This window comes from Luteibacter sp. 329MFSha (assembly GCF_900111665.1).
In the GTDB taxonomy this organism is placed as follows: Bacteria; Pseudomonadota; Gammaproteobacteria; order Xanthomonadales; family Rhodanobacteraceae; genus Luteibacter.
Genome location: NZ_FOJE01000001.1, coordinates 1,282,789 through 1,340,459, shown reverse-complemented (window position 1 = coordinate 1,340,459; position 57,671 = coordinate 1,282,789). Strand labels below are relative to the sequence as shown.

Sequence of the window (57,671 nt, the reverse complement as noted above, 5' to 3'; positions counted from 1 at the left end):
GCACGGGCGTCACGATCGACCGCGTCAAGGTCGGTGGTGGCGCGCCGATCGTCGTCCAGTCGATGACCAACACCGACACCGAAGATCCGGTGTCGACGGCGAAGCAGGTCGCGGAACTGGCGCGCGCCGGTTCCGAGATGGTCCGTATCACGGTGAACACGCCCGCCGCCGCCGCCGCGGTGCCGCGTATCCGCGAACGCCTGGAAATGATGGGCGTGTCCGTGCCGCTGATCGGCGATTTCCATTACAACGGCCACCAGTTGCTCGAAGGCGAGCCGGCCTGCGCCGAGGCGCTGGCGAAGTACCGCATCAATCCGGGCAACGTCGGCTTCGGCAAGAAGAAGGACGCCCAGTTCGCCTCGATCATCGAGATGGCGATCCGCTACGACAAGCCGGTGCGCATCGGCGCGAACTGGGGCTCGCTCGACCAGTCGATGGTCGCGACCCTCATGGACGAGAACTCCCGTCGCGCCGATCCGTGGGACGCCGGCCACGTGGCCCGCGAGGCTCTCATCCGCTCGGCGCTCGATTCGGCCGCGCGCGCGGAAGACCTGGGCCTGGCGAAGGACCGCATCATCCTGTCCTGCAAGGTGTCGGGCGTGCAGGAACTGATCGCGGTCTATCGCGACCTCGCTCGCCGCGGCGACTACGCGCTGCACCTCGGCCTCACCGAGGCCGGCATGGGCTCCAAGGGCATCACGGCCTCCAGCGCCGCGCTCGCCGTGCTGCTGCAGGAGGGCATCGGCGACACCATCCGCATCTCGCTCACGCCGGAACCGGGCCAGTCGCGCACCGCGGAGGTGATCGTCGCGCAGGAACTGCTGCAGACGATGGGCCTGCGCGCGTTCACCCCACTGGTCACGGCATGCCCGGGATGCGGACGCACCACCAGCGAGTTCTTCCAGGAACTGGCGAAGACGGTGCAGGGCCACGTGCGCGAGAACATGCCGCTGTGGCGCGTGAAATACGACGGCGTGGAGAACATGACGCTCGCGGTCATGGGCTGCGTGGTCAACGGCCCCGGCGAGTCGCGCCACGCGAACATCGGCATCTCGCTGCCGGGTAACGGCGAGGCGCCCTCGGCGCCGGTGTTCATCGATGGCGAGAAGGCGATGACGCTCCGCGGCGACAACATCGCCGACGAGTTCGTCGCGATCCTCGACCACTACGTCGAGACGCATTACGCGGCGCGGGGCGACTGACCGGATTCCGTCACGCCGCGCATGCCAGGTCGTCCGTCATCATGGCGGGCGAGGCACCTTCGGAAAGGAGAGCAAGGCATGGCGAACACGGTTCCGCTCATCACCCTCAACGACGGCCGCCAGGCACCCCAGCTCGGCTTCGGCGTCTTCCAGATTCCCGACGACGAGACCGCGAAGGCCGTCGAGGCGGCGCTCGGGGCCGGTTACCGGTCGATCGACACGGCGGCCATCTACGGCAACGAGAAAGGCGTGCGCCAGGGCATCGAGCGCTCCGGCGTGGCGCGCGGCGACATCTTCCTGACCACGAAGCTGTGGAACGCCGAGCAGGGCTACGACAGCACGCTGCGTGCCTTTGACGAGAGCCTGAAGAAGCTCGGCACCGACTACGTGGACATGTACCTGATCCACTGGCCCACGCCCCGGCGCGACCGCTACATGGACACCTGGAAGGCGTTCCTCAAACTGCGCGAGGAAGGCCGCATCCGCTCGGTAGGCGTGTCGAATTTCCTGCCCGCGCACCTGGAGCGGCTGATCGGCGAATCGGGCGTCGTCCCCGTCGTCAACCAGATCGAACTGCACCCGGACTTCGCGCAGCGCGAGCTGGTGGCGGCGCACCGCAAACATGGCATCGTCACCGAATCCTGGAGCCCGCTCGGCCAGGGCGGGGACCTGCTGAAGCATCCGGTGCTCGTGCGGATCGGCGAGCGCCTCGGCAAGTCGGCGGCGCAGGTGGTGCTGCGCTGGCATGTGCAATCCGGCTTCATGGTGATCCCGAAATCGGCCACGCCGTCGCGCATCGCGTCGAACATCGACGTGTTCGGGTTCGAACTGACCGCCGACGACATGCGGGCGATCGACGAACTGGATGCCGGCAACCGGATGGGCCCCCACCCGGATGAGCTGAACTAACGATCCATCGTCACGTCGATTTCGACGGGATACGGTGCCGGTGCCTTCGGAGGCGCCGGCAGGGTCCAGGTGGCGAACTGCCCGGCGAAGCAGCGTGCGACGGGCGTCGCCGGGCGCACTTCGACGCCGCTGCTGCGGCCCGTCGCGTCGACGTCGGCCACCAGTGTGAAGGCGCGCTTGTCGGCCGGCGCGTTGCTCGCGATGCAGTCCTTCAGCGCGTCCGTTGCGGGATCGCCGATGCGGTCCCAGAGGGAGCTCTGCCAGGCCTTGCCGGCGGCGCCTTCCTCCAGCGCCTTCGCTGCCTGCACGCGGCCGTCGAACGTGTCGCCGGCGAGGGCGAGAGCCAGGGCGAGAAGCATGGGGATGTCTCCGTGAGGTCGTCGCGGGAGACTAGCAGGGAGGCAGCCGCTTCACATGATCGCGCGTACGTTCGGTGCGGCAAGCGTCGCCGTCGCGGCGCATCCGGAGTCGCCATGCGCCTGCGCATCCTCGCCTCGCTCCTGACCCTCGCCGCCGCGTCGACGGCGATCGCGCAAACGACGCCCACCGCGCCGGCCGCCGCCAATCCGGCGGCCAAGCCGCGCAACCCCGCGGCCGCGCCGTCACCGACGCAACCGAACCCTGCTTCCGTCCCCGTGCAGCCCGCCTCGGACGCCGGTGCGACCGAACGTGGGATGGCGCCGGTCGTCCCCGGAAGCCCCGGCGTGACGAACCGCGTGCAGGACGCGAACGCCAACGATCGCGACGCGCAGGGCCACCTGCTCGACCCGCATGGCAAGCCGGTGGGGCAGAAGGCGACGGTGCCGGCGCCGGCAACGACGCGCTGAACGTCAGGACAGGAGCGATTCGTTCAGCCCTCCACGATCTCCAGCTCCTCCGGCGATGTCGCGGCCAACTGGGCCCAGTCGAGTTCGTTCTCGATGGCGTGGAACACGTCGTCCTCGATCTCACCCGCGCGCCGCATGGCATGAAGCTTCTCGCGTCGCGCTTCGATGCCCTCGCGCTTCAGCGCGAAGATGCGTTGTTCAGCCTGGGGAAGGCTTCCGGACGCGATGGCGTCGCGCGCATCCGCGTACGACGTGCGCAGGTGTTCCGCGGCCTCCGTTCGGTCGTCGCCGAGCGCTTCCTCCGCGGTGTCCAGCAGCGCCAGGCGTGCGCGCGCGAGTTCCTCGTCGAACGACTGGTCGGGGCCGAAGCGCATCCAGCGGACGAGCAAGGCGAGGGTGCTGCCCTGGAACACGAGGGTTCCCACGACCACGGTCAGGGCCGTGAGGACGATGAGGTCGCGTGACGGGAACTGGGCGGGCAGGGCGAGCGCGGTCGCGAGGGTGACCAGTCCGCGCATGCCGCACCAGGATGCGACCACACCCTGCTTGAGCGTGGGATTGTCGCGACGGCGTGGCCAGGCGAGGTTGAGCACCCGGTTGTAGAGCATCACCCAGGCCACGCGGACCGCGATCACCACCGCGAGGGCCGTGCCGGCGAAGACGAGTGCCTGGGCGAGTTCGGCGCCGTGCATCTTCCCCACGATCGTGCGCGCCTGCAGCCCGAGCAGGAGGAAGGCGACGACGTTTCCGAAGAAGACGATCGCCGCCCATACGGAGTACGAGTGGACGCGGTCGCGCGGCGGCTGCTTCGACGGGAGGTGGTGCGCGACGACCATCGCGTACGCGACGACGGCCAGGATCGGCGACGCATGCAGTTCCTCGGCCACGACCCAGACGCCGAACGTCGCCGTGAATTCGAACAGCGTCGCACCGAGCGTGCCGCTGAGCCGCGGCGCGAACACGACGTAGATGCGCCCCAGCAGGAAGCCGAGCACCAGTCCGCCCGGGATGGCCAGCGCCATGACCGGCAGCGTCTCCGCGAAGCCCCTGTCCGACATGCCCGCGGCGACGGCCGCCCCGAACAACAGGAGGGCCACGGCATCGTTGAGGAGGCTCTCGGCGGTAAGCACCTGCACGGTGCGCCGGGGCAAGTGCAGACGGGAAAGCATGGCCGCGGCGGCCGCCGCGTCGGGCGGCGCCACGATCGCGCCGAGCGCCAGCGCGACGGCCCACGGCATGCCTTTCCACGCCACGCCGAGCCAGGCCACCGCCAGCGCCGTGAGGATCACCGCCACGGCGGCCAGCGACACCGTCGGGAGCCAGAACCGGCGCAGGGTGCGCAGCGGCATGTCGTAGGCGGCATCGAGCAGTGCCGGGGCGATGAAGAGCACCAGCGCCAGTTGCGGGTCGATCGCGATCTCGGGCGACCACGGCATCGCCGCGACGGCCAGACCGGCCGCGGCGAGCACGGTCGGATAGGGCAGGGAAAGCTTCCGCGAGAGCGGCAGCAAGGCGATGGCCAGCAGGCAGAGGAGCAGCATGCTCTCGAACAAGGCCATCGGCGGGCACCTTTCGTGGGAGGAGACGAATCAATAGCGCACGGCGCGTGACGGTTCCATACGGGTCGCACGGTCTTGCGCCGGTGCGCTACCATCGGGGGCGGGGTATCCCATTCGGGAGTGAGGATGAAACGAGCGATCGTCCTGGCCGTGCTGGCCGCCGGGATCGCCGGGTGTCAGGGCATGGCGGCGAAGATGGCCAGGCTCGATGTCGGTACGCAGCGTGACCAGGTGATCGAACGGCTCGGTCCCCCGGATTCCGATCGCACGATGATCGGCTTCGAAGTCATGAGCTGGCTCGACCGCCGTCCCGGGCGGTTCTCGTTGTCCCACCGCGATTACACGGTCGTCCTGAAGGAAGGGAAGGTGGTCCAGTTCGGGCCGGGCCTGATCCGCCGCGACGGCAAGACCACCCTGCAGATCGAAACCGACGATCCGTGACGCGTCGCCGGGCTTCCCGGCGCAAAGCGACGGAAACGCGTACAAGCGTGAAAGGTGCCGCCGAGGCTAGGTTTTCTCCAGGCCTATTGCGGAGTCCACGCCATGTCCCCGACGCCTTCCTTCGCTGAGCTCGCCTCGGAGCTTCACCGCCTGCACGACGCCCGCGAGGCCGTCATCGATCGCGCGCTCGACACGCTCGAGGTCAGCCATCCACCGCTGGCCCAGCTGATGCTCTCGTGCGTCGGGGATCGTCGCCGCGCCGCGCACTGGCTCGTGATGCCCCAGCGGGCCTTCGCCGGCCGCAACGCGTGCGACATGCTCGCCGATGGGGACGTCGAGGGCGTCTGGGAGCAGGTGGTGCTCAAGCAGCTGGGTATCGCCGCCTCGTTCTGACCGGCTCAGATCCAGTCGCGTTGGTGGTAGACCCAAAGCGCTACGTACTCCCGCAGACAGCGCGCCGATAACGTCAGCGCGTCGCGTCGCGGCAGCCAGGCCGGCGCGCCGGCCATCGCGCCATAGGCTTCCGGTACCGGCTCCGGCCATACGTCGAGGCCTTGCCGGCGGAAGCTCGCCGCCGCGCGGCGCATGTGGATCGACGACGTCACCAGCAGGATCGAGCGAACGTCGTGCGCGGCGAGCAGGGAGGCGGAATCGCGTGCGTTCTCGTGCGTGTTGTCGCTCGCGCCGTCGATGAGCAGCCGGTTGGCGGGAATGCCGGAGATCGCATAGCCCTCGGCCAGCGGTTTCGCCTGATCGCTGCCTGACACCAGGACCCATGACGCGCGGCCCTCGCGCCACAAGGCGAGGCCTCGACCGGCGCGCGTCCTCGTGCGGGCCCAGTCGCGCACGGGCAACACGCCGCCGCCGAGCACCACGATGGCGTCAGCGCGCGGATGCGCCGTCTGGGGAGGCGTGGCGAGCCGACCGCGAAGCGCCAGCGCGAACGCGGGTGTCGCGGCGATCCACACCCATGCGACGGCGACCACCGCCGCCGCCAGCGCGGCCTTCGGTCGGCGACCGAGCACCAGGCCCAGGCAGAGCAGGCCGAGAAGCAGGGCCTGGACCGCTGGATGCAGCAGTCGTGTGGCGATATCCGTCAGGAAGGTCACAGCCGGTTCCGTGCGCCGCGCGGGCGGCGTGCTATGCGTATGCGGAAGCATGGCGTAAAGCGGACGCCCGTGCCGTCGGTCGAACGGCATAGGCGGGCTGTCGGAATGGACGGCGGCACCCATTGAAATGACGATACCGCTCGAGGAAGTCACAGGGGTGGGTGTTCGTCATGAAGCGTTGGAACGGTATCGTCATGCTCGTCGCGGTCGCGCTGCTCTCCGCCTGTGCCACCGGTGGAAACATCTCGCCGCCCCCCAGGCCGGACGCCGCCAGTCAGGCGGTCGACGCCTATCTGATCGGTGTCGACGATCAGCTGCAGGTGACCGTCTGGCACAACCCGGACCTGAGCGTCAGCGTGCCGGTGCGTCCCGACGGCAAGGTCACCGTGCCTCTTGTCGGCGACATCGCCGCGGGAGGCCGCACCACCGATCAGGTGGCGGCTGAAATCCAGCAGAAGCTGGGTCAGTACATACGGGATCCGCAGGTCGCCGTGATCCTCACCGCGCTGCGCAGTCACGAATACCTCTCGCGCGTTCGCGTGACGGGAGCGGTCCGCAGCCCGATCTCCATTCCGTACCGGCAAGGCATGACGGTGCTCGACGCGGTGCTCGCGGCGGGCGGCACGACCGAGTTCGCGGCACCGGACCGCACCGAGCTCTACCGCCGCAACGACGCCGGCGCCACGCAGTCGTACGCGGTGCGTCTCGAGAAGATCCTCCAGCAGGGCGATCTGGCGAACAACTATCCCGTGCAGCCTGGTGACGTGATCACCGTTCCGCAGCGCGCTTTCTGACCGATGCCGCCACGTGGCGGCGCGAAGGGGTTACTACGATGAGCGGGGATCTCGTTCCTTTTTCGGGCATGTTGCCCGCACTGATCGGCGAGGCGCGCCGGCGACGCGTCGCGATGGGCGTGATCTTCGCGGTCATCGCCCTGGTCGCGCTCGGCGTCGGCCTGGCGTGGCCGAAGAAATACGAGGCGTCGACGACGATCCTCGCTCAGGAGGCGAGCATCATCACGCCGCTGATGGAGGGCGCCGCCGCGGCGACGGGCAACAAGAACCGCGCGGGCATCGCCCGCGACGTGATCTTCAGCCGCAAGGTGATGGACGAGGTGATGGCGAAGGGCGGTTGGCTCGCGTCCAACCCGTCGCCGATCGAGCGCGACAAGATCATGGAGGGGATCAAGTCGCGCACGAAGATCGTCAACAATCGCGAGAACCTGATCACGATCAGCTACTTCGATTCCGACCCGCGGCGTGCGTTCGAAGTGACGCGCGCGTTCGGCCAGCTCTTCATCAGCGAGAGCCTCGCGTCGAAGCAGCGCGAGAGCCGTGAGGCCTACGAGTTCATCAACAGCCAGGTCGAAGCCTACCGGACCAAGCTGACGGATGCCGAGGACAAGCTCAAGGCGTACCGCGACGCGAACGCCGACGCGCGCCCCGGCAGCGAGACCGACACCAACGCCCGGATCAGCCAGCTGCGCACGCAGATCGAAAACAACCGCATGGACTACATGCAGAAGCAGTCGCAGGCGGCCGCGCTCTCGTCCCAGTTGAACGGCGAATCCGAGGTCAACGCCGTGCAGACCGTCGGCGGCATCTACTCCACCCAGCTGGCCGACCTGCAGGGACAGCTCGCCAAGCTGTTGCTGAACTACACCGACGACTATCCGGACGTGGTGCGCCTGCGTCACCAGATCGAGGACGTGCGCAAGCAGGCGGCGACGGCGGACGCGACACGCGCCGCGGGCGGCGCCATTCCGCTCGACCACGCCGTGACGATGAACCCCGTCTACCAGCAGATGCGCCTGCAGCTGGCCGCCGTGCGCAGCGACGCCGCCGCCAGCGCGGCGCGGGTCGGCGCCAGCGAGCGGATGCTGCAGAACGAGCTCGAGCGCAGCAAGCGCATCGCCAACTCGGAGAACGTCACCGCCGAGCTGACCCGCGATTACACGGTCAACCGCGACGTCTACCAGGATCTGCTGAAGCGCCGCGAGAACGCCCGCGTGTCGATGAATCTCGACGCCGAGCAGCGCGGCCTGACGTTCCTGGTGCAGAACCCCGCCATGATGCCGCTGGTCCCCTCGGGCCTGCGCTTCATGCATTTCGGTCTCGCTGGCCTGGCGTTGTCGCTCGCGATTCCCTTCGGCCTGCTGTTCGCCGTCGCCCGTTTCGATCCACGCGTCCGCTCGGTCGCGCAGCTCGAGAGCGCCACCGGCTTCCCGGTGCTCGCCTCCATTCCGTTCTACCCGACTCCGCGCGACCGGCGCCGCGCGCACCTGCAGAACATGATGATCGTGCTGATCGTCGTCGGGGTCGCCGCCGTGTACCTCCTGGTCTTCTGGCTGAGGATGAAGGGCTGAACCATGAACAAGCTGGCTGCTGACAACATCGAGATCGGCGACGTGGTCGCCCCCCACCACGGTGACGCGCATGGCGCTCCCGGTCATTCCATCGCTCGGATGCGGGAGGCCGGCGGTTCGCTCGCGCCGCTCGACTGCGAGCGCAAGCGCCTGATCCATCGCGAGGAGTCGGTCCGCCAGCACTCGGACGCGTTCCGCGGCATTCGCACCCGCCTGCTCGAGATGGCGGGCGACAGCAACTTCGTCACGCTGGTGGTCGCCGTGAGCCCGCGCTCCGGCAGCAGCTTCGTGGCGCGCAACCTGGCCACGGCGTTCGCGTTCGACGAATCGAAGACCAGTCTGCTCGTGGACTGCAACCTGCGCTACCCGAACCAGCATCGGGCCTTCGGCGTGGAGCCGAGTTCCGGCGGCCTGATCGACTTCCTCGAACATCCGTCGCGTGGGATCGCGTCGATCATGTATCCCACGGGGGTGCCACGCCTGCGCCTGATCCCGTCCGGCAAGTCGCGCGAGAACAGTGGCGAATACTTCTCGTCGTTCCGCATGCGCGCGGTCCTCGACTCGCTGCGCTGCCGCTACAGCGACCGCTACCTCTTCCTCGACGGCCCACCGGTCAAGGGATCGCCGGACGCGCGGATCCTCTCCGATCTCGCGGACTTCGTGGTGATCGTGGCGGGTTACGGGCGCGACACGCCGGCATCGATCAACCAGGCGGTGGCCAATTTCGATCCGGCCAAGCTGGCCGGGGTGGTGTTCAACCAGTCGCCGTGAGCTGGGCATCCCGGTGCGCGACCGGCAGGCGCGTACCTACAGGGGAATCAGGAGGGATCATGCCGGCATCATCCAGGCTCGCCCGCGCGATCGTGATCGCGCTCGCCGCGTCACCCACGGTGACGCTGGCGGGCACGCTGGACTATTCGCTTTACGCAGGCCTCGAGCACAGCAACAACATCGCCCTGTCGTCCACGCGGCCGATGTCCGAGAACGTGCTCGTGCCCGGCGGAACGTTCACCTTCACGCAGATGGGCTCGACGTTCCAGGCCAACGTCGCGGGCACGTTCGAGTACCGGAAATACCTGGAGAACCGCTTCGACTCGCAGGCCCAGACCCAGATCGCCGGGCAGGGCAACTGGACGATCGCGCCCGACCGCCTCGACTTCTCCATCGAGGACTACGCGGGCGTGCAGCCCGTGGACCAGCTCGCCAGCGACTCGCCGGACAACCAGCAGCAGACCAACGTGATCGTGCTGGGCCCCACGCTGCGCATGCGCTTCGGGGACGCGGCGCGCGGGCAGTTCGAACTGCGCTACATCAACAGTTACGCGTCGCGCGTGGACGAGTTCGACTCGTCGCGCGGACTGGCGGCCTTCCGTGTCTTCCGTGACCTGAGCCCCACGGACCAGCTCTCGGCCAACGTCGAGTTCCAGCGGGTCGATTTCGACAACCAGCCCAACGACGCCAACTACGATCGCAAGGAAGCGTTCGTGCGCTATACCAGCACGCTGGCTCGCTTCAACGCGGACGTCATGGTGGGCGGATCGCGGCTCGAGTTCGACGGCGGACGCACGACGTCGGCGCCGCTGGCGCGTGTGAGCATCGGCTGGCAGCCGACGCCACGCAACTCGCTGACCCTGGCGGGTACGTACCAGTACGCGGATGCCGCGCAGGACATCATCACGACGCCCGGCGTCTTCGGCACGCAGACCGTGTCCGACCGCGTGGAGGCGATCGACCCATTCGTGAACACGTCGGGGTTCGGTGGCGGCAACGCGGGCATCAGCACCGGCAGCGCGGTGATCGGCTCCGAGGTCTACAAGGAAAAGCGTGGCGAGGCGATCTGGAACTGGCGCGCGGAGCGCTGGACCGTGACGGTGTCGCCGTCCTTCAGCAAGCTGCGCTACATCGACGACCAGACGTTCAACCAGACCGATCGCGCGATCAGCGTCGGTATCGGTTATCGGCTGCGGCCGACCCTCACGTTGAGCGCGTTCGGCACCGCCGACCGCCTCACCTACGACAGCCTCGACCGCAAGGACACCACCGTGCGCCTGGGGCTGGACCTCACGCAGCAGGTCAACCGTCACTGGAGCTGGCACGTGTCGGTCGCCCGCGACCGGCGCAGCAGCAACGCGGTGGGACAGGACTATCGCGAGACCGCGTTCTTCGTCGGCGTGGTGTACAGGAGATGAGCATGCGACCCGATTCCGAGACGCCTTTCTTTTTCGGTGCCGACGAGGGGCTGTTCGGCATGTTCCACGCGCCGGCACTTCCGGCGCGACGCGCGATGCTGATGTGCCCGCCGCTCGGGCAGGACCTCATTCGCTGCCACCGGGTGTACCGGCAACTCGCGCAGGCGCTGGCGGCGCAGGGCGTCGCCGTCCTGCGCTTCGACTACCACGGGACCGGCGACTCCGCCGGGGCCAGTGTCGAGGTCGACTGGGATCGATGCGTCGCGGACACCGTGCTGGCGGCCGCGGAGCTCCGCACCCGTGCCGGCGTCGACCGGGTCGTCGCCTTCGGCGCGCGGCTTGGTGGCAGCATCGCGCTGGCGGCCGCCGGCCAGGCGCGTTTCGCCGAGGTGATCGCCTGGGATCCGGTGCTCGATGGCGGTGATTACGTCGCCGCGCTGGACGCCATGCAGGGGGCCCTGCGCCAGGACGGCGAGCGCTTCAACGCCCCGCGCAGCCACGCCGATGTCGCGGCCCAATGGCTGGGCTTCGATGTCGGCGACGACCTGCGACGGCAGCTCGCCGCGTTGCGCGTCGATGCCACCGAGGCGCCGACGCTCGTTCTCGACTCCATGCCGGCGTCCTCGGGCGCTCGGTGGGAACGCATCGTGACGGCGCGCGGCCGCGTCGCGACGATCGCTCCGCCGACGCCGTGGAACGACCTCCGGCGTCTCGAGGCCGCGATCCTCTCGCCGCCGCTGATCCAGGCCGTGACCGGCCGCCTGAAGGAGATCGCCTGATGAGCGAGGAAGCCCATCGTTTCGGCCGCGGTCGTCACCTGGTCGGCATCGCCGGCGTACCGTCGGGCACGCGCGGGGAGACCGGCGTGATCGTGCTCAACGCGGGCCTGGTGCACCGCATCGGGCCGTTTCGTCTGCACGTGGAACTGACCCGTCAGCTCAACGAGGCCGGGTATCCGACGCTGCGATTCGATCTCTCGACGCTCGGCGACAGCACGGCCACGGGAGGCGGCCAGACGCGCGCGCAGCAGGTCTGCGCGGATCTGGACGACGCCATGAACCTGCTCACGGAACGCGCGGGCTGCGAGCGCTTCGTGTTGGTCGGGCTCTGCGCGGGCGCGCAGAACGCGCACATCGTCGCCGCACGGGATCCGCGCGTCTCGGGCGCCGTCTTCCTCGACGGCTACGCCTACCGCACGCTGGGTTACAAGCTGCGCCATTACCTGCCGCGCATCGTCGATCCGGCGCGTTGGGCGCGCGTGCTCCGGCGCCGGGCGGGAGGCGGCAACGGCGAGGCCAGGACGGCGCCCGAACCGATCTTCGCCGTGGCACCCGCCCCGCGCGAGGAAGTGATCGCCGACTTCACCGGCATGGTGTCGCGCGGCATGAAGCTCTATCTCGTCTACTCCGGCGGCATCAGCACGCACTTCAATCACGCGCGCCAGTTCCGGGAATGCTTCGGCAAGGTGATGACGCATCCCTCGGTGACCACGCGCTACGTGCACGAGACCGACCATACCTACATCCTCACCGGGGACCGCGCGCGCCTGCTCGATGGCATCGGTGGGTGGCTCACGCGCAACTTTCCTCTGGCGACGGCCGGGAGGCACGCATGAATTCGGTTCTCGTCACCGGCGGTGCCGGCTACATCGGCAGCCACACGGTCCAGCAGCTGGTCGAACGCGGCGACCGCGTCGTGGTGATCGACAACCTCTCCACGGGATTCCGCGAAGCGGTGCGCGGCGCGTCGTTCGTCGAGGGCAACGTGGGCGATGCCGAGCTGGTGTCGCGCGTGCTGGAAGCCCACCGTGTCGACGCCGTGCTGCATTTCGCGGCGCACACGGTCGTTCCGGAGTCGGTGAGCGATCCGCTGAAATACTACGGCAACAACACGGGCAACACGCGCAACCTGCTGGCCTGCTGCGCGCAGGCGAAGGTGGACAAGTTCATCTTCTCATCCACGGCGGCCGTCTACGGCACGACGGACGCCGGTGTCGCCGACGAGAACACGCCGACGCGACCCATCAATCCGTACGGCATGTCGAAGCTGATGTCCGAGACGATGCTGCGCGACTGGTGCGCGACCGGTGCGATGCGCCACGTCATCCTGCGCTATTTCAACGTCGCCGGCTGCGATCCGCATGGCCGCATCGGCCATTCGACGCCGGAGGCGACGCTGCTGGTGAAGGTGGCCTGCGAGCACGCGGTCGGCAAGCGCCCCAGCATCTGCATCTACGGTACCGATTACGACACGCCGGATGGCACGGGCGTGCGCGATTTCATCCATGTGGAGGATCTCGCCGCGGCGCACCTGCGCGCGCTGGATCACCTGCGCGACGGCGGCGACTGCCTCACCCTCAACGCGGGCTACGGTCATGGGTACAGCGTGCGGCAGGTCATCGACGCCGTCGCTCGGGCGGCGGGGCGGCCCCTCAACGTGCGCGAGCTGCCGCGCCGTCCGGGGGACATTCCCCAGCTGATCGCGTGCAGCGACCGGCTGCGCGAGGTGCTCGGCTGGACACCGGGCTACGATGATCTCGACACCATCGTGGGCACCGCGCTCGCGTGGGAGCGGCATCTGGCGGGGCACACCTTCCCCACCGCGTCGGTGGCATGAGCGCTCGTTCGCACGCGTTCCATCGGCGACGTCGGCTTGCTCCGTGCGTCGACGGACCGCCGCCGTCGGCCCTGTCGCGCCATGTCCTGACGATGCTGGCGTGGTTGCTCGCGCTGGCCTTCTGGGTCATGCCGGGCCACGCGCGCGCGGATGCCGCCCCCGACCGTGAGATCGAGGTTCATCGCGTGGCGGGGAAGGGCGACGTGCTGCCGGTGACGCTGGGCATTCCGTTTCCGCCGGGGACGCTGCACGAGCCCGGTGAACTGCGCGTCCGCGACGCGAAGGGGAACGACGTCCCCGCGGCGGTGACGACCACCCTGACCTGGCATGTGCGCGATGGCGGCATCCGTGCGATCCGCGTGCAGTTCCGGGGATCGCCGGGCACGTACCGTTTCGCGGTCGAGGCGCCACGCGCGAGCGACGCGCGCGGCTGGCCTTACGCGGACGGGCTGGTGGATGGCCGGCCCGCGGCGCTGGCGACGCTGACGCCGCGCTGGCTGACGGCGTCGTTGATCGCCGGACCGCAGTCGGTGGCCGCGAAGGACGAACCGTATGCGCGCTATGTCGACGCCCAGTTCCGCTGGGCGCGACGGCTGCCGAAGGACGACACCACCGCGTGGCTGTTCGACCGGCCGACGACGTTGTTCAAGGCATACGTCCGCACGGGCCGCGTGGATTACCTCGAGGCGGCCGAGGAGAGCTACCGCTGGTACATGGCCGGCATCAAGCGGGACGGCGTGCCGGTCAGTCCGTCCTGCGCCGGTGGCTGGCTACCCGACGGCAAACCCTGCGACGTCAAATACGTCTACATCGAGCCGGTGTTGCTCGCCATGGGCCTCACGGGCGACGATTCCATGCACGACGCCGCGACCGTCGCGAAGATGGCCGATCTGTGGAATAGCGGCGGATGGAACGGGCCGCCCGGTCCCTACACGTCGCCGCGCGACTATTTCACCGAACGCCTGGCGGGGCTCGGCCTCGTCGAAACCGTCGCGGCGTACGAACTGACCGGCGACGCACGCTATCGGGAGCGAATCGCCGCGCGCGTGGGCTGGCTCTACGACCACCAGCGTGCCAACCCCGACGGCCTCGGTGACGACGGGTCGTGGCGCAACAGCTGGAACATCCATGAGAACGATCCGACCGGCGCGAACGACGTGCGCGGCGCCTCGCCGTGGATGAGCGAGAACATCGTCGACGGGCTGTGGCACGCATGGCTGGCGACCGGCGATCCGCGCATTCCCGGAATGCTGGTCGACTTCGGGCGTTACCTCGAGGCGTATGGCTGGATCGATCCGAAGCTGCTCGTGTCGCCGCACGACTGGCGCAACGGGTGCTCGGGGCCCGACGGTCAGATCGCCTGGTACTGGTCGTCGTCGAAGGCGACGACGGAGCAGCTCTCGAAAATCCAGGAAAGCGAAGGCTGGTACAGCGACGGTCACACGGTCGAGCTGGGGCTCGCCGTCGCCGCGGCGCGCTACTTCGAGACCGATCCGAAGCGTGCCGCCGCGCTGACGAAGCGCTTCGACGCGCTCTCGTCGTCGTACGCCACCGAGTGCGCGGCCATCTCCGACACGTTGCGCCGCTTCAACTGGAACAACCGGGGTGCCGGCGTCGCGCAATGGATGATGGCGCAGCCGGCCGGGGCCGGAGCCCGCGCGAATCGGCCGGAGGCGGCGCCATGAACCGCCGCGTCGCCGTCCTGCGCAGCATCGGGATCGTCACCGTGTCGACGTACATCGAGTACGCACTCGGCCTGTTGATGAGCGTGTGGATCGCGCGCTCGCTGGGTCCTTCCGACTTCGGCCGCTACGCCTTCACGGTCTGGCTGTGCGGCTGGCTCATCGTCTGCTCGAACCACGCGCTGACCACGTCGTCCACGAAATTCATCGCCGAGGCCGACGGCATGGGCGATCCGGCGCTCGCCTCGCATCTCGCGGCGCGCTTCTCGCGCATCCAGACATGGAGCTCGCTCGTCGTCATCGTGTTGTTCGTGGCGTTCGGCTGGATCTTCGAGCCGGCGGAGTGGGATCGCTCGCTGTTGCCGGTGATGGGCCTGGTGGTCGTCGCCGTCGTCGCCAAGGCGAACTACGCGATGCTGGTGGCGATCGGAAAAGGGCAGGAACGGTTCGAGCCCGAGGCCGTGGCGACCGTGATCGGCGGCATCCTCGGCATGCTCCTCGTGCTCGCGGCGATGGTCCTGCATGCGGACCTGGTCTCGTTCGTGGCGCTGTTCGCCGTGGCGTGCCTCGTCCTGAACCTGATCAACCGCGTCGCGTTCCGCCGGTTGTGCCGGCCGTACGCGCCGGGGCCGATTCCGGCGTCCGTGGCGAGCCGGGTCAACCGCCACCTGCGCCTGACCGCCGCGCTCGTGCTGATGGGCTCGTTCCGCGTGGGCACGATCGAGGTCTTCCTGCTCAGCACCTTCACGGGATCGGTCGCGGTGGGCTACTTCGCGATCGCGGGCACGCTGACGCGCGGCGCGGTGCAGTTGTTCTCGGTGGGCCTCACCTCGACGCTGCTGCCTTACATGGCCAAGACCTACGGCGAGAGCGGCACCGCGCGCGCCGCGCGTTTCCTCTCGGAGGCGACGCGTTTCTACTGGGCCGTCGGCATCGCGATCGCGGGCCTGGGACTCGTCACCACGCCGGAGATCGTGCGGCTGATGTACGGCACGCGCTACGTCGACGCCATCCCCGCGATCGAGGCGACGCTCGTGCTTGGCGGCCTGTTGCTGATCGGTAACGGCATCGCCGCGTTCCAGACCGTCGTCGACCGCCAGGACGACCGCATCCGCATCGCCGTGGTCGCGCTCGCCGCGAACGCCGTCCTCGGCATCGCCCTCATTCCGCCGTTCGGTCTGGCCGGCGCGGTGCTCACCTATGCCGGCGCGCGGGTCGTGGAAATGGCGCTGGCCGTCCACTACCTGCGCAAGGCCACGCGGGGCGGCCTGCCGGTCGCGGCGATGTCCCGGTTGTTCGCCGTGGGCCTCGTCGCCACGCTCGCCGCCTGGGCGGCGACGGCGGCGACGCCGTCGCGTCTCGGGTTCCTCGTGGGCGCCGCCGTCTTCGCCGCCCTCTACGTGCCGGGCAGCATGCTCGTCCGTTACTGGACCGACGAGGACGTGCGCCTGATGACCGGTATCGGCCGGCGCCTCGGTCCGCCCGGCCGTGCGATCGTCCGTCTCCTCGAACTCGTGCATCCGCCGGTGGCGAAGGCCAACCCATGAACTACGTCTGTTCGACCCTGCACACCCTGGACGCGCTCCGCGCCGCGCGCGACGAACTCGCGCGCGTCGCCGAGATGGGCGGCGCCGCGAGCGGCATCGTCCAGCATCCCGACTGGCTCGCCTTCGAGGTGACGAGCCGGCACGACGGGACGACGCCGCACATCGTCGTCGTTCGCGACGGGACGGGAAGGGTGGTCGGCTACGCGCCGCTGCTCGCCATCGACCACACCGCCCGGCTCGACGTCGCGGGCCGCCGGGTGCGCCTCTACCGCGGCGCCGCGCTTCGCCTGCTGGGCGGAGGCGTGGTCGCGGCCGATGCCGACCGCGCCACGGTGGAGCTCGTGGCGGCAAGGCAGCTCGCGGGCGACCCCGCCGTGCGCGTCGTGCGCATCCAGGAGGCCGACCTGCCGAACCGTTTCGCCCGCGTGCTCTCGGCGAGCGGCGGCGGTTTCCGCACCGTCTCCGCGCATCTGCTCGACCAGGTGCACTGGTCGATCGGTCCGCAGGCCTCCGCGGAGGCCTGGCTCGCCGGCATGGACAAGAAGAAGCGCGGCGATCTCACCCAGCGCGTCGGCCGTGCCTATCGCAAGCTCGGCGGCGACGCGGCACTGCATGTGTTCGAGCGTGGCGAGGACATGCCGCGCTATTGCGCCCTGATGAACGCGTTGTACGCGCGGACCTGGCACCACGCCGACCTCCCCATCGACTGGGAGGATCCGGAGCGGGTCGCGCTGTTCCGCCGCCTCGCAGACGCGGGACAGTTGATCGGCCATGTCGTGCTGCGTGAGGGACGGCCGCTCGCGTACGTGCATGGTTACCGGCTCGGCGATACCTACCTCGTCGACGACCTCGGCTACGACGACGAGGTGGCGAAGGTCGGGATCGGCTCGGTGGCCGTTTTCCAGGCGGTGCGCGGTTTGCTCGACCGCTTTCCGGGAGGCCGCGTGAGCTTCGGGTACGGCGACAACCAGTACAAACGGCTGCTCTCGACGGAGGCGACGCCGTGCGGCTCGCTGTACGTGGTCCGGCCCATGCGCGCGACCGCGGGATTCCGTGTCTATGCCCCCGTGCGCTGGCTGTATCGCGGCCTGCATCGCGTGCGTGACGACGTGCGCGCGCGGCGGCAGGGCGAGGGTAACCGTCGGCCGGATGGACTAATCCACCGGGTTATGGGAAAGGCCCGTCCCGCGGCGCAAGCTCGGGCTGTCCTCACCGATCCGGAACGCGAATGAACGTGCTAGTCGACTCCCGGCCCCATCAGGACGCCACGGCGCGGATGCCGCTGATCCGCGGCATCCTCGAGGCCCGCTACAAGCGGCGGTTCTTCGCGCATCGCGAGCTGGCGTACCACCTTTATCGCGGCGTTTACGACTCGTTCGACGACGCGCAGGCGAGCATCCCGCCAGGGAACGCGAGCGGCTACGACAACAACGAGTCCGCCGATCTGTATCGCGAGCGCACGCGTCGCGTCTTCATCAACGACTACCCGATGATCCACTGGCTCGGCCGCTTCTTCGCCGAGGGCGCCCGCGACGTGTTCGACGTGGGCGGGCATATCGGCATCGCCTACTACGCGTACCAGAAGTACCTCAGTTATCCGGCGTCCCTGCGCTGGACGGTGATGGACGTGCCGGCGGTGAACGCGGCCGGCGCCGCCTGGGCGAAGGAGCACGACGCGCCGGGCCGGCTCGGCTTCGCCGACGACATCGCCAGCGCGTCGGGTGCCGACGTGCTGTTCGCCGCGGGTTCGTTGCAGTACCTGAGCTACTCGCTGGCCGACGCCCTGTCCCCCATGCCGCGCCGGCCGCGCTTCCTGCTGCTCAACTCCGTGCCGGTGCACATGCGCCAGTCGTACTACACGGTGCAGAACATCGGGACGGCGTGTTGCCCCTATCACGTGACGGCGGAACGCGAGTTCCTCGGCGGCCTCGCGTCGCTGGGCTACGAGCTTCAGGACCGCTGGGAGAACCCGCAACGCTACTGCATCGTCCCGTTCCACCCGGAACTGTCGCTCGACCGCTACTTCGGCTTCGCCTTCCGCCTGGCCACCTGACCAGCGTCGCTGTAGGAGCGGACCTGGCCGCGACGGCTCTTCGCGAGGCATCCAGGGCCTGGCGCTCCTCGCGAAGAGCGATCGCGGCCAGGTCCGCTCCAACAACAGGTCAGCCGGCGCCTTTCCGTCGCTCCAGCGCGTCGTACATCACGGGCAGCAGGATCAGCGTCAGCAGGGTCGACGTGATGAGGCCGCCCACCACGACGGTGGCGAGCGGGCGCTGCGTCTCCGCGCCGACGCCGGTGGAGAGCAGCATCGGCACCAGGCCGAGGATCGCCACGCTGGCGGTCATCAGCACCGGCCGCAGGCGCAGCGTCGCACCGCGCAGCACGGCGTCGCGCACACTCGCGCCGTCACGGCGCTGTTCGTTGAAGAAGCTCACGAGCACGATGCCGTTGAGCATCGCCACGCCGAACACGGCGATGAAGCCGATGGCCGAGGGCACCGAAAGGTACTGCCCCGTGACGTACAGGCCGACGATGCCGCCGATGATCGCGAACGGCACGTTGGCGAGGATCAGGCCGGCGTGCCGCAGGGAGTGAAAGGCGGTGTACAGCAGCACGAAGATGAAGAAGATCGTGACCGGCACGATGATCGCCAGACGCTTCAGCGCGCGCTGCTGGTTCTCGAACGCGCCGCCCCACTGCGTGTAGTAGCCGGGCGGAAGCTTTACCGCGCTTTCCAGCCGCGCGTTCGCCTCCCGCACGAAACCGTCGATGTCGCGTCCGCGGACGTCCATCTGGATCACCGCGTAGCGTTGCAGCTGCTCGCGGCGAATGAACGAGTAGCCTTCGGCGGCGTCGACGTCGGCCACCTGGGACAACTGCACGAGGGCGCCCGATGGCGTGCGGACGGGGATCCGTTCGATCGCGGGCAGCGACGCCCTGGCCGCGTCGTCGAGGCGCACGCTGATGTCGAAGCGACGCACGCCGTCGAGGAGGGCACCGATGGCCTCCCCGCCGATGCCGTTGCGCACCACCGTCAGCACGTCGTCCGTGTTCAGGCCGTAACGCGACAGGGCGTCGCGGTTCACGGCGATGCGGATCTGCGGCTTGCCGACGTTGGCCTCGAGCTCCAGGTCGGCCACGCCGGGGACGCCGGCAAGTGTGTCCTTGATCCGCGCGCTGAGCCGATCGAGGGTCGCCAGATCGTCGCCATACACCTTCAGTGCGAGCGTGGCGCGGACGCCCGACATCAGTTCCTCGATGCGCATCTGGATCGGTTGGGTGTAGCTGACGGCGGCCGTGGGAAGCAGTTCGGTCAGTTCGGCCTGCATCGCTTCCTCGATGCTTTCGAGCGTCTGCCCGTCGCGCCAATGGTCCTTCGGCTTCAGCGGCGTGTAGACCTCCATGTAGTTGACGTCGGCCGTTTCGCCTTTCTCCGCGCGACCGATCATGGCCAGCGTCGTCTCCACTTCCGGGAACCTCGCCTTGATCCGCTCGGCCACGCGCCGCGAGACGTCGATCGATTCGTCGAGCGACGCGGACGGAATCGACGTGATGCGCCACATGATGGCGCCCTCGCGCAGCTCCGGCATGAATTCCTTGCCGAGGAAAGGAAACAGGGCGAGGCTGCCGAGCAGCGCCGCGACCGCGACGCCCGCGACCGTCCTGGCGTGGGCGAGCGCCCAGCCGAGGAGGCGGGCATAGCGGCGCTTCAGCCAGTCCACCAGGCGCGTGTCCTTTTCCGCACGAGGCTTGAGCAACAGCGCCGCGAGGACGGGCACCAGGGTGAGCGAGAGCAGCAGCGATCCCGCCATCGCGAAGCCGATGTTGAGGGCCATCGGCCGGAACATCTTGCCCTCGAGGCCCTGCAGCCCGAACAGCGGAAGGAACACGACGATGATGATGACGATCGCGAAGGTGACGGGGCCCGCCACCTCGCGCGCGGCGGCCAGCACGGCGGCCGTCCGGTCCGCCGGTTCGCCACGTGCCTCGCGCTCGGCCATGATGCGGAACGCGTTCTCGACCATCACCACCGCGCCGTCGACCATCATGCCGATCGCGATCGCGAGTCCCGCCAGCGACATGAGGTTGGCCGAAAGGCCCGCCTGCGCCATGCCGATGAACGCGATCAGCATCGCGAAGGGCAGGGTGACGACGACGATGAGCGCGCTGCGCAGCTCGCCGAGAAACAGGAAAAGGACGACGGCGACGAGGATCGATCCTTCGACGAGCGCGCGCACGGCGGTGCCCACGGCCGCGTCGACGAGACCGGTCCGCTCATATGCCGGACGAATCGCGACGCCGGCGGGCAAGGCACGCTGGACCACGTCCAGCCGCGCCTTGACGGCGTCCACGACGGTGCGGGCGTTCTCGCCGATGCGCGCCAGCGCCTGTCCCATGACGACCTCCTTGCCGTCGCGGGTCACGGCGCCGGTGCGGGGCGCGCCAGCCTCCGTCACGGTGGCGACATCGCGCACGCGCACGGGTGTGCCGTCTTCCGTCTTCAGCACGATGGCGCCGATGTCGTTCGCATCGCGAACGAGTCCGAGACCGCGAACGAGGTACTGCTCGCGGCCCACGTCGATGAAGTTGCCGCCGACCTGCGCATTGTTCGCCTCGAGCGCCTGCATCACGTCGCGAAAGCCCAGCTCGTGCGCGATCAGCCGCAGCGGATCGATCCGCACCTGGAACTGCTTCTGCCTGCCGCCCCACGACGTGACGTCGTCGACACCCGCGGCCGTCCGCAACACGAGGCGAACGGTCCAGTCCTGGAGGGTGCGCAGGTCCATGTCGTCCGGCGCGCCTTTCAGGCTTTCGTCCGCGCGCTCCACCGTGTACCAGAACACCTGGCCCAGACCCGACGTGTTCGGCCCCATCTCCGGCTTGCCGTAGCCCGCGGGAAGCCGGTCGCCCACCTGCTGGAGGCGCTCGTTGACCAGCTGCCGCGCGAAGTAGACATCTATGTCGTCGTCGAAGTAGACGGCCACGTACGACAGGCCGAACAGGCTCACCGAGCGGATCTCCGCCACCGAGGGCAAGCCCGCCAGCGCCGATTCGACGGGCGTCGTCAGGAGCTGTTCGACGTCCTCGGCGGCCAGCCCGGGCGCTTCGGTGTACACGTTCACCTGGACGGGCGTGACATCGGGAAAGGCGTCGATCGGCAACGTCATGGCGGCGCGAATGCCTAGCGCCGCGATCGCGAGGAACGCGAGGATGACGAGCAGCCGGTACTTCAACGAGCGTTCGACGATCCATGCCAGCATCAGTGCTCTCCCAGCTGCGAACGCAGCAGCCGCGCCTTCAGCGCGAACGCGCCCTTGCTCACGTAAGCGGTCCCTGCCTTCGCGCCCTCGCGGATCTCCGTCCAGTCGCCGCGCGTGTCGCCCGTCCGCACCGGTACCGCGTCGAACTGCCCCGGCTTCGCGCCGCGAACGAACAGCGTGGGCTGGTTCTGCAGCAGCACGATGGCGTCGGCCGGCACCGCGAGGCGACGCACCTGGGAGGCGATCGCGATGCGTGCCTCGACGAGCTCGCCGGGGTGCAGCAGGTCGTTCTCGTTGTCCACCTGGATGCGCACGTCGACGGTGCGGGTCTTCTCGTCCGTCTGGTGCGATCGCTGGATGACCTTGCCCGGAAGTTCGCTTCCGTGGGCGACCACGACGACGACGTCGCCTTCCTTGACCTGCTCCGCGGCCGCGGGCGCGAGGCGTGCCTCGACCCACACCGACGACTCGGACACGAGCGTGAAGAGCGTGCGGCCCGGTTCGATGCGCTCGCCGACGAGGAACGCGTCTGTCGTCACGCGGCCCGGACCCGGTGCCACGAGCTCGAACGTGCCGTCGGCGGCCGCCGAACCGCGCCGGACGAGACGGGCGATCTGGGCGTCGGTGAGGCCATATGCCCTCAGGCGCGCGCGCGCCTGGTCGCGCTCGATCAGCGCCTCGTTGTAGCGACGGGCCGAGACGGCCTGCTTGCCCAACGCGGCGACCCGGTTCCAGTCCTGCGTCGCGACGACGAGCCTGCCCTGCGTTTCGGCGACGTCGACGCTGGACAGCACCACGAGCGTGTCGCCCGCCGCGACCACGTCGCCGAGCTTCGCCCTGCGCGAGACCACCTGCGACGCCACGCGCGGCGATACCAGCAGCGTGTTGTACGCGTCGACGCGCACCTCGCCGGGCGCTTTCACGTCGTCGGCGACGATTCGCGGCGTCAGGGATTCGATGACGATGCCGGCCTCGCGGATCGCCGCGGCGTCGAGGGTCAGCGGATCGTCGGCCGGTTCATTCGCGGCATGCGCGCCACACGAGACGAGGCACAGCAGGATGGCGAAAAGACGGACGTTCATGCGGAAGGTTCCTGCGAGGTGCCGTCGATCCAGCCAGTCAGTCGGCCGGCGGCGGCGAGATAGTCGAACCAGGCCTGCCAGGCCTGGCTTTCCAGCGCGAGGCCGGCGAGCGCGGTGTCGAGGCTCTGCTTGAGTTGCACGAGGTAATCGGACGTTCCGATCTCACCCGCCTGCCACAGACGGCCCAGGGTGTCCGCCCGCTCGTCGAACGCCGCGGCGCGGCTCTGCCGGAAGGCCGCGGTGGCGTTGCGCAGCGCCAGGTACGTGGCGCGGGCCTGCACGAGCGTCGCCTCCGATCGCAGTGCGACAGCGTGACGGGACGCGAACGCGGCATCGGCGTCCGCGCGCGCGGCGGCGATGTCGGCACGCCCGCTGTTGAGCAGCGGCAGGGGCACGGCCACGCTGAGTCCCACGACGCGATCGGTTCGCGGTCCGCTGCGGACGCGGCCACCGGTGAGGCTGACGGTCGGATCGGGCAGGCGGGCGCGCTGCGCCACCGCCACGCCGGCATCGGCGCGATCCTGCTGCGCGCGCGCAAGGCGCAGGTCGGGGCGATCCTCGGCGTCGACGGGCACCACGGCCGCGCCGTCGGGGAGTGTCGAACTGGACAGGTCGGCCGGTCGGCGCGAAGCGCCGCCGTCGATCGCGGCCATGGCCGCGAGCGCACCGGCCTCCTGGCTCGCCAGCGACGCCTGCTGGATCTCGGCCTCGCCGAGGGCCAGCGCCGCGAGATCGCGTTCCGGCGCGCCGATGTCGCCAACGCGCAGGCGCTGCTCCGCGAGTTCGTCGAAGCGCCGCATCAGCGCGACGCGGCGCTCGCCCAGTGCACGGTGTTCGCGCGCGTACGCCGCGCCTGTCGATGCTTTCAGCCAGTCGGCGGCGACATCGCGACGCGCCACGGCGAGGGCCGCTTCGCGCATGCGCACCTCGGCATCGCCCTCCACCATGCGAGCGCGCCGCTTGCCGGTCACATCGAGCGCAAGGCTCGCGCCGACTGTCCGCCGGTCGACATCGGCATTTTCGCCCTCGAACTGGATCGACGGGTTGTACAACGGCTGCGCGGCGGCATCCGCGCGCGCGAGGGCCGCGCGCCGCTCCGCGTCGGCTTGCCGCACCTGCGGGCTGGCTGCCCAGACCTCGTGAATCGCGGCGCGAACCGCGACGGGCGCCGGAGGAAGCGACACGGGCGTCGCCGAAATCGCGGCGACGAAAAACGCGCACACGGCGCCAGCCGGCGCGGCACGATGAAAAGCCATGGAACGATCTCCTGAACACCGAACACGGATCGGCGCGGCCGCTCACGCGACCGGCACCGGACGAGGGACGGAATCAGGCGATCGGAGGGCGCAGGAGGGATTGGCGGAACGCGGGCGTGGGCGCGTCGGGAAGCGCCGCGCGCAGCGGCGACGGCGGCACCCCGAACGTCGCGACGCTCACGCTGCTGGGTAACGCCACGGCATGCGCGCAGCTGCAATGGCAGCCGCCACCTTCACCGGCGAGGCAGGCATCGCCGCCGCCATCCGTCGCATCCGCGATGGCGACGACGGCGGTCCCCGCGTCCGCGGCGAACGCGACGCGCGGCCCATCGAGCACGCACGCGGTCGACATCGCCACCTTGAACAGCAGCACCGCAAGCGCGAGCACCCACACGCCGCGATGGCGACGGAGGCGGTCGAGCAAGGTGGAAGGGCGGCGCTGCATGCCGGGGATGCTAGTGGAGGCGGTGCATGTCGTGCAACGCGGCGGACACGCGTGCGGCGAGGCGAAGAGCCGTCGGCCCTCACCCTCGCCGCTCCGAGTTGCAGCGTCGCTTGGGAAAGGAGGCCGCTGCGCGGCAGTGTCCCATGGCTGCGCCCCGGCGCGACCGGCCTTCGCGCGGGGGTTTTCGACTCGGCCTCCTGCCTCGGCGAAAACGGCCGGCCTTCCTGGCCGGCCCCGCTTCGCGGCCCGTTCCGCGCGAAGTCCTCGCTTCCACAAGTCGCGGCGAGGGTGAGGGCCGACGGCTCTGCCGACGACCGAGGGTTCGTGCGGCGAGATGGCCCGCTGGCGCGGGATCGCCGATACGATCGGCTCCCACATAGGCGCGTCGCGGTGCTTTTCTCCATGACCACGACCCGGGTCGGTGCGTCGTCGGTCGCCAGCCTCGCTGCGACTTGCGAAACCGAGCGTGGCGATCGGATCAGGCCGCGCAGCGGGGCCGGCCATGGATGGCCGGCCGTTTTCGCCGAGACAGGATGTCGAGTCGAAAACCCCCGTTCGCCACGCGGGCGCGCCGGGGCGAAGCCATCGGACACTGCCGCGCAGCGGCCTCCTTTCCCAAGCGACGGTGCAGCCGGAGCGGCGAGGCTGGCGACCGACGGCGCTCTACGCGACGCCACGGCGGCATCGCGAGACGCTACACGGCCGCCAGCGACGGCGGGGCCGCCACCTTGCCCGGCTTGCCGAGTTCGAAGTCGCGGTACCGGCCGGGATCGCCCGTCATACCTGCCTCGGCGGCTTTCGCGATGTTGTACATCTCGCGCGCCGTGACGTAGTGGAGCACGTGGCGCCGGCCGTCGTTGTACGCCGTTTCCAGGTAGGTGTGCATGTCGTCGACGGGCTTGCCGAGGAGGGTGTCCATGTCGCGCTCCTGCGTGCCGTGGGTGTGCACCTTGACGAAGACCCACTCGGGGCGGCCTTCGACGTGGATGCCCGTGCGTACCCATTGATCGACGCGGGTCTTCGTTGGCGGACAGCCGCGGCGGACGTCGGCGTTCTCGATGCGCGGAATGATGCCGAAGCGGCGGTCCTTCCAGTTCAGGCCCAGCGGCCCCTGAATGATGAGCAGGTCGCCGGTGGGCGCGCCGCCGACGCGCATGGGCACGCCGGTGTCGTGCGACTTCGGCTTGTGCGGGTCGTCGGTGGCGTAATAGATCGCATTGGAGAGGCGGGTCTGCGTATCGCTGGGAGCCGAGGGCAGGGTGAAATCGGCGTAGCAGCCCAGGTCGCGCAGCAGGACCAGCTCGTTGTCGATGCCGCACCAGCGGCCGTCTTTCCGCGAGTTGTCCAGGCACCAGTTGCCGTGGATGAACGCGAAGCGCAGCTGGCCTGTCACCGGATCGCGCGGGAGCGCCCCGTGCTTCTCGTGCAGCAGGCGGTTGAAGCGGTCCATGGTGACGACGAAATTCTCGGGCGTGTCGTTGTCGTGGTGCAGGTGGATCTCGATCTCGCCGAAGCCGTCGGCGCAGAGGGCGGCGATCTTGTCGAGGTGTTCCTCGACGTACTCCTCTTCGGGGTAGAAGAAACAGTGCTGCGGCATGATGCCGTCGGCGTCGCGATGGCGGGAGGCCATGGCCCGGTATTCCGTGCACCAGCGGTCGACGCGACGGCGCTGCGTGTCCATGTCCACGCGGCCCCAGTTCGGTTCGAAATGGTCGACGAAGCAGAACAACACGTGCACCGGCCCATCGACGCGCGGCGGCTTGCGCCGGGTGAGGTAGCCCCAGAGCCAGTACTGCATGTTGCGCGCGCGGATGGCGACGGTGAGCGCCGCGGCGGCGAACAGGAGGAGCACGAGCAGGACGGCTACGATCACGCGTTGGCTCCGGTCGGGACCAGCGTGAGCAACTGCTCGGCGTTGTTGCGCCATTGCCGCTCGCTGGCGATGTAGTGTCGCGCGGCGTCACCCACGCGCCTGCGTTCGTCGGAACGCTGCGCCAGTTCGAGCACGCGCTCGACGCAGGCCGCGGCGTCGCCACGCGGGAACAGCCAGCCCGTGTGGCCATCGGCGATCACCTCGGCCACCGGTGCGTAATCCGGCGCGACCACGGCGACCCCCATGCCCATGAACTCGAACAGTTTCATGGGAGAGCCATAGTGGTTGGAATTCGGCAGGACGGCATAGTCCATGCAGGCGATCCAGCTGGCCACCTCTTCGTGGGGGACACGGCCCGGCAACAGCACGCGGTCCGCGAGGCCCCGCGCGGCGATCAGCGTCCGCACGGCGGGCAGCGTCTTGCCGTCGCCGACGAAGACCAGCGCCAGATCGGGGACCGCGTCGAGGCGGTTCGCGATGGCCTCGACGAATCCGTCGACGCCGTGCCAGTGCGCGAACGCGCCGATGTGCCCGCATACCGTGCGGCCGGTGAGTCCGCGCTCCGCGCGAAGGCGTTCCCGATCGAACTTCGCCGGGTCGAAGCGCGGCAGGTCGACCGCGTTCGGGGAGACGACGCTCGGCGCGATGTCGCCGTAGGCCGCTTCGGCGAGGTCGCGGAAGTACGTCGAGATGAACACCAGACCCGTGGCGTGGCGCAGGCACCAGCCCTCGATGCGGCGCGCGAGTCGCTTCATGGTGAGGGGGCGGACGCGGTCGACGAGGGCCGAATCGTTGATCTCGAGCACGACGGGGATGTCGCGTCGGCGGGCCATCCAGATGGTCGCGAAGAGGAAGAGCGAATAACGCTCGTAGATGAGCTTCGGCGGTGCGGCGCGCCAGGCGCGACGCATGCGCAGCATCGTCACCGCGTTGTAGAGCAGTTCGAAGACCTCGAATACCACGCCGGGCAGACGGGTGACGAGGCCGGCGAGGCGCCCGCGACCGGGCGTCGCCGTGGTTTCGGTCTCGCGTTCCGGATCGGCGCCGGGGAACGACATGACGTCCACGTCGTGGCCGAGCTCGCGCAGCGCGCCGACGATGCCGCGGATGTGCACGCCTTCGACGTGCCGGCCGCGCGTTCGGTGGTGGTAGAGGATCCTCACCGGGCGCTCCCGGGCAGCGCGGCGAAGCGCATGCCCTGCGCGAGCCATTCCGGCAGCAGCACGTCGAGCGCGTCGGCGGCCTTGTCGCTGTCGTCGTGCATGAGCACGATGTCGCCGGGCGCGGGCGGATCGTCGCGCAGGCGGGCGATCAGGGCCTCGACGGGCCGGTCCTGGTAGTCGAGGCTGTCGTACGACCAGTACACCAGGCTGCGCTTGCGCCTCGCGAAGTGAGCGAGCAGCTGCGCGCCGACGTAACCGTGCGGCGGTCGCATGCGATGGTGCGGCCGGTCGTCGAACAGGCGCAGCAGGGCGTCGGTACGGTAGACCTCATCGAGCTGCTTCGTGAGGTTCATGTTGTCGAACGACCAGTGGCTGTACGAATGGTTGCCGATCATGTGGCCCTCGGCGACGATCCGCTGCACGATTTCGGGGTACTGCTCGATCTTCTCGCCGACCAGGAAGAAGCTGGCCTTGACCTCGTGGCGGGCGAGCGTGTCGAGCAGCTTCGGGGTGTGGCCCGGTTCGGGGCCGTCGTCGAAGCTCAGGTAACGCAGCGCGGCGTCGCGCGTGCGCGTCATGACCAGCTTCTCGGGCAGCAGGCCGAGCAGGTCCTGTCGTTTCGGTTTCCAGTTCATGCGTTCGCGCCAAGATGGGCCGGGGACCCGGCGGCGACACGGCCGAGCATGCGCTCCAACCGGTCGATGTTCTCGTCCCAGCGGAAGGTGGCGGCGTGCGCCGCGATCGCCGCGGGATCGAAGTGTCGTTCGAAGGCTTCGACCAGCGCCACGCCGAGTTCGTGCGGCTGGTGCGGCGGGACGAGGATGCCCGCGTGCGTGGGCAGCACCTCGGGAATGCCGCCGACGCTGCTGGCGACCACGGGCGTGCCGCAGGCCATGGCCTCGAGGATCACGTTGGGCACCCCTTCGTTGTGGCTCGGCAGGCAGAGGACATCGGCGGCGACGAACCAGTCGGCCAGCGCGGCATGGTCGACGGCGCCCGCGAAGCGCACGGCGGGCGCGCAGCACAGCGACGCGGCGCGGTCTTCCAGGTTCGCGCGGCACGGGCCGTCCCCGACGTAGACGAGGCGTGCGTCGTGGTGGCGCCTGACCAGCGCGGGAAACGCTTCGATGAGGTCGTGGCAGCCCTTCGTCGCCTTCAGGTTGCCGGCGTACAGCACGATGGGTACCTCGGGCGGCAACCCGAGACGCGCGCGCGCCGCGCGGCGGTCGCCACGGTGGAAGAGCTTCGTGTCCACGCCGTTGTAGATTGCCTCGACCGCTTCGCGGCGCGCGCCGAGCGCGTTGGCCTTCGCCGCGAGCGCGCGGCTGACGGCGATGATGCCGCCGGCCCCGCGCAGCGCCGAACGGATCTGCGGGCGGCGCAGGCGCGATTCCGCCTGCACGTTGAGGTCGCTGCCGTGCACCTTCACCACGTAGGGAATGCCGAGCAGCCGTGCGACCCACGCCGCGCCGGCGGCGTCGGGATACGCCCAGCTGGCGAGCATCACGTCGTAGCGGGCACGACGCAGTTCGCCACCGCGCTGCCACATCATGCAGGCGAAGAAGCAGAAGGCGTTGAGGAAACGCGCGAAGCCGGGTGGGTGGTAGAACGTGAAGTGATCGGTGCGGACGCCGGGGACGCGCACCTCTTCCTTCGGACCGCCCGCGCGTTCGCGGAAGTCGACGGCGGTGAGCACGTCGACGTCGTGGCGGTCGCCGAGCCGCTGGAACTGCTGGCGGTTGAACGCGCCGCGGCGCGGGTCCCACGGTGTGGGGAAGAGGTTGGTCACCACGAGGATCTTCATCGGGTGGTCTCCATGTCGCCGAAGTAGAGCTGTCCATAACGCGCGGCCATGGCCTCCATGGAGCCATGCGTTTCGACCCATGCGCGCGCGGCGCGCCCGAGCGTGTTCGCCCGGGTCGAGGCGTGCAGCATCTCCAGGATCGCGGCGGCCAGCGCGGGCGGGTCGCAGGGTGGGACGAGGCGTCCGGTCGCCTCGTCGCGGACGATCTCGGCGTTGCCGCCGACGTCGGTGGCGACGATCGGCAGGCCGGCGGCGCAGGCCTCGAGCAGCGCCATCGAGTAGCCCTCGGTGACCGAGGACAGCGCGAACACGTCGAAGCCCTGCAGCAGCTCGCGCACGTCGTCGCGGTCGCCGAGGAAGTGCACGCAGCCGGCGACGCCTTCGTCGAACGCGGCGGCGCGCAGCGTCGCGCGCAACTCCCCGTCGCCGACCAGCACGAGCGCCGTGTCGGGCCGCGCATGACGGACGATGCGGAAGGCGCGGATCAGGCTGGCCTGGTCCTTCGCCCAGTTGAGGCGGCCGACCGTGCCGATGATCCGCGTGCCGGGCGGCACGCGGATCATGTGCGCGAGGCGCTCGTGCATGGCGTCCGACGCCGTGTCGAAGCCGTCGAGCACGATGCCGTTGGGCACCACGCAGGTCTTGGCCGCCGGTGCGATGCCGCGACGCACGGCGTCGCTGCGGGCGGCTTCGCAGACCGCGACCACGGCGTCGGTGGCCTTGAGCGCGCGGCGGAACAGCCATTCGCGCCGGCCGGGTTTGCGCTGGGCACCCATGCCGTGGCGGGTGTTGACGACCTGGCGGATGCCCATGCCGGCGCTGGCGAGCACGGCCTGGTAGTGCGCCACGGCGTTATGGGTATGCAGGACCTCGGTGTAATGCCCCGCCAGCGCGGCGCGCGCACGGCCGAGGGCGCGCAGGTCGAAGCCCTTGCGCTTGTGGCAGGCGGTGACCGGCACGCCGAGCGCGTCCAGTTCCACCGCCAGCGTGCCACGCTCGAACAGGCAGACCACCTGGACCTTGTGACCGAGGCGGTGCTGCTCCTTGACGAGGTCCAGCACCATGCGCTCGAGGCCGCCGCGATTCAGATTCTCGACGAAGTGGGTGATGTTCACGGGGCCAGCTCCGAAACGGTGACGCGCAGCTTGCCGCTGCGGGTCAGCGGGATGTCGTCGACAAAGTGGCAGTGCAGCTCGGCGCTGTCCCCCAGCACCCGTGACACCTCGCGACGGATGTAATCGAGCGAGGCGTCCTCGAAACCGCGGCCGCGCACGATGGAGAGGTCGAGCCGATCGAGCCGGCGCTGCACGAGCTGGAAGCGCGCCAGACCCGGCACGTCCTTGAGCATGTGCGGGAAGAACTCGCCGGGAAGCACGTGACCCGCCGGCGTGCGGATGGCGTCGAGCTTGCGCCCGTCCACGGACGCGAGGAGCGGCAGGCCGCGTCCGCAGGGGCAGGCGTCCGTCGCATGGGTAGCCATGTCGCCGTTGACGTAACGGATGAACGGCATGCCGTAGTTGAACAGGTCGGTGATGGCGACCTCGCCGCTGCCCGCGTGGATGGGCATGCCATCCGCATCCAGCGTTTCGACCAGCAGGTGGTCGGAATTCACGTGAAGCCCCTGGCGGTGCTCGCATTCGGATGCGATGAGCATGAACTCGCGGCATCCGTAGGTGTTGAACGCCGGCGCGCCGAAGGCCTTCTCGATGATCTCGCGCTGGAACGGATGCAACGCCTCGGCCGCGCCGATGATCGACGCCGGGCGATGCACCTGGCGGCCGTTCGCGAGCAGCCACTCGGCGAGGCGGACCAGCGGCCCCACGTAACCGACCACGACCTCGGGGCGGTAGTCGTCGATCGCGTCCGCGTAATCCGCCATGGTCGACTCGCTCATGTGGAAGCTGTCGAGCAGGCGGCGCGCGAAGACGGCGTTGTACACGCGGTCCTTCATCCGGTGCGCGACGCTGGGCTGGCCGACCGCGCCGCCCCACAGGAACAGCGTGCGCCGGCCCATGCGCGAACCGGCCCAGCCGTAGCCGCGCCACATGACCGCCACGCGGCGATCGTTGCTCTCGCGCGTGAAGCCGAAGCGCAGCGGTTCGCCGGTGGAGCCGCCGGTGGCCTTGTAGCCCAGGGCATCCTTCAGAGACGTGGCCTTGATGTCCTCCGCGTTGTCGCGAATGTCGGCTTTCGTCAGCACGGGCAGATGCGCGTAATCGTCGAGGCTGCGGATGTCGCCGGGCACGATGCCGGCCTGCGTCCAGCGACGGCGGTAATAAGGCACCTCGCGCCAGCACCACTCGAGCAGGCGCTTCAGGCGTTCGAACTGCAGCGCCCGCACCTCCGCGGGCGCGAGCCACTGGTCGCGCTCGTAGCGATGCATGTGCCGCGGCGTCTCGCGACGGCGGAGGCCGCCTTCGTAGGCGGGCCAGAGGACGTGGCGCAGCAATGTCTCGTAGGTCTTCATGTGGTTCGCAGCAGCACGGCGACGAGGACGAACAGGCCGAAGACGCCGCAGGCGCCTGCGGGCACCCAGCGCCAGCCGCCGTCGGAAAGGCGGAAGGCGGGCAGGTCGGGCCAGCGGCGGCGCGCGCCGACGTAGTGGCCCGCGACGAGGGCGGCGATGAGGTAGAGGACGACCATGTAGCTGCGGCTCAGGAAGAACGCGGCCGCGAACAGGCCGCACAGCGACAGCAGCAGCGTCAGCGCCATCTGCCGCTCGGTGGTCCACTGCGCCTCGACGGAGGGGTCGGCGGATGGCACGTGGCGGTGGCGCACGATGGAGAGCATCATCCAGAAGCCGTAGCCGACGAAGGCGAGCCACAGCACGAACCCCGCGAAGCCGGTTTCGGCGAGGACGAGCACGAACGAGTTGTGGGCGGTGAGTTCGTTGTACTCGGTGAAGTTACCGGCGCCGACACCGAAGACCGGATTTTCGCGGAACATCTCCAGCCCCGCGTACCAGGCGTCGACACGGCCGGCGGCCGATTCCTCGCCCGCGTCCAGTTCGTCCATGCGCGACGAGAGCAGCTTCATGGCGGCGAGTCCGAGCACACCGAGCGTTCCCGCGACCACGATGCCCTTGCGGTACCAGAGGTAACAGCCCGCGACGACCAGCACGGCGAGCATCGCGCCGCGCGAATTGGTCAGGTAGGTGCCATAAAGCAGCAGCATCGCGGCGCCCAGCCAGACGAAGCGCATCGCGCCGGCGCCCCGGCGGCCGAGGAACACGGCCATCGGCAGCGTCGCGGCGAACAGCAGGCCGAGGTCGTTGGGGTCGTTGAAGATGCCGACGTACTGGATGCGGCCGCCTTCGCCGAGCGGGATCCCGGTCCAGCCCATGCCCGTCTTCGCCTGCTCGACGCCGTGCAGCGCCAGCACCGACGCGCAGGCCACGAAGACGACCATGGCGATGCGCACCCTTTTCTGGGTGCTGCACGCGGCACCGAACACGAAGAAGGCGATCACGACGGGACCGAAACGGGCGAGTTCGTCGACGGCGCCGCCGCTCCACCCGTTCGTGACCTGCGAGATCATGAGGATCAGCAGGAATGCGGGAAGGATGACGAACTGGGGCGCTTCGAACGTCTTCGCCTTCGACGCGAGCCACGCGACGAAGGCGAGCATCAGGACGACCGGGAGGATCGGCACGGTGTCGAGACCCGGCACGTAATCCTGCGGCCGGATGATCGTCAGCACCACATAGAGGAGGATCAGGGGGAACATGGCTGCACCGCCGGTCCGGTGGCTTCGTGGGCCGCGGTGGGATAGCTCATCAGCTGGGGCAGGGCGAGCATCGCGGCGAACCAGCCCGGGCCCATGTTGCTCTCCACCGGCAGGCGATACAGCGAATAGCGGTTCTCGCTGGGTTCCGCGTTCGTGCCGCAGACGTAGCTGCATGCGAGCTGGAAGCCCGCGTTGCGGGTGGCGTCGACCACGGCGTCGTTATAGGCGCGGTCGCCACCGACGGGGTAGGACATCAGGATGGCCGGATTGCGCAGCTCGCGATCGAGGGTGGCTTTCGATTCGCGGATCTCGCGGACCATCTCGTCCTGCGGCAGCCGCGCGAGCATGCGGTGGTGCACGCCGTGCGACCCGAATTCGAGTCCCGCCGATTCCATCTCGCGCGCCTGCGCCCAGGTCATGGGCCGGCAGTCCACGGGCCGCGCCTGCGCGGATGGCATGTCCCACTCCGCTTCGAGCCTCGCGATCATCGCGGACTGGCCGAAGGCGTCGAGCCACTTCATGCGCAGCAGCACGTTGCCGGCGATACGCCGGCGCTGGGCACGAACGGGCGGCAGCGCGATGTCGATGCCCAGCTCCGGCAGCACCAGCCGCTCCGCCCGGGTCAGCAGGATCATGTGGACGAGCCAGTCGTACGCGTACGGCCGGCCACTGTCGATGTGACCGGTGGACACGAAGAAGGTGGCGGGCACGCCGACCTCGTCGAGGATCGGGGCCGCGATGCGATAGTTGTCGTCGTAGCCGTCGTCGAACGTCACGGCGACGGTGTCGGGCGGCAGCGCTTCGCCGGCGTCGAGCGCGGCGACGATGTCGGTCAGGCGCATCGGCCGGAAATAGCGCTTGATCCGCAGCATCTGCTCGCGGAACTCCGCCGGTGGCGTGCTGATGAGCTCGAGGTCGAACTCGTAGGCGTCCGGATCGGGCAGCGGCATCACGCGGTGGTAGGCGAGGATGCGCAGGTCGCGCTGCCACCAGGCGCGGACGCGCTGCAGCGAATGCAGCAGTCCGCTGGAATAGCACAGTTCGCCGAGTCGGCCGCGGATGCCGGGCGCGCCGCGCGTGGTCATGTCGTTCACCATAGATGGAGCCTGCGGTTGCGTGCGAAGGCGAGGAGGGCCTGGGCGGCGAAGAGGTTGAGGTAGAAGAAGGCCACGGCGATGCGCAGCGGCAGCAGGCGACCGAGCGGTGGGCGAAGGCGCGCGACGCCGACGAGCAGCAGGCCGCCGACCAGTCCGCCGAACGCGAGCGCGTACATCGGATGGCGCGTGACGAGGAGGCCGCTGCTGATCGTCAGCGCGACGATGAGCCAGGGCGCCAGCAGGCGCAGCACCTTGTGGCTGACGAAGCGGAACCAGAGCGGGTTCGACCAGGGCGCGAGCAGCCAGGGCGCCAGCTGCATCAGCTGGAAGTTGCCGGCGAGCGTGCGGATCTTCCGGCGCCGTTCGTCCTCGGGCACCTGCGACGGCTGGTCCCACGCCATCGCCCTCGGCTCGAACACGACGCGCTTGCCCTGCGCCGCGACGCGCATCGGGACGAGGACGTCGTCGAGCACGGTGCCCGGCGGCAGCGGACGGAACAAGGAGCGGCGCATCGCGTACAGCGCGCCGCTCACGCCGATCGTGGAGCCGGACAGGCTCTCGGCATGGCGGATCGTCTTTTCGTAGCGCCAGTAGAAGTCCACGCCCTGCGCGAAGCCGGTGCGGACGTTTTCCATGTGCAGCTCGCCGCCCACCGCGCCGACCGTCGGATCGCCGAGGTTCGCCACCAGTTCACGGAGCGCCACGGGAGAGAGGCGTTGCCGGATGTCGGTGAAAAGCAGGACGTCACCGGTCGAGGCCGCCACGGCGTCGTTGAGGCACTCGGCCTTGCCGCGGCGTTCCGGGTGCTCGATCACGGTCAGCCGAGGGTCCGTCGAACGGCGTGCCATCCCGACGGTGCCGTCGCGGCAACCGTCGCAGACGAGGACGATCTCCACGAGTTCCGAGGGGTAGTCGAGCTGGCGCAGGTTGACGAGTTTCGCGCGCAGGTAGCGCTCGCCGTCGTGGACGGCGACGACGATGCTCACGCGCGGCAGGATCGCCTGCCTCGCGACCGGCCGCGGACGCAGCCGTGCCTGGAGCCATACGATCAGCGGATAGCCCACGAAGACGTGGACCAGAAGCAGCGCGGACGTCCAGCAGACGAACCAGGCGATGTGGGTCATGTCGGCGTTCCCCCCGGGCGCCCGCTCAGCCGCGCCCGAGGAGGCGGCTCAAGAGGCCGCGCTTCGGTGCGGCCGTCGGAACGGGCGGTGCGATCGCCAGCTCGGCGGCGAGCGTGCCGAGCGTGCCGTTCGCGATGTCGAGCAGGTTCAGCTGCACGCCGGTGAGCTTCTGCACGCGCGCGGCCATGTCCACGGCGAGGAGCGAATGGCCGCCCACGTCGAAGAAGTTGTCGCTCGTGCGCACGCGCGTCATGCCCAGCAGCTCGGTCCAGACGGACGCGAGCAGCCGCTCGCTCTCGCTGCGTGGCTCCGTCGCTTCCACTGTCGGGCCGCCGTGGCGTGGTTCCGTCGGCGTCGGCAACGCGGCCGTGTCGATCTCGCCGGTCGCGAGCAGCGGAAGCGCGTCGAGCATCACGAGGTGCGCGGGCATCGACCACGCCGGCAGCCACGACGCCAGCGCGGCACGCAGGCCGTCCGCGTCCGGCGGATTGCCCGGCGCCCCGACCGCGTACGCGTCGATGCGCGGAAGACCGTTGGCATCGGTGCGCGCCACGGCGAGCGCGCGCACCACGCCCGCCTGGGCGAGCAGGAGCGTCTCGATCGCCGACGGCTCGACATCGAGGCCGTGACGGCGCAGGCGGCGATCCGCACGGTCGAGCACATGCAGCTGACCGTCGGCGAGCCAGCGGCCGCGGTAGCCGGTGCGCTGCAGCCGGTCGTCGCCCGGCTGGCGTTCGCCGATCGCGCGGTGTCCGAAGGCCATGGCGAGCGTGGAGCCCGCCACGGCGACGTCGCCGGTCGCGCCGATGGGGCAGGGTTCGCCGGCGTCGTCGAGGATCCATAGTTCCGTGCTGGCGACGGGACGCCCTTCGTGCAGCGCGCCGGCGTCGCCGTGCAGGCGGGCGCAGGTCGCCACCGGCGCGGACATCGTGTCGCCGAACAGGGTGAAGAGCGCCTGCGTGGTCGCGGCGAGCCGGGTGGCCAGTTGCGTCGTGGGCGTGCCGCCCTTGGCGACGGCGACGAGGCGATCGTCGCCGTTCCAGCCGTGGTCGATCAGCGCCTGCCAGCTTTCGGGTGTCGCGGCGAGCAGGTCGAGGCCGGTTCCGGCGCCATGCTCGAGACGGTGTTCGTCGTGCACGACCCAGGTGGCACCCTGTGCCAGCGCGAGCAAGGGCTCGATCGCGGACATCGGATCGGAGGCGAGCGCGTCGCCGGAAATGCGCTTGCCCGCCTCGATGCCGAGCGCGTCCGCCAGGCCCTCGACGGTGCCGGCGAGCGCGCGGTGCGACAGCGCGGCGCCACGCGCCCTGCCATCCGGACCGGGAACGTAGAAGGCCACCGCCGGCGTGTCGGGATCCATCGCCGTGCGCGCGAACCCGTCGACGATCGCGCCGTCGAGTTCGGCATGGTCCGCGTCGAGCCACAGCGCGCAGGCGCGCGGCCAGTCCAGGGTCGCTTCGAGCGCCGCGTCGCCGATGAGCACGGTCATGCGCGCGTCGGCGAGGATGTCGCGCAGGCGCGCGGTCGGGTCGGCACGGTCGAGAAGGAGCGCCGTGCCGCCGGTCATCGCGATGGCGAGCAGGCCGGCGATGCGATCGCTGCCGAGCTCGACGCACAGGCCGACCACCTGGCCCGGTGCGGCGCCTCGCTCGCGCAGGAGCACCGCCATGCGCGTCGCGCGGCGGAGCAGCGACGCGTACGTCGTCTCGCGCGAGCCATCGACGACGGCCACCGCGTCGGATGCCACGGCGGCGCCCGCCGCGGCGCCGGCTTCGACCATGGAAACGAGGTCCTCCGGCAGGCGTCCCGTCGCGGCGCCGGCATTCCAGTCGCGCATGCGCTCGCGCTCGGCACGCGTGGCGGCCGTGAGCGAGCCGACGGCGATGGACGGGTTCGCGACGACCGCCTGCATCATGCCGAGGTAACGTTCGCGCATCATGCGTGCCGTGTCCGCGCGCAGGAGGTCGGCGTTGTACGTGACGCCGCCGACCATGCCGGCGTGACCCTCGAGGAACCAGAGGCCCAGGTCCTCCGTGGCGCCGCTCTGGAACAGCAGGATCTGTTCGTGCGCCAGTCCCGCCCAGTCGACCACACGCTGGCGCGCGTCCTGGAACGAGAACAGGGCCTGGTAGAGCGTGGCGCCCGCGCCCTGGCCGACGCGCAGTTCGCGCTGCAGGTATTCCAGCGGCACGTCGGGATGGCCGAAGGCCTCGATCGCCGTGCGCTTCACGTGACGCACGAACTCGAGGAACGACAGGGCGGGATCGACGCTGACGTGCAGCGGCAAGAGGTTGTTGAAGTAGCCCATGACCGATTCGACCTCGGTCTGGTTGCGGCCGCGCACGGGGGTGCCGACCACGAGCTCGTGCTGGCCCGCCGAGCTCGAGAGCATGGCGTAGTACAGCGCGAGCAGCGTCATGTTGAGCGTCGCGTCGGCCTGGCGCGCGACCTCGTGCATGGCGTCGGTCTGTTCGCGCGACACGCGGATCCACTCCGTGCGGCCGAGGCCCGACATGCCGGGGCGCCGCGGATGATCCGTCGGCAGCGCGCGCACATCGCCCATCTGCGCGAGGCGTTCGCGCCAGAACGCCAGCTGCGTCTGGAACGCCGGCGACTCGAGCCACTGCGTGTGCCACTCGGCGAAATCGCCATAGGTGACCGGCAGCGGTGCGAGCGGCGAGGGCTGTCCCGCCGTGAACGCGCGATAGAGTGCGGAAAGCTCGTTGTAGAGGATGTCGAACGACCAGCCGTCCCAGATGATGTGGTGCGGCATGAAGAACAGCGCGTGCTCGGTGTCCGAAAGACGGAACATGCGGGCGCTGAAGAGCGGCGCCCTGCCGAGGTCGAACGGCGTGTCGGTGAGCTCCTGCAGGCGCTGCATCAGGCGCGTCTCGCGCGCATCTTCCGGCAGGTGGCTGAGGTCCTCGGCCGGGAAGAGCGGATACTCGAGGCGAGGTGCGACCACCTGCACGATCTCCTTGCCGGTGTCGTGGAACGACGTCCGGAGGATCGGCTGGCGCTGGATCAGCGCCTGGAAGGCCATGTCGAAGGCCGCCTCGTCGAACGCGCCGCGCAGGCGGTGCGCGGACGGCGCGTTGTACGTCACGCGGCCCGGATGCATGCGCTCCAGTGCCCACAGGCGGCGCTGCATCAGCGAGAGCGGGGCGTGGTCCTGCGCCGCGTCGTCACGATGGCCGATCGGGGCGGTGGCCGGCGCGGTGCCCGTGGCGACCTGCGCACGGATCGCGGCGGCGAGCTGTTCGACCGTCGGTGCGTCGAACAGCGTGCGGAACGAGAGCGTCACGCCGAACTCGCGGTTGAGACGCGCCGTCAGCTGCGCGGCGAGCAGCGAGTGACCACCGAGCGCGAAGAAGTCGTCGCGGATGTCGAGGTCGGGGAGGCTCAGCACCGTTTCCATGGCGGCGGCGACGCGCCGCTCGTCCTCGTTGCGCGGACCGATGCGCTCGCCCGGTGCCGACATCGAGTGGGCGATCGGCGGCGGTAGCGCCTTGCGGTCGATCTTGCCGTTGGGCAGCAGCGGAATCGCGTCGAGCACGAGGATGTGCTGCGGCACCATGTAATCGGGAAGGCGCGCGCGCAAGGCGTTGCGCAGCGAGTCCTCGTCGGGGATCGCGCCGTCGCGGCCCACGACGTAGGCGACGAGGCGGACGTCGCCGGGACGATCCTCGCGGGCCATCGCGACCGCGCGCGCGACCGCCGGCACGTCGGCGAGGACGCTTTCGATCTCGCCCGGTTCGATGCGGTAGCCGCGCACCTTCACCTGGAAATCGAGGCGGCCGAGGTGCTCGAGCAGGCCATTGCTCAGCCAGCGACCGCGGTCGCCGGTGCGGTACATCCGCGAGTCGGGGGCTTCCGACCACGGGTCCGGCACGAACTTCTCGGCCGTGAGTTCGGGACGGTCGAGGTACCCGAGGGTGACGCCGGCGCCGCCGATGTGGATTTCGCCCGGTACGCCCAGGGGGCAATGGTTGCCGCGCTCGTCGAGGATGTGGACCGTGGTGTTCGCGATCGGCCGGCCGATGTAGATGCCTTCGCGCGGATCGGACACCCGCCAGTAGGTGGAGTAGACCGTCGTCTCGGTCGGACCGTAGCCGTTCCACACCTCGCCGCAGCGGTCGAGCAGGGCTTCGGCGAGGTCGACGGGCAGCGGCTCGCCGCCCGACACGGCGCGGAAGGCGGGGCGGCCCTGCCAGCCCGCATCGACCAGCAGCCGCCAGCCGGCCGGCGTCGCCTGCATCATCGTGGCGTCGCTCTCCTCGATCAGGCGGCGCAGCTGGCCGCCGTCGCGCACGTCGTCGCGCCCGGCGACGACGATCTCCGCGCCGCTGGTCAGCGGCAGCAGCAGTTCCATGAACGCGATGTCGAACGACAGGGTGGTGACAGCCACGAGGCGATCGTCGGGTGCGATGCCGGGCACGCGCTGCATGCTGGTGAGGAAGTTGCCGGCCGCGCGATGCGGCACGCGGACGCCCTTCGGGCGCCCGGTCGATCCCGACGTGAAGATCACATAGGCGACCGAATCGGGCGTCGCGGCGCGGCGGTTGCGTTCCGGCCGTTCGAACGAGGCGCGGGCGACCTCGTCGCTGTTCAGCGCGAGGACGCGGCCGGCGTCGAACGCGAACGACAACGGCGCATCGTCGTCGACGACCAGCGCGGCGAGCGCGGCGTCCTGCGCCATGAAGGCGAGGCGATCGGCGGGGAACGCGGGGTCCAGCGGGACGTAGCCCGCGCCGGACTTCAGCACGCCGAGGACGGCGGCGACCATGTCGACGCCGCGGCCCAGCGACAGGCCGACGAGCTGGCCGTGACCGACGCCACGCGCGCGAAGCGCGTTGGCGATGCGATTGGCGCGCGACTCGAGTGCCGCATAGGTGAGGGCGCGGTCGGCGTGGCGCACGGCGGCGCGATCGGGCGCGCGGTCGGCCTGCTGCTCGAAGTACTCGTGCGCGAGGCGCAGTTCGGGGAACGGCGTGGGGGCCGGCTGCAGCGCCGCGAGCTCGCGGTACACGGCGTCGGACACCAGCGGCAGCGACAGCGCCTGTTCCGCCGGATCGATCGCCGCTTCGCGCAGCAGCGTCGCGTAGGCGTCGAGCCAGCCCTGCACGGTGGCCCCGTCGAAGAGGTCGGCGTTGTACTGGCATTCCAGCCGCAGACCGCCATCGACCTGCACCGCGTTGACGAAGAGTTCGAAGTTCTCGTACTCGCGCGGTACCGCTTCGAGGTCGAAGCGCAGCCCGGGGAAGGTCACGGTGGATTCGTCGAGCTGGGCATCGAGATTGAACAGCACCGCGACCAGGGGCAGGCGCGACGGGTCGCGCGCGATCGCGAGGCGCGCGAGCAGGCTGCCGAGCGTGTAGCGCTGGTGGTCGAAGGCGTCGAGCAGGTCGTTGCGAACGTTGCCGAGCACGCTGGCGAACGTCGCCGTCCCGGCGATCGACGCGCGCAGCGGCAGCACGTTCACGGCGTGGCCGACGACGTTGTCGAGGCCTTCCGCCGCCTGGCCGGCGGTGGGGATGCCGATCACGACGTCGTCCTGTCCGGCGATGCGGCGGAGCAGGATCGCGAAGCCCGTGAGGAGCGTCGCGTAGAAGCTCGCTCCGTGGGAGGCGCCGAGACGTTTGATCCCGGCGACTTCCACGGCATCGAGCGTGCGGTCTTCGCGCCGTGAGGTGAACGTCCGACGGCGGGGACGGGAGCGGTCCGTAGGGAGGTCGAGTACGGGGACCGGGCCGGCGAACCGGTCGAGCCAGTACGTTTCGTCCTCCCGGGCCGTCTCGCTGCCGGCGTGTGCAGCCTCGGCCAACGCGAAGTTCGAGAACGCGCCCGCCGCGGCGGGGCCTTCGCCCTTGCCCGTGCGCTGCGCGTAAAGGGCGGCGAGATCGCGGACGATCACGCCGAACGACCAGCCGTCGCACACGATGTGGTGCGCGGCGATCGTCAGCAGGTGGCGGTCGTGGCCCAGGCGGAACAGCTCCGCGCGGACGAGCGGGCCGTTCTCCAGGTCGAACGGCGTGGTCACGATGCGCGAGTACGCCGCCATGATGCGTGCGTCGCTCTCGAACGGCGCGAGCAGCGAGACGTCGTGGAACGCGATCGGCAGCGTGGCGTGTTCGGCGACGAACATGCCTTCGCCGTCGCCGGCGAACGTGGCGCGCAGGGCTTCGTGGCGATCCACGACGCCCTGCAGGGCCCATTCGAGGGCCGGCACGTCGAGCAAGCCCTTGAGGGTGAGCGCGATCGCCTCGTTGTACGCCAGCGAGGCTTCCGGCTCCAGCCGGGATGCCAGCCACACCTCGCGTTGCGCGGCCGTCGTCGGCACGAGGCGCGCGAGCGGCGCGCCGGCGAACGGGTCGTAGTCGACCGCCGTGGCGGCGGCCAGCTCGTTGGGCGTCATGCGGTAACCCTCAGGTACTTGCCCGGCGCATCCGGGTTGGGAACGAACCACGCGGGCCGGCCTTCGGGATCCTTGCCCAGGCGGGCGCCCGGCACGGGCGGCTGGCTGGCGTCGAAGGTGGCGGCCTCGCGGCGGCGCGGCAGGAATTCGGCTTCCTGCATTTCGAGGATGGATTCACGGAACGCGGTGGCGATGGCGGCGAAGTCGGCGTCGCTGTGCGCGGTCGTGAAGAAGCAGGGGAAGTTGTCCAGGATATGGATGCCGCGGCTGCGCATCATCGCGAAGAGCAGGTCCTGCAGCGGATGGTCCTCGGTGAAGCTCGTCTTCCACACGGAAGCGAAGTGGACGACGTGCACCGGCGCGCCCACGCTCTCGCAGAAGGCGTTGAGCTCGTCGGCCATCGCGCTGACCTTCGCGTTGAGCGAGGCCTGCAGCGCGGGCCCCTGTTCGGCCAGATGGTTCAGCACCGCGTGCGCCGCCGCGAGGGCCAGCGGGTGACGCACGAACGTGCCGGCGAAATACGTGACGCCGACCGTCGGCGTCGAGTCGTCGCCGAACTGCCAGTGGCCACCGTCCAGCGCATCCATGAAGCGGCGCTTGCCGGCGATCACGCCGATGGGGAACCCACCGCCGACCACCTTGCCGTACGAGGCCATGTCGGCGTCGATGCCGAGCACTTCCTGCGCACCGCGCGGATGGGCGCGGAAGCCCGTGACCACTTCGTCGAAGATCAGCAGCGAGCCGGCCTCCTCGGTGATCGCGCGCAGCTCGCGCAGGAATTCGACGGGCTGGAAGTCCGGGCGGCGGCTCTGCACCGGTTCCACCAGCACGGCGGCGATGGAGGAGGCGCGCTCGCGGATGATGGCCAGCGCTTCCGGGGTGCCGTAGTCGAGCACGAGGACGTGCTCGGACGTGTTGCGCAGGATGCCCGGCGCGGCCGGCACCGAGGTCAGTTTCTTCGTGCCGCGCACGATCACTTCGTCGAAGATGCCGTGGTACGAGCCGGTGAAGATCACCAGCGTGTCGCGGCCGGTGACGGTGCGGGCGACGCGCACGCAACCCATCACGGCCTCCGAGCCGGTGTTGCACAGCGCGGCGCGGTCGAAGCCGGTCATGTCGCAGACCTGCTTCGCGACGACGCCGGCCAGCGGATGCTGCGGACCGATCTCGTAGCCGGCCTCCAGCTGGTCGCGCACCGTGTCGAGCACGAAGTCGGGCTGCCAGCCGAACAGGTTCATGCCGAAGCCGTTGAGCGCGTCGACGTAGGCGTTGCCGTCGAGGTCCCACACCTTCGAACCCTTGGAGCGTTCGATCACGATCTGGTAGACGATTTCCTTCAGGAGCGGCCGGAAGCCGTTGACCACGCGCGGATCGGCGAGGTGCGCGCGGTGTTCCGTCGTGTACGCCTTGGACGCCTTCGTGCGCTCGATGTAGCGGCGCATGAAGGCGTCCAGCCGCGCGCGCTGTCGCGAGGTCAGGTCGGTGTTCGCGTGGTGGATGCGCGCGATGGCGCCGAAGGCCTTCTTCACGTCGTAGGTGGTGTGGGCGAGGGCGGCTTCCTCGTCATTGGCGGCCGTGAGGCCGGCCGGTGCCGTCGCCGCTTCGCCGACGCTGCCGGCGCCCGTCGGCGAGGCCGGCGGAGCGGTGTTCGCGGTCGCCACGGGCTGGGGCGCGGGAGCGGCGGCTCCCGCCAGCAACGCCAACTGTTCCCGCATGATCTGCATCTGTTGCGCGATCACGTCCTGGACCAGTCCGCCACCGGCGGCGATCGCCGCCGGTGCCGCCGCCGCGACCGGTGCGGCCGGGGCCGCCGTCGCGGGCGCCGCCGGCTGGGCTTCAGCCGGCAACAGGCGATCGATGTGCGCCGCGAGCCGTTCGAACGACGAGCAGCCGTCCATCAGTTCGCGGAAGGTGATCTTGAGTGCGTAAGTCTTCTGCAGCTGCAGCGCGACCTGGGTGAGCGAGAGCGAATCGAGTCCGAGTTCCACGAAGTTCGCGGACGGGTCGACGCCTTCGAGCTCGGCGCCGGAAACATCCTCGAACAGAGCGACGAGTTCGCCGGCGAGGCGCTTCGGGCGATCGGTGGCAGGAGCGGAAGGCATCGGCATGGGGGACTCCGGAACGACGGCAGGGGTGGTGGCGGACGGCACGACCGGCGCGGCGACGCTGGCGATGGGCGTGACGGACGCGGGCAGGCGGGCGTCGATCCAGTGCCGCTTGCGCTCGAAGGGATAGGTGGGCAGGCGCACGTGGCGGCGGTTCTCGCGATGGTCGAAGGCGTCGGTCGCGACGGTGACGCCCGCCGACCACAGCGCACCGGCGGCGCCCAGCCAGGCGGCGCGTTCGTCGCCGGCCCCGTCGCCGAGCGAGGCGACGATGGTCCGGCCACGGCTCTGCGAGTGCTGGCGAGCCAGCAGGGCGAGGCTCGGACGCGGGCCGACCTCGAGGAACGCGTGATGGCCGTCGTCGAGCGCGTGCAGCAGCGCCGGCGAGAAGCGGACGGTGTGGCGCAGGTGGCGCGTCCAGTAGTCGGGCGACATGGCCTCCGCCGCCGTGAGGCCGACACCGGTGAGCGTCGAGATGATCGGCGTGGAAGGCGCGGCGAGCGCGACCTGCGCGACTTCGGCGCGGAAGGCCTCGAGCACAGGATCCATCATCGCGGAGTGGAAGGCGTGCGAGGTGTGCAGGACGCGGCATGCGACACCCTCGGCCTCGAGGGTCGCGCGGAAGGCGTCGACGTCGTCCGTGGCCCCCGAGACGACGCTGGCGTTCGGGGCGTTCTCGGCGGCCAGGGAAAGAACGTCCGGGAGCCGCGCGCGCAGTTCCGCGGCGCCCAGACGAACGGAAAGCATCGATCCCGCGGGCAGCGCCTGCATCATCCGGCCGCGGCGTGCGACCAGCCTGGCGGCATTGGCGAGCGGCATGACGCCAGCCAGCGCGGCGGCGGTGAACTCGCCCACACTGTGGCCGATCATGGCGACCGGCGTCACGCCGAGACTCATCCAGAGGCGTGCCAGTGCGTACTCGAGCGCGAACGTCGCCGGCTGGGTCAGGGCGGTGGCCTTGAGCGCATCCGCATCGTCCGTGAACATCCGGTCGCGCAGGTCGAAGCCGAGTTCGTCGAGCAGGGCGCAGGCGACCTCGTCGAGCGCGGTACGGAAGACGGGTTCGGTGGCGTGCAGCTCGCGCCCCATGCCGGCGTACTGCGAGCCCTGTCCGGGGAAGAGGAAGACCACACCCGGCGCGGGGCTGGTGCACGTGCGGCACGTCGCCGCCGCGGCGATGTCGCGCAGCTTCGCGACCGCGTCGCTCCCCGAAAGCGCCACCACATGCGTGCGCTGGGTGAAGGCCTTGCGGCCGCGCGCCAGCGTCCACGCGGTGTCCGCGAGGTTGCCTTCCGGATGCGCGGCGAGGTGATCGGCCAGGCGCGCGGCGGCGTCGCCGAGCGCGCTGGGCGTGCGGGCCGAGAGCAGGAGCAGCTGCGCGCCGGTCGCGACGTCGGACGGTGCGCGCTCCGGCGCCTCCTCGAGAATGATGTGGGCATTGGTGCCGCCAACGCCGAAGGAGCTCACGCCCGCGCGCAGCGGGCCGCCGGCGGTCTGCCACGGACGCAGCGTGTCGTTCACCACGAACGGCGACTCCGCGAGGTTGAGGCGCGGATTGGCGGCGCGGAAGTGCAGCGAGGGCGGCAGGCGGCGCTCGCACAGGGCCAGGGCGGTCTTGATGACGCCGGCCGCGCCGGCCGCCATCACGAGGTGGCCGACGTTGCTCTTGAGCGAGCCGAGCGCGCAGAAGCCGATATCGTCCGTGTGCTGGCGGAACGCCGCGGTGAGTCCTTCGAGCTCGATGGGATCGCCGAGCGGCGTGGCCGTGCCGTGAGCTTCCACGTAGGAGATGTCGCGCGGCGACACGCCGGCATCCTCCAGCGCCATCGCGATCACCGCCGCCTGTCCGGCCGCGTTCGGCGCGGTGAAGCTGGCCTTGACCGCGCCATCGTTGTTCACCGCGGCGCCGCGGATCACGGCGTAGACCGGATCGCCGTCGCGCAGCGCGTCGGAAAGACGCTTGAGCAGCACGACGGCGGCGCCGTCGCTGAACACGGTGCCCTGCGCGTCGACGTCGAACGTGCGCGTGTGGCCATCCGGGGACAGCATCGAGCCTTCCTGCGACACGTAACCGCTGTTCGGCGGGCAGGCGATCGACGAGCCGCCAGCGAGAGCCATGCCGCAGCGGCCCGCGCGCAGCGCGTCGAAGGCCTGCGCGATCGCGACGGCCGACGTGGAGCACGCCGTGTTGAGGCTGATCGCCGGGCCGGTGAGGTTGAGTTTGTGCGCGACGCGCGTGGCGAGGTAATCCTTCTCGTTGCCGAGCATCACCTGGAACGCCCCGAGCTTCTCGATGAGGTCGGGACGGCCGCTGATGTGCTTCTGGAAATACGTGGCGTTGTGCATGCCGCCGAACACGCCGACCGGCGTGTCCTGGCCGTCGGGCACGTAGCCGGCGCGCTCCATGCACTCCCAGCACAGTTCGAGGAACAGGCGCTGCTGCGGATCCGTGAGTTCCGCTTCGCGGGGCGACATGCCGAAGAAACCGGCGTCGAACTGCTCCACGCCGTCGACGACGCCGCGTGCGGCGACGTATCCCGGTTCGTCGCGCTCGGCCTGGCCGATCGCGGGATCGAGTTCGCCAGGCGCGAAGAAGCGGATCGATTCGCGGCCGGCGCAGAGGTTGTCCCAGAAGGTCTCAACGTCCGGCGCACCGGGGAAACGGCCGGCCATGGCGATGATCGCCACCGGCTCCCCCGCCGCCGGCGCGCCGCCCGCCGGGCGCCCTGCCAGGACCCCACGGGTGGCGCGCCCCTCGATCGTGGCCGCCACGGCGGCCGGGGTCGGCTGCGCGAAGAAACCGACGAGCGTGGGTACCGGCGACACGTCCTCGTGCACCCGCGCCATGGCGCGCGTGGCAAGGATCGACGTGCCGCCGAGATCGAAGAAGTTGTCGTCCCGGCCGACCTCGGCCATGCCGAGCACCTCGGCGAAGATCGCGCAGACACGCGTCTCGATCGCGCCGCGCGGCGCGACGTACGGCGCGGCGAGTTCGGGGCGCGCGCCGTCCGGGTGGGGAAGGGCGCGACGGTCGAGCTTGCCGTTGTCGTTGATCGGGAGCGCGTCGAGGCGCATCCATGCGACGGGCAGCATGTACTCGGGCAGGGTGCGCGCCAGCGCGTCGCGCAGGGCGCGCGCGTTGACGCCGTCGTCGTGCGTGACGTAGTAGGCGACCAGCCGCTTCTCGCCGGGCGCGTCCTCGCGTGCGACGACGGCCGCCGCGTCGACACCGGGCAGGGCACGCAGCGCCATGTCGATCTCGCCGGTCTCGATGCGGTAACCGCGGATCTTCACCTGGCCGTCGGCGCGGCCGACGAAGGCGAGGTTGCCGTCGGGCAGCCAGTGCACGAGGTCGCCGGTGCGGTAACGCGTGCCGCCGGCGACGAAGCGCTCCGCCGTGAGTTCCGGGCGGTTGAGGTAACCGCGCGCGACGCCGCTGCCGCCGATGAACAGCTCGCCGGTTTCGCCGGGTGCCACTTCGTTGCCCTCGGCGTCCAGCACGTGCAACGAGGTCTCCCCGATCGGACGACCGATGGGCACCGGCCGGTCTTCCGGCAGGTTGCGCGGGATCGGATAGGTCGTCGCGAACGTGGTGCATTCGGTCGGACCGTAGCCGTTGATGAGCGTCGTGTCGGGCAGGGCCGCATAGGCCTTGCGCACGTGCGGCACCGAGAGCGCCTCGCCGCCGGTGAGCACGGTGCGAAGACCGGCGAGGTTCGTCGCGTCGTCGTCCACGATCGCGTTGAACAGCGCGGCGGTCAGCCAGGCGACCTGCGCGTCGTGCCTCGCGACGGTGCGTGCGATACCGCAACCGGTGGGCACGCGCTCCAGGTAGACGACGCACGTACCGCCGTTGAGCAGGGGCGCGAATATCTCGAACGTCGACGCGTCGAAACCGAGCGGCGCGGCGTGAAGCACCTTCGGCGCATCGAAGTCGATGTAATCGGAGCGCAGGACGAGTCGCAGGATCGACGCGTGCCGGATCTCGACGCCCTTGGGCACGCCCGTCGATCCGGAGGTGTACATGCAATACGCAAGATCGCCGCCGCCTTGGCCGGCGCCCTCCTGTGGGAGCGCGCTCGCGCGCGAACGGGTGCTCGCGACAAGCTCCCCGAACGAGCCGCCTTCGAGCCCGGCGAGCGTGAACGTCGGCACATCGTCGGCATCGAAGGCCAACCCGTCGTCGATCACCACCGCCGCCACATCCGCGTCGTTCAGGGCGAACGCGACGCGCTCGGCGGGCCAGCGCGTATCGATGGGCAGATAGGCGGCACCCGCCTTCAGCACGCCGAACAGCGTCACGATCGCCTCGACCGACCGCTCCATCAGCATCGCGACATAGCTGCCATGCTCCACGCCCGCCGCGGCCAGCGACGCGGCGACGCGATCGCTGCGCGCGTCGAGCTCGGCGTAGCTGAGCGTCGCGGTATCGGAAACGACGGCGACGCGTGCCGGCCAGGCCTTCGCCACCTCGGCGAACCGGTCATGGACGGTGGATGCGTCGTGTCGCGCGGCGGTTGCTGCGTCGTTCATCGTGTGGCCTCGTACCCGTTGGGAGCGCGCGAGGGCATAGGCCGAACGGCCGAGGCGGCGACGCGCCGGCCGGGCGACGCGGTTCGCGCATCGTCCTGGCCACCCCGCTTGCCACCCCTGCCACCGCCACGACCCGCCATGTCCCCGGCTTTCATGCGATCCCCCTGTCCTTCGCGCGAGGGCCGGACGGCCTCTCACGCCTTGGTGATCTTTATAAGCCGGGGGTCGGGGTCGGCATATACAACTGGCGCGCTAGCCGGGGGTGGGCGAATGGCCGAGGTGGCCGCAGGAGGACGTCAGTCGATGACGATCCGGTCGTAGTAGAGCGTGGCATTCGCGGGCATGACCACGCGGAAGTGCGAGAAGTACTCCTGCGTACCACCGAGGTCTCCCGCGGCATCCCACGTGACGATCTGAGACAGGTCGTCGATGCGGATGGTCCTCAGCCCGGTGGCGCGGAGCGTGAGCCGGACTCGGTTGACCTGAACACGGACGGTCACGCGTTTCTACTCGATGGCGATTTCGTCGATGAAGACAGGTACCCAGCCTAATGATGGCGTGAACTGCATCGAAATGTGGATGAAGGCGAGGCGCTCTCCCGGCAGTGGCATCTGCTCCAGTGCAGCGAACGTCATGACGTGTTCCAGTTCGGTGCTTGTAAAGGTATGCGTTATCGGGCCAACTATCCGCAGGGAGTCGGCTTCGCGACCCGAATCCTCAATCGCGTTCGTCGTATTTGAATAGGCGAGCATCGCCTTCACGTAATAAAGATGGTCTCCAGTCGCGCGTTCCCTACGAATTTTCACTGACACCTTGTTGTTCGGGGTGACGAGTCCGCGAGGCGTGAGGTGCACGAGATAGTTGGACAGTGAACTCGTGTCCTGCATGCGGGAGAAACGTAGAGTTCGACGCTGCGGGTCGGTCGGGTATGGTGTCACCGCGATGGCGCACGTGTCACCGGCTATGCTCCAGTTGCCGGCGTCGAAGCGGCGGTCGTGCTCTTCCATGGGCCAGTGCGCGAAGTCTTCGATCAAGGGGGTCGATAGCTCCCTCCACCTCGAACCCGTCCATACCTTGATGTTGTCGATGTAAAGGCGTGGATGAGCGTTGCTAGTGAACTCGAAAGATCGTATCCCCGTGCTCGAGCCGGCCCAAAGGGTGTTGTTCTGAACCAGAGGCTGACGGACGATCTCGCCACCTGCGCTGTCGTGCGCGACGATCTCAACGGAGTTGGGAGGGTTCACCATGCTGACATCGAGGCGCGGAATCGGATAATCGAGCACGAGACGGGTGTTCGCCAGAGTGGGGCCGGCCCAGCAGTCGATGACGCCACTATTCACGGTAACAGTTTGGCTGCCGTAGAGGTTGTAAAGCGTGGCGAAACGAAGCGTGTAAGGCTGATCCTTCCGAACGTAGATATAAAGCGATTTGTACTGATCCAGGGATTCGTAAACGTACTCGATCCCGGCCCATCCGGTATCCGGACCTTCACGCCGGAGCGTATAGGCAGCCGAAGTGAATCGCTTCGCTGTCGCCAGCTCGCCGCCGCCGAACGCGATCGCGAGTTCGATGTCGAAGGACGTCCCGTCAGCCAGGTCTTCGAGCCATGCCCGTGGCAGCGGCAAATGCAGCGTGGCCGGTCCAGTTACCAGGGCATCATCGGCGACGACGTATTTCTCCGTCCCGGCGATCGCGGTGAGCCAATAGCGCTGGCCGGCGGCCATCAGCGGCCAGGCGTCGACGTGGAGGGTCGCGTTGCCTTCGAACGTGCCAAGGTCGACGACCCGGTCGTCGTCGGCTTCGGCGATCGTCGGCGGTGCCACCCCGATGTCGCCGTCCTCGATGTCACCGATCGAAAGTTGCAGCGGTAGTGAGATCTGCGATCCGCGTGCGAAGGCGGCGTGTTGAGCGGTCATGGTGGACATCCTTGTCGGTTGATCGGGGCGCGACGGCGCATGGATGGCCGCGGACCTGAGCGACGAGCGGCAGCGTTGGCGGCTGCATGGCTTCTACTTGATCGCGATCTCGTCGATGAAGACGGGTGGCCATCCCGTCGTTCTCACAAATTCCATCCGGACGCAGATGAAGGCGAGGTGCTCGCCCGGCAACGGCATCTGGTCGAGGGCGGAGAAGGTTATGACGTGTTCGAGTTCGGTGCTTGAGAAGGCGTGGACAAGCGGGCCAATTGTTCGCAGCGTGTCTGGCTCGTCCTGCGTCGTGACCCTTGAATACGCAAGCACCGTACGCAGATAAGCAACGCGGTTGCCAGTCGCGCTTTCCCTGCGAACTTTGACCGAGACCTCATGCGTCGGGGTGACGAGTCCGCGAGGCGTGAGGTGAACGAGATAGTTGGGCAGTGAACTCGTGTCCTGCATGCGGGAGAATCGCAGGGTGTGACGCTGCGGATCGGTCGGGTACGGCACTACCGCGATCGTGCAGGTGTCGCCAGCGATGCTCCAGTTGCCGACGTCGAGGCGGCGGTCGTGCTCTTCGTCGGGCCACCCGTCGAAATTTTCAACCATCGGGGTCGGGAGCTCCTTCCAGGTCGAGCCTGTCCATACCTTGATGTTGTCGATCGAAATGTTCGCAACGTAGTCGCCGGACTGCAGAAGTTCGAACGAACGGATGCCCGTGCTCGAACCTGCCCAAAGGGTGTTGTTCTGGACCAGGTCCTGCCGGACGATCTCCTTGCCGGCGCTGTCGTATGCGACGATCACGGCGGGAGGTGAGGGGGGTCTCGCCACGCTGAAGCCAAGGCGCGGAATCGCGTAATCGAGGACAATGCGCAGGTACGGCTCTGTGCGGCTGATGCGGCAGTTGATGCCGTAATCATGCACGGAAATATCCACGACGCCATGGAGGTTGTAGATCGTGGCGAACCGAAGCGTGTACGGCTGACCTTCCCTGATGGGGTCTATAGCGAATGGTTTGTACTGGTCGAAGGGTTCGAAGATGTATTCGATCCCGGTCCAGCCTTTGGCTACCGTGCCGAGACGAAGCATATAGGCAGCCGAGGTGAATCGTTTGGCTGTCGTAAGCTCGCCGCCACCGAACGCGATCGCGAGTTCGATGTCGAAGGACGCGCCGTCAGCCAGGTCTTCGAGCCATGCCCGTGGCAGAGGCAGATCCAGCGTGGCCGGTTCAGTTACCAGGGCACCATCGGCGACGACGTATTTCTCCGTCCCGGCGATCGCGGTGAGCCAATAGCGCTGGCCGGCGGCCATCAGCGGCCAGGCGTCCACATGGACGGTCGCGTTGCCTTCGAACGTGCCGAGGTCGACGACCCGGTCGTCGTCGGCTTCGGCGATCGTCGGCGGTGCAACGCCGTTGTCGGCGTCCTCGATGTCACCGATCGAAAGTTGCAGCGGTAGTGAGATCTGCGATCCGCGTGCGGAGGCGGCGTGTTGAGCAGTCATGATGGACATCCTTGTCGGTTGATCGGGGCGCGACGGCGCGTGGGTAACCGCTGACCTGGGCGACGAGCGGCAGCGTTGGCGGCTGCATGGCTTCTACTTGATCGCGATCTCGTCGATGAAGACGGGTGCCCATCCCGTCGCTGTCGCAAATTGCATCCGAACGCAGATGTAGGCGAGGTGCTCGCCCGGCAACGGCATCTGGTCGAGGGCGGAGAAGGTTATGACGTGTTCGAGTTCGGTATTCGCAAAGGTGTGCCTTAGCGGGCCGACTGTTCGCAGGGTATCCGACTCGCCCTGTTCCGGGAGGGTCGAATAGGCAAGTATGGTGTTCAAGTAAGCGACGTGGTTGCCAGTCGCGCTTTCCCTGCGAACTTTGACCGACACCTCATGCGTCGGGGTGACGAGCCCGCGAGGTGTGAGGTGAACGAGATAGTTGGGCAGTAAACTCGGGTCCTGCATGCGGGAGAATCGCAGGGTGCGACGCTGCGGATCGGTCGGGTACGGCACCACCGCGATCGTGCAGGTGTCACCGGCGATGCTCCAGTTGCCCACGTCGAGGCGGCGGTCGTGCTCTTCCACGGGCCACCCGTCGAAATTTTCAACCATCGGGGTGGGAAGATCCTTCCACGTCGAGCCCGTCCATATCCTGAAGTCATCCAGTCGCAGGCGCCCGACCCCGTCAGTACTGATCAACTCGAAAGAGCGGATGCCGGTGCTCGAGCCGGCCCAAAGGGTGTTGTTCTGGACCAGGGGCTGCCGGACGATTTCCCCGCCGGCGTTGTCGTACGCGACGATCTCAAGGGGAGGGGCGGAAATGCCCGGGACGCTAAAGTCAATGCGCGGGACTGGGTAATCGAGGATGAGACGGGTGTGAGGCGTTGATGCGACGCGGCAATCGATGCCGTTATCGTACACGGAAACGTCAAATCCGCTGGCTAAGTTGTAAAACGTGGCGAAGCGAAGCGTGTACGGCTGACCCTTCCTGATGGGATGGATCGGTAACGGCCCGTATTGGTCCAGGGGTTCGAAAATGTACTCCAGTCCGGTCCAGCCTTTGGCTACCGTGCCGAGACGAAGCATATAGGCAGCCGAGGTGAATCGTTTGGCCGTCGTAAGCTCGCCGCCGCCGAACGCGATCGCGAGTTCGATGTCGAAGGACGCCCCGTCAGCCAGGCCTTCGAGCCATGCCCGTGGCAGCGGCAGATCCAGCGTGGCCGGTCCAGTTACCAGGGCACCATCGGCGACGACGTATGTCTCCGTCCCGGCGATCGCGGTGAGCCAATAGCGCTGGCCGGCCGCCATCAGCGGCCAGGCGTCGACGTGGACGGTCGCGTTGCCTTCTAACGTGCCGAGGTCGACGACCCGGTCGTCGTCGGCTTCGACGATCGTCGGCGGTGCCACGCCGTTGTCGCCGTCCTCGACGTCACCGATCGAAAGTTGCAGCGGTAGTGAGATCTGCGATCCGCGTCCGGAGGCGGCGTGTTGAGCGGTCATGGTGGACATCCTTGTCGGTTGATCGGGGCGCGACGGCGCGTGGGTGACCGCTGACCTGGGCGACGAGCGACGAGCGACGAGCGACGAGCGACGGGTAGCGGCGGCGTTCGTGACGGTCTGGTGTCTTTTGCATAGGACGTGATGAGACTGGTGGTCGATAGCTCCGCTCGCTGCGTTGTCACTCGACGACGATGTCGTCGAGATATAGCGGCGTCCAACGAATTGCGCTGAACTGTAGGCGCATGCTCACGGAGGCTAGATGCTCTCCGGGCAACGGCATTGCCTCGAGTCCCTCGCAATCGATCGGCAGCTCAAGTTCCGTACCCAGGGAATACCTTTTGTACAGGAACGAGCGTTGCGTCTGATCCGCTGTTTTTCCATCGCTAACGGCGACCGTTATCTCGTTGAGATTCCCGACGATCTCTCGTCTAAATCTCAAGCCAATCCGTCGTAGTGGCGCTGCAAAGACACCGCGCGGCGCCAAGTGGATTCTGCCGACTTGGCCCGGTAGATAATCGCCACTTTTTGAGATTCGCAGTGTGCGGAGTTCGGGGTTGTCAGGCTGCGGAACAATCTCGAAGGCGCATCGGTCGCCAGTAATGGTCCAGTCGCGCGTTTCCAGGAGCCTCTCGCTTCCGCCCAGGGCCGCGCCCTCGAATGGATTTCCCGATGGAGTCGGTATGTTCCTCCAGATCGCTCCGGTCCAGACCCGTATATCGGTGAGATAGGTCTGGCTCCAAAGTAACTTGCTTACCACTACGGTTTTAATACCTTTCTCGGAGCTGGCATGGAGAACATTATTGTTTACGAGAGGTTGGTGAATGATCTGGAGTCCACCGCTGTCGAAGGCGGAAATTTCAGCATCGCTTGCCGGTGCAACGGCGCGCATCTCGAAGCGCGTCGCAGGATGGTTGAGGGCAATGTGAACCGGGCCCCCGTCATTTCCCGACATTTCTATGCCTTTATCGCTAACCCTTACGTTCAGAGTGGTGGCGTGGTTCTCTATCTTTCCGACGCGAAGCTGATAGGGAACATCATGGTAGATGTCGGACGCAGCGGTGATGAAGTAGTACTGGCCGAAGTCCTCTACTATATGAGCAAGGTTTCCCCAGTTCGTGCCCGGTGCTTCGGCGACAATGACATATCCGAGTGACGAAAATGTGCGCTCGGACGCATCATCCTCAGGGTCGAAGATGATCCTCAGTTCAGCGATCATGGTCGTTCGGTCGGCGAGGCCTTCGAGCCAGGCTCGCTCGATCGGATGGTCGAGGCCGCCAGGCGTGAAGATCGGTTCTCCGTCGACGATGACATGCTCCTCCGTCCCGGCGATCGCGGTAAGCCAATAGCGCTGGCCGGCGGCCATCAGCGGCCAGGCGTCGACGTGGACGGTTGCGTTGCCTTCGAACGTGCCCAGGTCGACGACCCGGTCGTCGTCGGCTTCGACGATCGTCGGCGGTGCAACGCCGTTGTCGGCGTCCTCGATGTCACCGATCGAAAGTTGCAGCGGTAGTGAGGTCTGGGGTGCGCGTGCGGAGGCGGCGTGTTCGGTGATCATGCTGGACATCCTTTTTTGGTCGATCGGTGTACGACATCCCTTGTGCGGTCGTGGTCCTGAACGGTGCTCGAGGCATGACGGGCCCTGTTCCGGAAACGATCGGTGACCGGCTGTGCATGTCATCGATCACCATGCAACTGAGGTCGTGGCTGGTGCGTTCGTAACACTTGAGCTTGCGGCAATCGGACTTCCCGTTCGTTCGCCCGCTGCGTGGTTACGGAACGTGTGGCCCTTCTTCCGCTGGAATCAGGCGTTTCCGGTGTTCAGCCGGACTGACTCAAGTGCGATCTATCCCAGGATATACGCGAGCACAGCGTTGTCTCCGCTATCGGATCCTCTTATCCAGAGACTTCCGCCGTCGGCCATGGAAATGACACGCACCGCGCAGTTTGGCCCTTCAGTGTTTAGAAGGGCACCCTGCGCACCGACGAAGTTGTATAGCTCCCACCGATATGGAGGTGCGCCGCCTGACGCGTTCAGATAGTAGGTGCCTCCAGCCACGCCCGCTTGATACAGCGGCAGCACGTCGAAGGTCGGTGTGTGCGCGGTCACGGTGAGAGCCATTTCCGCGCGCACATTTCTTGCGTCGGTCACGCTGACATGAGTTGTCCCCGCTGCGACAGCGGTACCGGATCCTTGGGTAGATAGCGTCGCGATTGCCGTATTAGCGGACGCGAAGGTATAGGGCACGTTACCGCCTTCCGCGCTATAGCTGAGATTGTCGCCCACGTTCGCGGAGGACGGGCCATTGATCGCCAATGGTGCAGGTTTTTTGAGGCTGTACGCGCGCAGGGGAAACGGTGTAGCGTTTGTCAAGTCGCCATGAGCGAAGTTGACATTGAGCGTCAGCGAGAATACGGAACCATCCTTCCACGACTCGATACGTGTACGGCTGATGTCGATTCGCAATCCATCATCTACTTCTGCGTGCGTTACGGGCGCACCATCCCGCGCCACGAAGTGATCCAGCTGCCCATCCTCGCGTGAAGCGTCGATGACGAGCCAGACCGTTTGGCCCTCCGAGATCAGCGACCACGGCTGGACGGTCGTCTGCGCGTCGCCATCGAAGGTTGACAAGTCGAGCAACTGGTCTGCGTCGGCCTGCGGGATCAGCGGTGAAGGCAGGCGCCGGTCACCAGGGGAGATGGTGCCGACGATCAGGGGGCGTGGTTCCGACACGTGGCTTGATCGAAGAGATTCCATTCGTTTCGCGAGCATAGCGACATTTCCTTGTTGATCGACGGTGGCGACACGCTCCGTCTTCGATAGGTCGGCGCTGACTGGCGAGTGGTCTCCCGATGCCGACTTGGTCGACGATGACAGAGCATTGGGGTTCCGCGGTGCAGTTCCCTGTTCGTCGAGTGACGACGGCGCGTGTGTGACCGCTGACCTGGGCGACGAGCGACGGGCAGCGACGGCGTTGACGGCGGTCTGGGATCTTCCCGAGTAGGTCGTAATGACACCGACGTCGAACTGCGACCTGGCGTCGTCCAGGTACACGCCCACGGTGTTGGAATTCCCGAAGTCGTCGACGCGGATCACGCCGACGGGTCCGTCGGCGACAAGCACGGTGGCGTGCTGACCTGCCTCGAGATAGAGCGACCATCGATAGGGAGGCACGCCGCCCGACGCGCTGAACTCGTACCGCACGCCCGTCGTCGCACCTTCATAATAGTCCGGCGTCATGTCGGGCTTCGTGGGCGCGGCGACGTTCAGCGAAAGCGACGTCGACGAGCCTGCCGTATCCGTGGCGGTTATGGCGGCCGTGCCCGCCGACACGGCCCTTCCGGTGCCCTGGGCAGAGAGCGTTGCAACCGCTGCGTTGCCGGTAGCGAACGAGTAAGGCGGCACGCCATCCTGCGCGCCATAGGTCAACGTATCGCCCACGGTGGCCGACGTGGGGCCGGTGATGGTCAAGGGCGGTAACGAGACGCGCTTCAGCCGATAGGTCCGGGGAGGGAACAGCAGAGCGCCGGTCTCGTCGCCCTCCCGAAGGTTTGCCTTGAACGTGACGATGACGCTGGTGCCGTCCTGCCACGTCTCGATACGAGACCGATCGAACTCGAGTTCCAGGCCGTCGTCGACCTCGGCAGGCGTGACGGCGGCGCCATCGCGCAAGACGAGGTGATCCGCCATTCCATCCTCGCGCGTGCCGTCGACCGCCAGCCAGCAGGTCTGGCCCTCCGCGATCAGCGGCCACGGTGCGACAGTGGCCCGTGGATCGCCGTCGAGCGTCGATAGATCGAGCACATCTCCGGACCCTGCCTCCGCGATGGCGGGTCTGGGCAGGCGGCCGTCGCCCTGCGCCATGGCGCCAACCGAAAGCGATAGTGGATGCGAAACGCGATCGGCGGGACGTAAGGGGAGACGTCTTGTGGCCATGGTGGCGGATCTCGTGGTGGGACCGTCGGCTGAACTCATCGTCGCGACGGCGTTCACGTGGCTTCCGGCACAAGCGCGGATCGGCTCTCTGACGTCACCGAATAGGTGACGTCCACCGTCGTCCCGAGCACCTTCGCGACCTCGCCCGCCGGGATGGTGAATGTCATGTCGGGGACCGCGTCCTCCTCCGTCGTGTCGAAACCGCCGAAGTGCACGATGACTTTGTCGCCAGGCTCGAAAGCGACGGTGTCCGGTATACGGACCGTGATGCCGTTCACCGCGTCGAAGGGATCGAGCGCATCGTCGGGTGCCTCGTCGACGGTCGGGGCCGGAAGCTCCTGTGCTGCCGCACCGATGGTGAAGGTCGCCTCCTCCGAGTACAGGGTTTCGGTGGTGCGCAGCACCTTGTAGGCGAAGGTCATGCTACCGCCGTCGTTGGCGACGAGGCTGGGCTTGGGCATGTAGAAGTGCACGTCGCGTCCGACGTGGTAGGT

General features: G+C 68.7%; 41 protein-coding genes (1 of these 41 running past the window's edge). 16 read left to right on the top strand and 25 right to left on the bottom strand.

What is annotated here, in order from left to right; all coding sequences use genetic code 11:
• Both ispG and BMW54_RS05815 read left to right on the top strand, forming a co-directional pair.
• On the top strand, positions 1 to 1,202 hold the 3' portion of the coding sequence (gene ispG / locus BMW54_RS05820; RefSeq protein WP_090053707.1) for a flavodoxin-dependent (E)-4-hydroxy-3-methylbut-2-enyl-diphosphate synthase. It extends 58 nt beyond the left edge of the window; the window shows 1,202 of its 1,260 coding nt (coding positions 59-1,260); the start codon falls outside the window, past its left edge; it ends in the stop codon at positions 1,200 to 1,202.
• A gap of 78 nt (positions 1,203 to 1,280) precedes the next feature.
• Positions 1,281 to 2,111, top strand: a complete 831-nt coding sequence (locus BMW54_RS05815; protein WP_090053705.1) for an aldo/keto reductase — start codon at positions 1,281 to 1,283, stop codon at positions 2,109 to 2,111.
• Here the strand turns inward: BMW54_RS05815 and BMW54_RS05810 are convergent.
• Positions 2,108 to 2,470, bottom strand: a complete 363-nt coding sequence (locus BMW54_RS05810; RefSeq protein ID WP_090053704.1) for a peptidase C13 — start codon at positions 2,468 to 2,470, stop codon at positions 2,108 to 2,110. The two genes, BMW54_RS05815 and BMW54_RS05810, sit on opposite strands and share 4 nt — an antisense overlap.
• 114 nt (positions 2,471 to 2,584) lie before the next feature.
• Between BMW54_RS05810 and BMW54_RS18755 the strand changes: the two genes are divergently transcribed.
• Positions 2,585 to 2,938, top strand: a complete 354-nt coding sequence (locus BMW54_RS18755) for a hypothetical protein (RefSeq protein ID WP_090053702.1) — start codon at positions 2,585 to 2,587, stop codon at positions 2,936 to 2,938.
• Between the two features lie 23 nt (positions 2,939 to 2,961).
• Here the strand turns inward: BMW54_RS18755 and BMW54_RS05800 are convergent, their stop codons facing one another.
• Positions 2,962 to 4,497 (bottom strand): cation:proton antiporter, encoded by a 1,536-nt coding sequence (locus BMW54_RS05800; RefSeq protein ID WP_090053699.1) that lies wholly within the window; start codon positions 4,495 to 4,497, stop codon positions 2,962 to 2,964.
• Between the two features lie 126 nt (positions 4,498 to 4,623).
• On the opposite strand from BMW54_RS05800, the gene BMW54_RS05795 reads away from it, so the two are divergent.
• On the top strand, positions 4,624 to 4,938 hold the full coding sequence (locus BMW54_RS05795; protein WP_090053696.1) for a hypothetical protein: 315 nt from the start codon (positions 4,624 to 4,626) through the stop codon (positions 4,936 to 4,938).
• A 102-nt stretch (positions 4,939 to 5,040) separates the two neighbouring features.
• Positions 5,041 to 5,331, top strand: a complete 291-nt coding sequence (locus BMW54_RS05790) for an antitoxin Xre/MbcA/ParS toxin-binding domain-containing protein (RefSeq protein ID WP_090053695.1) — start codon at positions 5,041 to 5,043, stop codon at positions 5,329 to 5,331.
• A 5-nt stretch (positions 5,332 to 5,336) separates the two neighbouring features.
• Here BMW54_RS05790 and BMW54_RS05785 read toward each other — a convergent pair whose 3' ends face one another.
• Positions 5,337 to 6,047, bottom strand: a complete 711-nt coding sequence (locus BMW54_RS05785) for a YdcF family protein (protein WP_139206049.1) — start codon at positions 6,045 to 6,047, stop codon at positions 5,337 to 5,339.
• Between the two features lie 170 nt (positions 6,048 to 6,217).
• Here BMW54_RS05785 and BMW54_RS05780 point away from each other — a divergent pair, with 170 nt between their 5' ends.
• The 11 genes from BMW54_RS05780 to BMW54_RS05730 are packed head-to-tail and all read left to right on the top strand — an operon-like array spanning position 6,218 to position 18,499.
• A complete protein-coding gene (locus BMW54_RS05780; protein WP_090055749.1) occupies positions 6,218 to 6,841 on the top strand; it encodes an XrtA/PEP-CTERM system exopolysaccharide export protein in 624 nt (207 codons plus the stop codon).
• 38 nt (positions 6,842 to 6,879) lie between these two features.
• Positions 6,880 to 8,412 (top strand): XrtA system polysaccharide chain length determinant, encoded by a 1,533-nt coding sequence (locus BMW54_RS05775; protein ID WP_090053692.1) that lies wholly within the window; start codon positions 6,880 to 6,882, stop codon positions 8,410 to 8,412.
• A 3-nt stretch (positions 8,413 to 8,415) separates the two neighbouring features.
• Positions 8,416 to 9,183 (top strand): CpsD/CapB family tyrosine-protein kinase, encoded by a 768-nt coding sequence (locus tag BMW54_RS05770; RefSeq protein WP_090053690.1) that lies wholly within the window; start codon positions 8,416 to 8,418, stop codon positions 9,181 to 9,183.
• Positions 9,184 to 9,242: 59 nt separating this feature from the next.
• Positions 9,243 to 10,601: an outer membrane beta-barrel protein gene (locus BMW54_RS05765; RefSeq protein ID WP_090053689.1), complete on the top strand. Its 1,359-nt coding sequence runs from the start codon at positions 9,243 to 9,245 to the stop codon at positions 10,599 to 10,601.
• 2 nt (positions 10,602 to 10,603) lie between these two features.
• The gene (locus tag BMW54_RS05760; protein ID WP_175472780.1) at positions 10,604 to 11,380 is read left to right on the top strand and encodes an alpha/beta fold hydrolase; all 777 of its coding nucleotides are present in this window, start codon (positions 10,604 to 10,606) and stop codon (positions 11,378 to 11,380) included.
• Positions 11,380 to 12,216, top strand: coding sequence for an alpha/beta fold hydrolase (locus BMW54_RS05755; protein ID WP_090053686.1), 837 nt, complete (start codon positions 11,380 to 11,382; stop codon positions 12,214 to 12,216). Before BMW54_RS05760 ends, BMW54_RS05755 begins: the two co-directional genes overlap by 1 nt.
• Complete coding sequence (gene galE, locus BMW54_RS05750) at positions 12,213 to 13,217, top strand: UDP-glucose 4-epimerase GalE (RefSeq protein WP_090053684.1); 1,005 nt, start codon at positions 12,213 to 12,215, stop codon at positions 13,215 to 13,217. Before BMW54_RS05755 ends, galE begins: the two co-directional genes overlap by 4 nt.
• Complete coding sequence (locus tag BMW54_RS05745; RefSeq protein ID WP_090053683.1) at positions 13,214 to 14,902, top strand: hypothetical protein; 1,689 nt, start codon at positions 13,214 to 13,216, stop codon at positions 14,900 to 14,902. The genes galE and BMW54_RS05745 overlap by 4 nt, the downstream gene beginning before the upstream one ends.
• The gene (locus BMW54_RS05740; protein ID WP_175472779.1) at positions 14,899 to 16,446 is read left to right on the top strand and encodes an oligosaccharide flippase family protein; all 1,548 of its coding nucleotides are present in this window, start codon (positions 14,899 to 14,901) and stop codon (positions 16,444 to 16,446) included. The genes BMW54_RS05745 and BMW54_RS05740 overlap by 4 nt, the downstream gene beginning before the upstream one ends.
• Positions 16,443 to 17,678: a GNAT family N-acetyltransferase gene (locus BMW54_RS05735; RefSeq protein ID WP_090053680.1), complete on the top strand. Its 1,236-nt coding sequence runs from the start codon at positions 16,443 to 16,445 to the stop codon at positions 17,676 to 17,678. Before BMW54_RS05740 ends, BMW54_RS05735 begins: the two co-directional genes overlap by 4 nt.
• A complete protein-coding gene (locus BMW54_RS05730; protein WP_090053678.1) occupies positions 17,675 to 18,499 on the top strand; it encodes a TIGR04325 family methyltransferase in 825 nt (274 codons plus the stop codon). Before BMW54_RS05735 ends, BMW54_RS05730 begins: the two co-directional genes overlap by 4 nt.
• Before the next feature lie 109 nt (positions 18,500 to 18,608).
• Here the strand turns inward: BMW54_RS05730 and BMW54_RS05725 are convergent, their stop codons facing one another.
• The 22 genes from BMW54_RS05725 to BMW54_RS05620 form a co-directional block, all read right to left on the bottom strand.
• Positions 18,609 to 21,707, bottom strand: a complete 3,099-nt coding sequence (locus BMW54_RS05725) for an efflux RND transporter permease subunit (protein WP_090053677.1) — start codon at positions 21,705 to 21,707, stop codon at positions 18,609 to 18,611.
• Positions 21,707 to 22,789: an efflux RND transporter periplasmic adaptor subunit gene (locus BMW54_RS05720; RefSeq protein WP_090053676.1), complete on the bottom strand. Its 1,083-nt coding sequence runs from the start codon at positions 22,787 to 22,789 to the stop codon at positions 21,707 to 21,709. Before BMW54_RS05720 ends, BMW54_RS05725 begins: the two co-directional genes overlap by 1 nt.
• Positions 22,786 to 24,045: a TolC family protein gene (locus BMW54_RS05715; RefSeq protein ID WP_090053674.1), complete on the bottom strand. Its 1,260-nt coding sequence runs from the start codon at positions 24,043 to 24,045 to the stop codon at positions 22,786 to 22,788. The genes BMW54_RS05720 and BMW54_RS05715 overlap by 4 nt, the downstream gene beginning before the upstream one ends.
• A 73-nt stretch (positions 24,046 to 24,118) precedes the next feature.
• On the bottom strand, positions 24,119 to 24,490 hold the full coding sequence (locus BMW54_RS05710; RefSeq protein ID WP_090053673.1) for a hypothetical protein: 372 nt from the start codon (positions 24,488 to 24,490) through the stop codon (positions 24,119 to 24,121).
• A gap of 694 nt (positions 24,491 to 25,184) precedes the next feature.
• The gene (locus tag BMW54_RS05705; RefSeq protein ID WP_254779098.1) at positions 25,185 to 26,363 is read right to left on the bottom strand and encodes a hypothetical protein; all 1,179 of its coding nucleotides are present in this window, start codon (positions 26,361 to 26,363) and stop codon (positions 25,185 to 25,187) included.
• Entirely contained in the window at positions 26,360 to 27,526 is a 1,167-nt protein-coding gene (locus BMW54_RS05700; RefSeq protein WP_090053670.1) for a glycosyltransferase family 4 protein, read from the bottom strand. Before BMW54_RS05700 ends, BMW54_RS05705 begins: the two co-directional genes overlap by 4 nt.
• Complete coding sequence (locus tag BMW54_RS05695; RefSeq protein WP_090053668.1) at positions 27,523 to 28,161, bottom strand: polysaccharide deacetylase family protein; 639 nt, start codon at positions 28,159 to 28,161, stop codon at positions 27,523 to 27,525. The genes BMW54_RS05700 and BMW54_RS05695 overlap by 4 nt, the downstream gene beginning before the upstream one ends.
• Complete coding sequence (locus BMW54_RS05690; protein ID WP_090053666.1) at positions 28,158 to 29,330, bottom strand: glycosyltransferase family 4 protein; 1,173 nt, start codon at positions 29,328 to 29,330, stop codon at positions 28,158 to 28,160. Before BMW54_RS05690 ends, BMW54_RS05695 begins: the two co-directional genes overlap by 4 nt.
• Positions 29,327 to 30,445 (bottom strand): glycosyltransferase, encoded by a 1,119-nt coding sequence (locus tag BMW54_RS05685; protein ID WP_090053665.1) that lies wholly within the window; start codon positions 30,443 to 30,445, stop codon positions 29,327 to 29,329. The genes BMW54_RS05690 and BMW54_RS05685 overlap by 4 nt, the downstream gene beginning before the upstream one ends.
• Positions 30,442 to 31,797, bottom strand: a complete 1,356-nt coding sequence (locus BMW54_RS05680) for a phenylacetate--CoA ligase family protein (protein ID WP_090053663.1) — start codon at positions 31,795 to 31,797, stop codon at positions 30,442 to 30,444. The genes BMW54_RS05685 and BMW54_RS05680 overlap by 4 nt, the downstream gene beginning before the upstream one ends.
• Positions 31,794 to 33,056 carry an O-antigen ligase family protein gene (locus tag BMW54_RS05675; RefSeq protein WP_090053662.1) on the bottom strand — a complete coding sequence of 421 codons (1,263 nt, stop codon included), beginning with the start codon at positions 33,054 to 33,056 and terminating at the stop codon, positions 31,794 to 31,796. Before BMW54_RS05675 ends, BMW54_RS05680 begins: the two co-directional genes overlap by 4 nt.
• Positions 33,044 to 34,141 carry a polysaccharide deacetylase family protein gene (locus BMW54_RS05670; RefSeq protein WP_254779095.1) on the bottom strand — a complete coding sequence of 366 codons (1,098 nt, stop codon included), beginning with the start codon at positions 34,139 to 34,141 and terminating at the stop codon, positions 33,044 to 33,046. Before BMW54_RS05670 ends, BMW54_RS05675 begins: the two co-directional genes overlap by 13 nt.
• Before the next feature lie 5 nt (positions 34,142 to 34,146).
• The gene (locus BMW54_RS05665) at positions 34,147 to 35,277 is read right to left on the bottom strand and encodes a glycosyltransferase family 2 protein (RefSeq protein ID WP_090053659.1); all 1,131 of its coding nucleotides are present in this window, start codon (positions 35,275 to 35,277) and stop codon (positions 34,147 to 34,149) included.
• A 25-nt stretch (positions 35,278 to 35,302) separates the two neighbouring features.
• A complete protein-coding gene (locus tag BMW54_RS05660; RefSeq protein ID WP_090053657.1) occupies positions 35,303 to 41,692 on the bottom strand; it encodes a non-ribosomal peptide synthetase in 6,390 nt (2,129 codons plus the stop codon).
• On the bottom strand, positions 41,689 to 48,330 hold the full coding sequence (locus tag BMW54_RS05655; RefSeq protein ID WP_090053655.1) for a type I polyketide synthase: 6,642 nt from the start codon (positions 48,328 to 48,330) through the stop codon (positions 41,689 to 41,691). The genes BMW54_RS05660 and BMW54_RS05655 overlap by 4 nt, the downstream gene beginning before the upstream one ends.
• Positions 48,331 to 48,626: 296 nt before the next feature.
• On the bottom strand, positions 48,627 to 48,830 hold the full coding sequence (locus tag BMW54_RS05650; RefSeq protein ID WP_090053654.1) for a hypothetical protein: 204 nt from the start codon (positions 48,828 to 48,830) through the stop codon (positions 48,627 to 48,629).
• 6 nt (positions 48,831 to 48,836) lie between these two features.
• Positions 48,837 to 50,246 carry a hypothetical protein gene (locus tag BMW54_RS05645; RefSeq protein ID WP_090053652.1) on the bottom strand — a complete coding sequence of 470 codons (1,410 nt, stop codon included), beginning with the start codon at positions 50,244 to 50,246 and terminating at the stop codon, positions 48,837 to 48,839.
• Between the two features lie 93 nt (positions 50,247 to 50,339).
• Complete coding sequence (locus BMW54_RS05640; protein ID WP_090053651.1) at positions 50,340 to 51,746, bottom strand: hypothetical protein; 1,407 nt, start codon at positions 51,744 to 51,746, stop codon at positions 50,340 to 50,342.
• Between the two features lie 93 nt (positions 51,747 to 51,839).
• Positions 51,840 to 53,240 (bottom strand): hypothetical protein, encoded by a 1,401-nt coding sequence (locus BMW54_RS05635; RefSeq protein ID WP_090053649.1) that lies wholly within the window; start codon positions 53,238 to 53,240, stop codon positions 51,840 to 51,842.
• A gap of 178 nt (positions 53,241 to 53,418) precedes the next feature.
• Positions 53,419 to 54,795 carry a hypothetical protein gene (locus BMW54_RS05630; protein WP_090053647.1) on the bottom strand — a complete coding sequence of 459 codons (1,377 nt, stop codon included), beginning with the start codon at positions 54,793 to 54,795 and terminating at the stop codon, positions 53,419 to 53,421.
• 288 nt (positions 54,796 to 55,083) lie between these two features.
• Entirely contained in the window at positions 55,084 to 57,105 is a 2,022-nt protein-coding gene (locus BMW54_RS05625; RefSeq protein ID WP_090053646.1) for a hypothetical protein, read from the bottom strand.
• A gap of 125 nt (positions 57,106 to 57,230) precedes the next feature.
• Positions 57,231 to 57,671: hypothetical protein (locus tag BMW54_RS05620; RefSeq protein ID WP_217642617.1), on the bottom strand; the 441-nt coding region annotated here is incomplete at its 5' end.

What these genes read in the sequence shown, in the direction of transcription:
- BMW54_RS05765 (WP_090053689.1), top strand. Translation starts at nt 9,243, where the DNA reads ATGCCGGCATCATCCAGGCTCGCCCGCGCGATCGTGATCGCGCTCGCC.
- BMW54_RS05720 (WP_090053676.1), bottom strand. Translation starts at nt 22,789, where the DNA reads ATGAACGTCCGTCTTTTCGCCATCCTGCTGTGCCTCGTCTCGTGTGGC.
- BMW54_RS05740 (WP_175472779.1), top strand. Translation starts at nt 14,899, where the DNA reads ATGAACCGCCGCGTCGCCGTCCTGCGCAGCATCGGGATCGTCACCGTG.
- BMW54_RS05670 (WP_254779095.1), bottom strand. Translation starts at nt 34,141, where the DNA reads ATGACCACGCGCGGCGCGCCCGGCATCCGCGGCCGACTCGGCGAACTG.
- BMW54_RS05790 (WP_090053695.1), top strand. Translation starts at nt 5,041, where the DNA reads ATGTCCCCGACGCCTTCCTTCGCTGAGCTCGCCTCGGAGCTTCACCGC.
- BMW54_RS05675 (WP_090053662.1), bottom strand. Translation starts at nt 33,056, where the DNA reads ATGTTCCCCCTGATCCTCCTCTATGTGGTGCTGACGATCATCCGGCCG.
- BMW54_RS05715 (WP_090053674.1), bottom strand. Translation starts at nt 24,045, where the DNA reads ATGGCTTTTCATCGTGCCGCGCCGGCTGGCGCCGTGTGCGCGTTTTTC.
- BMW54_RS05815 (WP_090053705.1), top strand. Translation starts at nt 1,281, where the DNA reads ATGGCGAACACGGTTCCGCTCATCACCCTCAACGACGGCCGCCAGGCA.
- BMW54_RS05810 (WP_090053704.1), bottom strand. Translation starts at nt 2,470, where the DNA reads ATGCTTCTCGCCCTGGCTCTCGCCCTCGCCGGCGACACGTTCGACGGC.
- BMW54_RS05660 (WP_090053657.1), bottom strand. Translation starts at nt 41,692, where the DNA reads ATGACGCCCAACGAGCTGGCCGCCGCCACGGCGGTCGACTACGACCCG.
- BMW54_RS05625 (WP_090053646.1), bottom strand. Translation starts at nt 57,105, where the DNA reads ATGGCGCAGGGCGACGGCCGCCTGCCCAGACCCGCCATCGCGGAGGCA.
- BMW54_RS05735 (WP_090053680.1), top strand. Translation starts at nt 16,443, where the DNA reads ATGAACTACGTCTGTTCGACCCTGCACACCCTGGACGCGCTCCGCGCC.
- BMW54_RS05655 (WP_090053655.1), bottom strand. Translation starts at nt 48,330, where the DNA reads ATGAACGACGCAGCAACCGCCGCGCGACACGACGCATCCACCGTCCAT.
- BMW54_RS05630 (WP_090053647.1), bottom strand. Translation starts at nt 54,795, where the DNA reads ATGATCACCGAACACGCCGCCTCCGCACGCGCACCCCAGACCTCACTA.
- BMW54_RS05665 (WP_090053659.1), bottom strand. Translation starts at nt 35,277, where the DNA reads ATGACCCACATCGCCTGGTTCGTCTGCTGGACGTCCGCGCTGCTTCTG.
- galE (WP_090053684.1), top strand. Translation starts at nt 12,213, where the DNA reads ATGAATTCGGTTCTCGTCACCGGCGGTGCCGGCTACATCGGCAGCCAC.
- BMW54_RS05795 (WP_090053696.1), top strand. Translation starts at nt 4,624, where the DNA reads ATGAAACGAGCGATCGTCCTGGCCGTGCTGGCCGCCGGGATCGCCGGG.
- BMW54_RS05640 (WP_090053651.1), bottom strand. Translation starts at nt 51,746, where the DNA reads ATGACTGCTCAACACGCCGCCTCCGCACGCGGATCGCAGATCTCACTA.
- BMW54_RS05725 (WP_090053677.1), bottom strand. Translation starts at nt 21,707, where the DNA reads ATGCTGGCATGGATCGTCGAACGCTCGTTGAAGTACCGGCTGCTCGTC.
- BMW54_RS05645 (WP_090053652.1), bottom strand. Translation starts at nt 50,246, where the DNA reads ATGACCGCTCAACACGCCGCCTTCGCACGCGGATCGCAGATCTCACTA.
- BMW54_RS05760 (WP_175472780.1), top strand. Translation starts at nt 10,604, where the DNA reads ATGCGACCCGATTCCGAGACGCCTTTCTTTTTCGGTGCCGACGAGGGG.
- BMW54_RS05680 (WP_090053663.1), bottom strand. Translation starts at nt 31,797, where the DNA reads ATGAAGACCTACGAGACATTGCTGCGCCACGTCCTCTGGCCCGCCTAC.
- BMW54_RS05755 (WP_090053686.1), top strand. Translation starts at nt 11,380, where the DNA reads ATGAGCGAGGAAGCCCATCGTTTCGGCCGCGGTCGTCACCTGGTCGGC.
- BMW54_RS05770 (WP_090053690.1), top strand. Translation starts at nt 8,416, where the DNA reads ATGAACAAGCTGGCTGCTGACAACATCGAGATCGGCGACGTGGTCGCC.
- BMW54_RS05730 (WP_090053678.1), top strand. Translation starts at nt 17,675, where the DNA reads ATGAACGTGCTAGTCGACTCCCGGCCCCATCAGGACGCCACGGCGCGG.
- BMW54_RS05710 (WP_090053673.1), bottom strand. Translation starts at nt 24,490, where the DNA reads ATGCAGCGCCGCCCTTCCACCTTGCTCGACCGCCTCCGTCGCCATCGC.
- BMW54_RS05775 (WP_090053692.1), top strand. Translation starts at nt 6,880, where the DNA reads ATGAGCGGGGATCTCGTTCCTTTTTCGGGCATGTTGCCCGCACTGATC.
- BMW54_RS05695 (WP_090053668.1), bottom strand. Translation starts at nt 28,161, where the DNA reads ATGAACTGGAAACCGAAACGACAGGACCTGCTCGGCCTGCTGCCCGAG.
- BMW54_RS05690 (WP_090053666.1), bottom strand. Translation starts at nt 29,330, where the DNA reads ATGAAGATCCTCGTGGTGACCAACCTCTTCCCCACACCGTGGGACCCG.
- BMW54_RS05800 (WP_090053699.1), bottom strand. Translation starts at nt 4,497, where the DNA reads ATGGCCTTGTTCGAGAGCATGCTGCTCCTCTGCCTGCTGGCCATCGCC.
- BMW54_RS05780 (WP_090055749.1), top strand. Translation starts at nt 6,218, where the DNA reads ATGAAGCGTTGGAACGGTATCGTCATGCTCGTCGCGGTCGCGCTGCTC.
- BMW54_RS05745 (WP_090053683.1), top strand. Translation starts at nt 13,214, where the DNA reads ATGAGCGCTCGTTCGCACGCGTTCCATCGGCGACGTCGGCTTGCTCCG.
- BMW54_RS18755 (WP_090053702.1), top strand. Translation starts at nt 2,585, where the DNA reads ATGCGCCTGCGCATCCTCGCCTCGCTCCTGACCCTCGCCGCCGCGTCG.
- BMW54_RS05635 (WP_090053649.1), bottom strand. Translation starts at nt 53,240, where the DNA reads ATGACCGCTCAACACGCCGCCTCCGGACGCGGATCGCAGATCTCACTA.